Origin of the sequence: Streptomyces sp. AN091965, from assembly GCF_022698285.1 — a bacterium.
Classification (GTDB): domain Bacteria; phylum Actinomycetota; class Actinomycetes; order Streptomycetales; family Streptomycetaceae; genus Streptomyces.
In genome coordinates this window covers 1,830,441-1,888,111 of record NZ_JALDMY010000001.1, presented here as the reverse complement: position 1 = coordinate 1,888,111, position 57,671 = coordinate 1,830,441, and the positions used below count along the sequence as shown (strand labels likewise).

46 protein-coding genes and 1 pseudogene (2 of these 47 cut by a window edge) are annotated in these 57,671 nt (G+C 73.8%); 21 read left to right on the top strand and 26 right to left on the bottom strand.

The genetic code is table 11. The annotated features are described in order from the left end of the window. A protein-coding gene (locus MQV74_RS07430) for a non-ribosomal peptide synthetase (RefSeq protein ID WP_242715238.1) crosses the window boundary here: on the top strand, positions 1–2,900 show its 3' portion. Its footprint begins 37 nt before the window's first position; 2,900 of the gene's 2,937 nt are visible here — the last part of the coding sequence; its start codon lies off the left edge, out of view; the stop codon is at positions 2,898–2,900. 264 nt (positions 2,901–3,164) lie between these two features. Beyond that, positions 3,165–4,934 carry an AfsR/SARP family transcriptional regulator gene (locus MQV74_RS07425; RefSeq protein WP_242715237.1) on the top strand — a complete coding sequence of 590 codons (1,770 nt, stop codon included), beginning with the start codon at positions 3,165–3,167 and terminating at the stop codon, positions 4,932–4,934. A 361-nt stretch (positions 4,935–5,295) separates the two neighbouring features. Here the strand turns inward: MQV74_RS07425 and MQV74_RS07420 are convergent, their stop codons facing one another. After that, on the bottom strand, positions 5,296–8,544 hold the full coding sequence (locus MQV74_RS07420; protein WP_242715236.1) for an AfsR/SARP family transcriptional regulator: 3,249 nt from the start codon (positions 8,542–8,544) through the stop codon (positions 5,296–5,298). Positions 8,545–9,047: 503 nt separating this feature from the next. Between MQV74_RS07420 and MQV74_RS07415 the strand changes: the two genes are divergently transcribed. From MQV74_RS07415 to MQV74_RS07405, 3 genes are all read left to right on the top strand, one after another. Next, the gene (locus MQV74_RS07415; protein WP_242715235.1) at positions 9,048–9,674 is read left to right on the top strand and encodes a YigZ family protein; all 627 of its coding nucleotides are present in this window, start codon (positions 9,048–9,050) and stop codon (positions 9,672–9,674) included. A 200-nt stretch (positions 9,675–9,874) separates the two neighbouring features. After that, positions 9,875–11,041 (top strand): exonuclease SbcCD subunit D, encoded by a 1,167-nt coding sequence (locus tag MQV74_RS07410; RefSeq protein WP_242715234.1) that lies wholly within the window; start codon positions 9,875–9,877, stop codon positions 11,039–11,041. Further along, positions 11,038–14,076 carry an AAA family ATPase gene (locus tag MQV74_RS07405; protein WP_242715233.1) on the top strand — a complete coding sequence of 1,013 codons (3,039 nt, stop codon included), beginning with the start codon at positions 11,038–11,040 and terminating at the stop codon, positions 14,074–14,076. The genes MQV74_RS07410 and MQV74_RS07405 overlap by 4 nt, the downstream gene beginning before the upstream one ends. 36 nt (positions 14,077–14,112) lie before the next feature. On the opposite strand, the gene MQV74_RS07400 is transcribed toward MQV74_RS07405, so the two are convergent. Continuing rightward, positions 14,113–14,559: an Lrp/AsnC family transcriptional regulator gene (locus tag MQV74_RS07400; RefSeq protein WP_242715232.1), complete on the bottom strand. Its 447-nt coding sequence runs from the start codon at positions 14,557–14,559 to the stop codon at positions 14,113–14,115. A gap of 94 nt (positions 14,560–14,653) precedes the next feature. On the opposite strand from MQV74_RS07400, the gene MQV74_RS07395 reads away from it, so the two are divergent. Beyond that, positions 14,654–15,160 (top strand): rhodanese-like domain-containing protein, encoded by a 507-nt coding sequence (locus MQV74_RS07395; protein WP_242715231.1) that lies wholly within the window; start codon positions 14,654–14,656, stop codon positions 15,158–15,160. A 55-nt stretch (positions 15,161–15,215) separates the two neighbouring features. Here MQV74_RS07395 and MQV74_RS07390 read toward each other — a convergent pair whose 3' ends face one another. Beyond that, on the bottom strand, positions 15,216–16,928 hold the full coding sequence (locus MQV74_RS07390) for a DUF885 domain-containing protein (protein ID WP_242715230.1): 1,713 nt from the start codon (positions 16,926–16,928) through the stop codon (positions 15,216–15,218). A 155-nt stretch (positions 16,929–17,083) separates the two neighbouring features. Here MQV74_RS07390 and MQV74_RS07385 point away from each other — a divergent pair, with 155 nt between their 5' ends. Next, positions 17,084–17,668, top strand: a complete 585-nt coding sequence (locus tag MQV74_RS07385; protein ID WP_242715229.1) for a TetR/AcrR family transcriptional regulator — start codon at positions 17,084–17,086, stop codon at positions 17,666–17,668. A gap of 106 nt (positions 17,669–17,774) precedes the next feature. Further along, positions 17,775–18,674, top strand: a pseudogene (locus MQV74_RS07380) (NAD(P)-dependent oxidoreductase); the annotation flags it as partial. A 69-nt stretch (positions 18,675–18,743) separates the two neighbouring features. Here the strand turns inward: MQV74_RS07380 and MQV74_RS07375 are convergent. Together MQV74_RS07375 and MQV74_RS07370 are read right to left on the bottom strand one after the other, a co-directional pair. After that, complete coding sequence (locus MQV74_RS07375) at positions 18,744–20,129, bottom strand: GNAT family N-acetyltransferase (RefSeq protein WP_242715227.1); 1,386 nt, start codon at positions 20,127–20,129, stop codon at positions 18,744–18,746. A 396-nt stretch (positions 20,130–20,525) separates the two neighbouring features. Continuing rightward, positions 20,526–22,115, bottom strand: coding sequence for an alkaline phosphatase D family protein (locus MQV74_RS07370; RefSeq protein WP_242715226.1), 1,590 nt, complete (start codon positions 22,113–22,115; stop codon positions 20,526–20,528). Positions 22,116–22,411: 296 nt separating this feature from the next. On the opposite strand from MQV74_RS07370, the gene MQV74_RS07365 reads away from it, so the two are divergent. After that, the gene (locus MQV74_RS07365; protein WP_242715225.1) at positions 22,412–22,813 is read left to right on the top strand and encodes a VOC family protein; all 402 of its coding nucleotides are present in this window, start codon (positions 22,412–22,414) and stop codon (positions 22,811–22,813) included. 18 nt (positions 22,814–22,831) lie between these two features. Here MQV74_RS07365 and MQV74_RS07360 read toward each other — a convergent pair whose 3' ends face one another. Beyond that, complete coding sequence (locus MQV74_RS07360) at positions 22,832–23,671, bottom strand: alpha/beta fold hydrolase (protein ID WP_242715224.1); 840 nt, start codon at positions 23,669–23,671, stop codon at positions 22,832–22,834. 170 nt (positions 23,672–23,841) lie between these two features. Here MQV74_RS07360 and MQV74_RS07355 point away from each other — a divergent pair, with 170 nt between their 5' ends. After that, entirely contained in the window at positions 23,842–24,732 is an 891-nt protein-coding gene (locus tag MQV74_RS07355) for an RNA polymerase sigma-70 factor (protein ID WP_242715223.1), read from the top strand. Positions 24,733–25,021: 289 nt separating this feature from the next. Next, positions 25,022–25,783, top strand: a complete 762-nt coding sequence (locus MQV74_RS07350) for a GntR family transcriptional regulator (RefSeq protein ID WP_242728529.1) — start codon at positions 25,022–25,024, stop codon at positions 25,781–25,783. 86 nt (positions 25,784–25,869) lie between these two features. On the opposite strand, the gene MQV74_RS07345 is transcribed toward MQV74_RS07350, so the two are convergent. The 3 genes from MQV74_RS07345 to MQV74_RS07335 form a co-directional block, all read right to left on the bottom strand. After that, positions 25,870–27,027 carry an ROK family transcriptional regulator gene (locus tag MQV74_RS07345; protein WP_242728528.1) on the bottom strand — a complete coding sequence of 386 codons (1,158 nt, stop codon included), beginning with the start codon at positions 27,025–27,027 and terminating at the stop codon, positions 25,870–25,872. Positions 27,028–27,142: 115 nt separating this feature from the next. After that, a complete protein-coding gene (locus MQV74_RS07340; protein WP_242715222.1) occupies positions 27,143–27,805 on the bottom strand; it encodes a response regulator transcription factor in 663 nt (220 codons plus the stop codon). A 44-nt stretch (positions 27,806–27,849) separates the two neighbouring features. Beyond that, positions 27,850–29,079, bottom strand: coding sequence for a sensor histidine kinase (locus MQV74_RS07335; protein WP_242715221.1), 1,230 nt, complete (start codon positions 29,077–29,079; stop codon positions 27,850–27,852). Positions 29,080–29,188: 109 nt separating this feature from the next. Here MQV74_RS07335 and MQV74_RS07330 point away from each other — a divergent pair, with 109 nt between their 5' ends. From MQV74_RS07330 to MQV74_RS07320, 3 genes are all read left to right on the top strand, one after another. Next, complete coding sequence (locus MQV74_RS07330) at positions 29,189–30,136, top strand: ABC transporter ATP-binding protein (protein WP_242715220.1); 948 nt, start codon at positions 29,189–29,191, stop codon at positions 30,134–30,136. Between the two features lie 2 nt (positions 30,137–30,138). After that, positions 30,139–30,876, top strand: a complete 738-nt coding sequence (locus MQV74_RS07325; protein ID WP_242715219.1) for an ABC transporter permease — start codon at positions 30,139–30,141, stop codon at positions 30,874–30,876. Between the two features lie 82 nt (positions 30,877–30,958). Then, positions 30,959–31,399: a hypothetical protein gene (locus MQV74_RS07320; protein ID WP_242715218.1), complete on the top strand. Its 441-nt coding sequence runs from the start codon at positions 30,959–30,961 to the stop codon at positions 31,397–31,399. A gap of 39 nt (positions 31,400–31,438) precedes the next feature. Here the strand turns inward: MQV74_RS07320 and MQV74_RS07315 are convergent, their stop codons facing one another. From MQV74_RS07315 to MQV74_RS07290, 6 genes are all read right to left on the bottom strand, one after another. Then, positions 31,439–32,527, bottom strand: a complete 1,089-nt coding sequence (locus MQV74_RS07315; protein ID WP_242715217.1) for an enoyl-CoA hydratase/isomerase family protein — start codon at positions 32,525–32,527, stop codon at positions 31,439–31,441. Beyond that, positions 32,524–33,606 (bottom strand): methylmalonyl Co-A mutase-associated GTPase MeaB, encoded by a 1,083-nt coding sequence (gene meaB, locus MQV74_RS07310; RefSeq protein ID WP_242715216.1) that lies wholly within the window; start codon positions 33,604–33,606, stop codon positions 32,524–32,526. The genes MQV74_RS07315 and meaB overlap by 4 nt, the downstream gene beginning before the upstream one ends. 12 nt (positions 33,607–33,618) lie before the next feature. Beyond that, positions 33,619–35,874, bottom strand: a complete 2,256-nt coding sequence (scpA, locus tag MQV74_RS07305; protein ID WP_242715215.1) for a methylmalonyl-CoA mutase — start codon at positions 35,872–35,874, stop codon at positions 33,619–33,621. Beyond that, entirely contained in the window at positions 35,871–37,727 is a 1,857-nt protein-coding gene (locus MQV74_RS07300; RefSeq protein ID WP_242715214.1) for a methylmalonyl-CoA mutase family protein, read from the bottom strand. The genes scpA and MQV74_RS07300 overlap by 4 nt, the downstream gene beginning before the upstream one ends. A 106-nt stretch (positions 37,728–37,833) precedes the next feature. Then, positions 37,834–38,646, bottom strand: a complete 813-nt coding sequence (locus MQV74_RS07295; RefSeq protein WP_242715213.1) for a GNAT family N-acetyltransferase — start codon at positions 38,644–38,646, stop codon at positions 37,834–37,836. 151 nt (positions 38,647–38,797) lie between these two features. Then, positions 38,798–39,607 carry an SDR family NAD(P)-dependent oxidoreductase gene (locus MQV74_RS07290; RefSeq protein WP_242715212.1) on the bottom strand — a complete coding sequence of 270 codons (810 nt, stop codon included), beginning with the start codon at positions 39,605–39,607 and terminating at the stop codon, positions 38,798–38,800. A 985-nt stretch (positions 39,608–40,592) separates the two neighbouring features. Here MQV74_RS07290 and MQV74_RS07285 point away from each other — a divergent pair. From MQV74_RS07285 to lysA, 4 genes are all read left to right on the top strand, one after another. After that, the gene (locus tag MQV74_RS07285) at positions 40,593–40,988 is read left to right on the top strand and encodes a DUF2795 domain-containing protein (RefSeq protein ID WP_242715211.1); all 396 of its coding nucleotides are present in this window, start codon (positions 40,593–40,595) and stop codon (positions 40,986–40,988) included. Positions 40,989–41,170: 182 nt separating this feature from the next. After that, the gene (locus MQV74_RS07280) at positions 41,171–41,854 is read left to right on the top strand and encodes a response regulator (protein ID WP_242715210.1); all 684 of its coding nucleotides are present in this window, start codon (positions 41,171–41,173) and stop codon (positions 41,852–41,854) included. Between the two features lie 345 nt (positions 41,855–42,199). Next, positions 42,200–42,646, top strand: coding sequence for an SAV_915 family protein (locus MQV74_RS07275; RefSeq protein ID WP_242715209.1), 447 nt, complete (start codon positions 42,200–42,202; stop codon positions 42,644–42,646). Positions 42,647–42,693: 47 nt separating this feature from the next. Then, positions 42,694–44,073: a diaminopimelate decarboxylase gene (gene lysA, locus MQV74_RS07270; RefSeq protein ID WP_242715208.1), complete on the top strand. Its 1,380-nt coding sequence runs from the start codon at positions 42,694–42,696 to the stop codon at positions 44,071–44,073. A 159-nt stretch (positions 44,074–44,232) separates the two neighbouring features. Here the strand turns inward: lysA and MQV74_RS07265 are convergent, their stop codons facing one another. Continuing rightward, positions 44,233–44,904, bottom strand: a complete 672-nt coding sequence (locus MQV74_RS07265) for a response regulator transcription factor (RefSeq protein WP_242728527.1) — start codon at positions 44,902–44,904, stop codon at positions 44,233–44,235. Continuing rightward, complete coding sequence (locus tag MQV74_RS07260) at positions 44,796–45,656, bottom strand: sensor histidine kinase (RefSeq protein ID WP_242715207.1); 861 nt, start codon at positions 45,654–45,656, stop codon at positions 44,796–44,798. Before MQV74_RS07260 ends, MQV74_RS07265 begins: the two co-directional genes overlap by 109 nt. 264 nt (positions 45,657–45,920) lie before the next feature. On the opposite strand from MQV74_RS07260, the gene MQV74_RS07255 reads away from it, so the two are divergent. Beyond that, entirely contained in the window at positions 45,921–46,514 is a 594-nt protein-coding gene (locus MQV74_RS07255; protein ID WP_308402375.1) for a DedA family protein, read from the top strand. A gap of 68 nt (positions 46,515–46,582) precedes the next feature. Here MQV74_RS07255 and purB read toward each other — a convergent pair whose 3' ends face one another. The 4 genes from purB to MQV74_RS07235 all read right to left on the bottom strand — a co-directional run bounded on the left by purB (position 46,583) and on the right by MQV74_RS07235 (position 50,779). Continuing rightward, positions 46,583–48,025 (bottom strand): adenylosuccinate lyase, encoded by a 1,443-nt coding sequence (gene purB, locus MQV74_RS07250; RefSeq protein ID WP_242715205.1) that lies wholly within the window; start codon positions 48,023–48,025, stop codon positions 46,583–46,585. A gap of 120 nt (positions 48,026–48,145) precedes the next feature. Beyond that, positions 48,146–48,922: an SDR family oxidoreductase gene (locus MQV74_RS07245; RefSeq protein ID WP_242715204.1), complete on the bottom strand. Its 777-nt coding sequence runs from the start codon at positions 48,920–48,922 to the stop codon at positions 48,146–48,148. A gap of 214 nt (positions 48,923–49,136) precedes the next feature. Beyond that, entirely contained in the window at positions 49,137–49,982 is an 846-nt protein-coding gene (locus tag MQV74_RS07240; RefSeq protein WP_242715203.1) for an SGNH/GDSL hydrolase family protein, read from the bottom strand. A gap of 185 nt (positions 49,983–50,167) precedes the next feature. Beyond that, the gene (locus MQV74_RS07235) at positions 50,168–50,779 is read right to left on the bottom strand and encodes a maleylpyruvate isomerase family mycothiol-dependent enzyme (protein ID WP_374120770.1); all 612 of its coding nucleotides are present in this window, start codon (positions 50,777–50,779) and stop codon (positions 50,168–50,170) included. Between the two features lie 118 nt (positions 50,780–50,897). Between MQV74_RS07235 and MQV74_RS07230 the strand changes: the two genes are divergently transcribed. Together MQV74_RS07230 and MQV74_RS07225 are read left to right on the top strand one after the other, a co-directional pair. Next, the gene (locus tag MQV74_RS07230; protein WP_242715202.1) at positions 50,898–51,971 is read left to right on the top strand and encodes a LysR family transcriptional regulator; all 1,074 of its coding nucleotides are present in this window, start codon (positions 50,898–50,900) and stop codon (positions 51,969–51,971) included. 41 nt (positions 51,972–52,012) lie between these two features. Further along, complete coding sequence (locus tag MQV74_RS07225; protein ID WP_242715201.1) at positions 52,013–52,261, top strand: holin; 249 nt, start codon at positions 52,013–52,015, stop codon at positions 52,259–52,261. A 37-nt stretch (positions 52,262–52,298) separates the two neighbouring features. Here MQV74_RS07225 and MQV74_RS07220 read toward each other — a convergent pair whose 3' ends face one another. The 5 genes from MQV74_RS07220 to MQV74_RS07200 form a co-directional block, all read right to left on the bottom strand. Then, the gene (locus MQV74_RS07220) at positions 52,299–53,312 is read right to left on the bottom strand and encodes a hemolysin family protein (RefSeq protein WP_242715200.1); all 1,014 of its coding nucleotides are present in this window, start codon (positions 53,310–53,312) and stop codon (positions 52,299–52,301) included. Continuing rightward, on the bottom strand, positions 53,309–54,877 hold the full coding sequence (locus MQV74_RS07215; RefSeq protein ID WP_242715199.1) for a hemolysin family protein: 1,569 nt from the start codon (positions 54,875–54,877) through the stop codon (positions 53,309–53,311). Before MQV74_RS07215 ends, MQV74_RS07220 begins: the two co-directional genes overlap by 4 nt. A gap of 208 nt (positions 54,878–55,085) precedes the next feature. Continuing rightward, positions 55,086–55,511 (bottom strand): GNAT family N-acetyltransferase, encoded by a 426-nt coding sequence (locus MQV74_RS07210; RefSeq protein ID WP_242715198.1) that lies wholly within the window; start codon positions 55,509–55,511, stop codon positions 55,086–55,088. A 128-nt stretch (positions 55,512–55,639) separates the two neighbouring features. Then, positions 55,640–56,533 (bottom strand): LLM class F420-dependent oxidoreductase, encoded by an 894-nt coding sequence (locus MQV74_RS07205; RefSeq protein WP_242715197.1) that lies wholly within the window; start codon positions 56,531–56,533, stop codon positions 55,640–55,642. A gap of 327 nt (positions 56,534–56,860) precedes the next feature. After that, positions 56,861–57,671: the final stretch of an ABC transporter permease gene (locus MQV74_RS07200; RefSeq protein ID WP_242715196.1), read on the bottom strand. It continues 1,757 nt past the right edge of the window; only the last 811 of its 2,568 coding nucleotides appear in the window; its start codon lies beyond the right edge, outside the window; the stop codon is at positions 56,861–56,863.

Here is a 57,671-nt window from a genome sequence, read left to right as displayed (position 1 = left end):
CCGCGGCCTCCCCGGACGCGGTCGCCGTACGGGCGGGAACGACCGTCCTGACCTACCGTGAACTGGACACCCGCGCCAACCGCGTCGCGCACGAGCTGCGCGCCGCGGGCGTCGGCCCGGAGTCCGTGGTGGGCGTGCTCCTGGAGCGCGGCCCCTGGCTGCTCCCGGTGCTGCTCGGCATCTGGAAGGCGGGCGGCTCCCAGCTGGCCCTCGACGCCGCCCTGCCCACCGAGCGCCTGGCCTACATGCTGGACACGGCGGGCGCCCGGCTCGTCGTCACCCAGCGCACCCTGGCCGGGCTGCTCGGCGACGCGTACGACGGCGAACTCCTCGACCTGGACCGCGACCAGCGGCGGATCAGAGAGCGCCCCGGCACCGCGCCGGGCCCCGCCCCCGCCGCCCCGGCGGGCCCACCGCAGCCCGACGGCCTGGCCTACACGCTGTTCACCTCCGGCTCGACCGGGCGGCCCAAGGGTGTGCAGATCGCCCACGGCTCGCTGCTCAACCTGCTCTTCTCGATGCGGGCGCGGTTCGACGCGGCGCCGGAACACGTGTGGCTCGCGGCGACGTCGGTGTCCTTCGACATCTCGTACGCCGAGCTGTATCTGCCGCTGATCACCGGCGGCTCCGTGGTGCTCGTGGACGACAGCGGCCTGGGCGACGCGCTCGCCCAGCTCGACCTGATCGACACCCACGGCGTCACCCACATCCAGGCCACCCCCGCGGGCTGGAAACTGCTGCTCGCGGCCGGATTCGCGGACCGCCCCCTCACGGCGGTCACGACGGGCGAGGCGTGCCCGCCGTCCCTGGGCCGCGAACTGCGCGACCACGTGGAGCGCCTGGTCAACCTGTACGGGCCGACCGAGACGACCGTCTGGTCCACCGGCTGGGAAGTGCCCGCGGGCCCGCCGGACATGCCCGTCGGACGGCCGATCCACAACACCCGCGCGTACGTGCTCGACGCCGCGCTCCAGCCCGTGCCGGTCGGCGTCATCGGCGAGCTGTACCTGGCGGGCACGGGCGTGGCCCGCGGCTATGTGGGCCGCCCCGGTCTGACAGCGGGACGCTTCCTGCCGGAGGAGCTCGGCGGGCCGCCGGGATCGCGGATGTACCGCACCGGCGACTGGGTCCGCTTCCGCGCCGACGGCGAACTGGAGTACCTGGGCCGCGCCGACCACCAGGTGAAGATCCGCGGCTACCGCGTCGAACTCGGTGAGATCGAGGAGCAGCTGGTCACCCACCCCGGCGTCGGCTCGGCCGTCGTCGTGGCCCGCGAGGACGGCCAGGGCGAACCCTGGCTGGTCGCCTACGTCGTGCCGACCGGCGGCCGCGCCGAGCCCGGTGAGCCCGGCAAGCCCGAAGCCGCCGAGGCCGGGCAGGACGAGCTGCGCCGCCACCTCGCCGCGCGGCTTCCCGGGTACATGGTGCCCACGGGCTTCGTGCTGCTCGACCGGCTGCCCCTGAACGCCGCGGGCAAGGTCGACCGCGCCGCCCTGCCCGCGCCCCAGCGCACGGCGCTCGTCGCCGACCGCGCCTACCAGGCGCCCCGGACCGCGACGGAGCGGCTGCTCGCCGACGTGTGCGCCGAGGTGCTCGGCGTCCCCGGCGTCGGCGCGCACGACCGGCTCGCCGACCTCGGGGTCGACTCCATGCGCATCGTGCACGTCCTCGCCGCCGGGCGGCGCGCGGGCCTCACCGTGACCCTGCGGATGCTCCTGGACAGCGTGACCATCGCCGACCTGGGGGCCGCGATCGACGGAACCCCCGCTACCTACGGAGCACAAGACGATGACGGCCACCCTCAGGAAGCCCACGACGCCCACGCGGCGGGGGACGGCGAAGGGAACGCGGCGGACGACGGCACCGGCTGCCGGTCACGGGCCGGTGCGCCGGTGACCGGCGGCACGCCCGCGCCCGACGTGGAAGCCGTGATGGCGGCGCACGGCATCCCCGGCGCGGCCGTCGCCGTCCTGCGGGACGGCGAGGTCGCGGCCCTGCACGTGCACGGCGTACGGTCCATGGACAGCGGGGCGCCCGTCACGCTGCGCACCCGCTTCCAGGCCGGGTCGATCAGCAAGCACGTCATCGCGTTCGCCGCGCTGCGCCTCGTCGCCGACGGGCCGCTCGCCCTGGACGAACCGCTCGACGCGTATCTGACCGGGCGGACCGTGCCGCGGCTGCCCGGCGGCGGCCGGGTCACCCTGCGGCACTGCCTGTCGAACACCGCGGGCCTGTCCTCGGCCTCGGCCACGTGGTGGCACCCCGACGAGACCATGCCCACGCTGTCCGACGTCCTCGACGACGTCGGGGCGGAAGCCGAGCCGGGGTCGCTGTTCCGCAAGGCGGGCAGCCAATGGGCGTTTGTTGAGCAGGTGTTGACCGACGCGACGGGCCAGGAGCTCGGCAAGCTCGTCGACGACCTGGTGTTCCGGGAGCTCGGCATGCGGGACAGCGCCTTCGCCGCGGGCGGCGCCGCCGACCTCGCCGCGGGGCACGACCGGCACGGAGAGGCGCTGCACGGCGGCCACCGCTGCCGCCCCGCGCGGGCCGGCAGCGGACTGTGGAGCACGCCCGCCGACCTCGCCCAGTTCGCCGGCGCGCTGCGCAGGACCCGCAACGGCCTCGGTGACCTGCTGCCGGGACCGCTCGCCGACGCGATGCTCACGGAAGCCTTCCCGGGGAGCTTTTACGGCCTCGGTACGGTCATCGACGGCTCCCTGGGAGACGTGGAGTTCGGCCACGGCGGACAGACGCCCGGCTACCGCGCGCTCACCTCCCTGCGGCTGCGGTCCGGCACGGGATGCGTCGTGATGACAAACTCCGACCTGGGGAAAGAGGTGCACAAGGCCGTCGCGGCCGGCCTCGGCCGGGACATCACCGCGCGGCTCGCGGGCGACTGAACGGCCCCCCGAGGCACGGGAACAACAGAGTCCGACACGGCACCGCGTACGACTGAGGGCACGCATTCAGCCGTATGCGGTGCGTGAGGTTTAAAGGTTGTTGTCCGCCGAATAAGCCGTGGATAACGGCACTTCGTAGCGTCAGGCCCAGCAAGTGTTCGCCTGAAGACGGGGGGTGCCGAGATGGACTTTCGAGTCCTCGGCCCGGTGGAAGCAGTACGGGGCGCTGAGAGAATCGCTCTGACCGGATCCAAAGTACCTACGGTGCTCGCGGCGCTGTTGCTCGCGCGGGGGCGCGTGGTGTCCGACGCGCGCATGAGCACCCTGCTGTGGGGGTGGGAGCCGCCGGCCACGTCCGGCGCGCAGATCTACACGTACATGTCGCGGCTGCGGAAGCTGCTCGGCGACGAGGTCGCCATCGAGCGGCGCCCGCCGGGGTACGCGCTGCGCGCGCCCCGCAGCACGGTCGACCTCATCGACTTCGAGCGGCTCGCCGAGCGGGGCCGCGCCGAACTGGCCGCAGGCCGCAACCGCGAGGCGTCCGCCCTGCTCGGCCAGGCCCTCGGCCTCTGGCGCGGCACCGGCATCTCCGGCGTGACCGACCATCTCGCCGAAGCCGAGCTGCCGCGCCTGGAGGAAGCCAGGATGCACGTCCTGGAGCGGCGCATCGAGGCCGACCTTGCGCTCGGCAGGCACGAGCGGCTGACCGCCGAACTCACCGGCCTGGTCGCGGAGTACCCGCTGCGCGAGAAGCTGCGCGCCCAGCTGATGACCGCCCTCTACCGGTGCGGACGGCAGGCCGAGGCGCTGCGCAGCTACCACGAGGGCCGCGACGTCCTCGCCGACCAGCTGGGCATCGACCCGGGGGAGACGCTCGGCTCGACCTACCACGCGGTCCTCGTCGGCAAGCTCGGCCCCGGCGCCGGCAGCGGCGGACCGGGCGCGGACGCCTACGACGACGCGCCCCGGCCCTCGACGCTCCCCGCGGACGTCGAGGAACTCATCGGCAGGGAGGCCGAACTGGCTTCCATGCAGAAGCAGTTGACGCCGGTCCCGGACGGCGGCGGGCCGCGCGGCCTGCTCGTCACCGGTATGGCGGGCGTCGGCAAGACGGCGCTCGCGGTCCGGGCCGCGCACGCCGCCGCCCGGCACTACCCCGACGGCCAGCTCTTCGCCGAGCTCACCACGGCCGACGGCACGCCCCGCAGCGTGCGCGACGTCCTCACGATGCTGCTCCGGGCGCTCGGCGCGGTGCCGGAGCTCGCGGACACCAGCGGCGGCGTGGGCGGCACGGACGGCTCCTACGACGACCGCACCTGCCTCGACGAGCTGATCCGCCTCTACCGCATCCGCACCGCGGGCAAGCGGCTGCTCGTCGTCCTCGACGGCGCGGTCGACAGCGGCCAGCTGGAGCCCCTGGTGCCGGGCTCGCCCGAGGCGACCGTCCTCATCACCAGCCGGGCCCGACTGCCGCGCGTCACCCAGGCCCGCACCACGGTGCTCACCCCCCTGGAGGACGACGCCGCGCTCGACCTGCTCGTCAGCGTGGCGGGCCGCGCCCAGCTCCTCGCCGACCCGGCGGCGGCCCAGGCGCTGCTCGCCCGCTGCGGCGGCCTGCCGCTGGCGCTGCGCGTCGTCGGCAGCCGCCTCGCCGCCCGGCCCCGCTGGCCCGCCGCGTGGCTGGCGAACCGCCTCGCGGAGCCGTCGACGCGGCTGCGCGAACTGTCGTACGGCGGCTTGGACGTGCGCGGAGCGCTGCTCACCTCGCTGCGGCAGCTGCCCCGGCACACCGGCCGTACGCTGATGTGCCTGGCGGGCCTCGGGACGGAGCCGTTCCGGGCCGAGACCGCCGCCCGCTGCCTCGCCGAGCCGGAGTCGACGGCCGAGCGGCGCCTGGAGCGCCTGGTGGACGCCGCCCTCCTGGACATCTGCGGCGTGGACCGCCTCGGGCGGCCTCTGTACCGCTTCCACGAACTGGTGCTGCTGTTCAGCCGGTCACTCGGGAGCGCGAGAGCCGAGCCCGCGCGGACCTGATCGGTGCGGGACCGCGTGCCAGTCCTCGTCGTCGCCGGTCTCCTGGGGCCCGGCGACGACCCGGCCCTTGAGGGGGGCGGTATCGCCGCCCGGTGTGGTCCGCCTGCTGTGCATCGCATTCCTTCCACGAACGCCGAGAAGAACGAGAAGAACGAGAAGTAACGAGTACTGACGAGAACGATGCTTGTCGTGGCGCCTAGCGGGGCGCCACGGCCACGTACGGGGTGCCGTTGGGATCCACGGCGGTGCGGGGCCGCGTCGGTGAGGCGACCGGCCCCGCGCGGCCGACAGTAGGAGGCGGGGGCTTCGGTCCCCTATCGATCCGCCTTCCGTCGGGCCCGCGCCGCGATATCGCCGCAGCTCAGCCATCGCGGTGCTCGCGCGGCCCCTCGTGCGGGGGCCCGCCGCCGGGGCCGCCGGGGGCCAGGCCGAGGGCGGTGGCCTTGCCGAGTTCGCGGTCCGCGCCCTGCTGGTCGGGGCGGCCCCGGCGCGGAGCGCCGCGTTCGGGACCGGGTTCGGCGCCGTCCTCCTCGTGGTCGCCGTGCTCCGTGGGCGCGTGCCCGGCCCGGGCCCGCGCCGCCGTGGGGTTCCGGACGGCGCGCTCGGCGGCCGTGCGGTCCCAGGGCGCGCGGGCCCGGGGCACCGTCGGGCGCCGGGCGGCCTCGCCCCGGTGCGCCTGGCCCTCGGCGCGCCGCTGCGCCCCCGCCGTGCGCAGCGCGGCCAGTGCCTCGTCGGCGCGCTTGACCCAGTCGTCCACGCCCACGCGCAGGAAGCATTCGCGGGCCGCCCGCAGATGCTCCCGGGCGCGGTCGTCCTGACCGCCCATGCCGCAGGCCGCCCCGAGGGCCAGCTTGATCTTCCCCAGGACCAGCGGGCTGTGCACCGTGGCCACGATGTCGAGGGCGTGCAGGAGCGTGGCGCGGGCCTGCTCCCAGTCGCCGCGGCCGAGCCGGGCCTCGCCGAGGCCGAGGAGCCCATGGGCGAGACCGAGCAGGTCGGAGCTTGCCCGGGTGATGCGGATCATGCGCAGGAGAGCGCTCTCGGCCAGGTCGTAGCGGCCTTCCGCCAGATAGACGCGGGCCAGCCGGTGCGTGCCCTGCGCCGTGCTGCGGTCGCCTCCGGGGCTGATGCCCGACGAGATCCGCACCGACCGGAGGCTGAGCTCGCGCGCCTGGGCCAGGTGGCCGCGGTCGAGCTCGATCTGCGCCATGTTGTTGAGCACATGGGCCTGTGACGACAGGTCGCCCACCGCGCGGAACACCTCGAGGGCGGCCACGCTGCGGTCCATCGCGGAGTCCGTCGCGCCCCGCATCTGGTCGATCATCGCCATGCTGCGCAGGACCAGGGCGCGCCCGTGCTCCTCGCCCGCGAGCTCGTGCAGTGCGAGCGCCGCGGCGAAGCCCGCGTCGGCGCCCGCGAACCGGCGCAGGCGCATCTCCAGGGCGCCCAGGGCGTAGAGCATGGCGCCCTGGCCGCGGATGTTGCCCGCGTCGTGGGTGGCGGCCAGGGCCTGCTGGGCGCACTGGCGCCAGTCGTCGACGTAGTTGCGGGTCTCGAAGAGGACCACCGAGCACAGGGTGAGGTCCCAGGCCAGCTCGTCGAGGCCGGCCCCCGCGGCCTGCCCGACGAGACGTACCAGGGAAAGGCGCTCCGCCTCCAGCCACTCCAGCGGTCTCGCGAGCAGCTCGGCGGCCAGGGCGTCGGGCGGAGCGCAGCGATGCGCCGCGCTGTGGATGATGCTGAAGTCGCCGCCGTAGAGCCGCCGGTGAGCCTGCTCGGCCAGGCCGAGTGCCGCCTGGAGGACCCGGACGACGGCGGCGCGCCCCTGCTCCTCGGCGTCCTCCCCGTGGGCCCGCTCGCGCGCGAAGATGCGCAGCAGGCTGGGGGAGTGGTACCGGGGCTGCCCGGCCGCGTCCGGCCCCAGAGCGGTCAGGAACTGGGCGTCGACGAGCTGCTCGATGAGCCGCTCCGCGGTGAACTGGTCCGTGTCGAGCAGCGCCGCCGCCGCCCAGGGCGCGAAGTCGTGGACGTCGAGGAGGCCGAGGCCGCGGTAGAGCCGGGCGGCGTCGGCGGACAGACAGCGGTAGCTGATCCCGAAGCTCGCCCGGATGCGCGAGGTGCCCTGGCTCAGCTCGTCCAGGCGCCGCTCCTCGTCACTGAGCCGGGACACCAGGTGGGTCACGGTCCAGTGCGGCTTGGCGGCGAGCCGCGCGGCGGCGATCCGCAGCGCGAGCGGCAGCAGGTCGCACAGCTCCACGAGCCGGGCCACGGCGGCGGGCTCGGCGGCGACGCGCTGGGAGCCGACGACGCGGTCGACCAGCTCCACCGCCTCGGCCGGGGCCAGCCGGTCGAGGTGCACGCGCGCCCGCGGCGGCCACGCCACGAACTCGGCGAGCTGGTCGCGGCTGGTGACCAGGGCGCTGCAGCCCTCGCTGCTCGGCAGCAGCGGCTGGATCTGCGCGTACGTACGGGCATTGTCGAGGACCACGAGGACGCGCCGGTCGGCGAGCGCGCTGCGGTACATCGCCTCCCGCTCCTCGGGGGCCTGGGGGATCTGCACGCCCGCGAAGCCGAGGGAGCGCAGGAAGCCGCCGAGGACCCCGGCGGCGGCCGTCGGCTCGTGGCGCTCGTCGTAGCCGTGCAGATCGGCGAAGAGCACGCCGTCGGGGAACCGGTCGGCGACCCCGCGCGCCCACCGCACCGCGAGACAGGTCTTGCCCACGCCCGCGAGCCCGCTGATCAGCCCGACCGTCGGCCCGCGCACGTCGGCGCCGCGGTCGAGGAGCACGCCGAGCTGCTCCAGCTCGCGGGCGCGGCCGGTGAACCCGGGGGCGTCCGTGGGCAGCTCGAAGGGCGGATCGTGGGGGAGCGGCACGGTGGCGGGCGGGTCGGTGCCCGCGCCGTCCCGGGGGTCGGGCCCGCGCTCGCGGTCGTCCTGGAGGATGAAGCGGTGCAGCTCCTTGAGGGCGGGCCCCGGTTCGAGACCGAGCTCGTCGATGAAGCGCTTGCGCCCCTGCCGGTAGCTCTCCATGGCCTCGGCGCGGTGGCCCGAGCGGTACTGGGCGGTGATCAGCAGGTGCAGGGCGCGCTCGCGCAGCGGGTGGGCGCGGACGGTGGCGGCCAGCTCCGCAATGACCCGGTGGTGCTGGCCGAGGCGCAGCCGTACGTCGACGGCGTCCTCGAACACGCTGAGCTTCAGCTCGTCCAGACGCCGGGCCTCGTCCTCGACGGCACGGCCCGTCACACCCGTCAATGCAGGGCCTTCCCAAAGACCGAGTGCCCGGGTGTACGCATGGGCGGCGTCCGTTAATCGGTCAGTCCTGACGGCTTCCTCGGCCGCGGTCACGAGCTGCTGGAACTCGGTGGCGTCCACCTCGTGCTCGCCGATGCGCAACAAATACCCCGGGTGCGCCGTCACGATGACCTGGTCCGTGAATCCAGCAGCCTTGAACGCTTTGCGCAGCGCCGCGATGCAGATGGACACCTGCGTGCGTGCGGTGGCCGGTGGGCGGCCGTCCCACACCGTGTCGACGAGCGTGTCGACGGACACGATCCGGTCCGCGTTGAGCAGCAAGGACGCGAGGATGGTGCGGTGTCGGGGGCCTCCCACGTGCACCTGGCCGGAGCCGGACATGACGGAGAGCGGGCCGAGAATCTTGAATCTGAATCGGTGCCCCATATCTCCTCCGGAGCCCTGGTGTCCCTGACCGGAGCACTTGAGTGTTACACCTTACGCATCGGTGCGAAGGAATCATGCACCGGAACCATAAATGGAAGCTTCAACTCCGTACCGCTCAGCGATTTTTCACCGTGGCGTGATCCCCGTTGCGAATGCCCATCAATAGACGCGCCGGTAACTGTCGCGGTTCCTGTTGGTGGCGTTCCGGATTCCCGATGCTCGAATCCTGTAAATACTGCGCGGTAATGTCGTTGTGGTACTTGTGAGTAAGAACTGCGGTAACACCGACTACGGACACCGACTAATCGCGACAGTCGTGTGAACCGCCGCGAAAGTATCCAGGGCCGTCCGAGGGAGGCAAGCAGGCGCACCAGTCCGCCGCGTTGCCGTAGGCGCCCGACCGGGCCGCCCGACAGGGGGCATACGCTGGGCGGATGCCGGACGAGTACCGCACCGTGGCCCGTGAGGGCGTGCACGAGACCGAGATCAACCGCTCGCGCTTCCTGTGCGCGCTCGCGCCCGCCGCCACCGAGCGGGAGGCCCAGGACTTCGTCGCCCGCGTCCGCAAGGAACACCCCACCGCCACGCACAACTGCTTCGCGTACGTCATCGGAGCGGACGCCTCCGTACAGAAGGCGAGCGACGACGGCGAGCCGGGCGGCACGGCGGGCGTGCCCATGCTCCAGATGCTGCTGCGCCGCGACATGCGTTACGTGGTGGCCGTCGTCACCCGCTACTACGGCGGGGTCAAGCTCGGCGCGGGCGGGCTCATCAGGGCCTATGGCGGCGCCGTCGGCGAGGCCCTGGACGCGCTCGGCACCCGCACCCGGCGCCGCTTCCGCCTGGCCACCGTCACCGTCGACCACCAGCGTGCGGGCAAGCTGCAGAACGACCTGCGCGCGGCGGGCCGCGAGGTGCGCGACGTCGGCTACGGCGAAGCGGTGACCATCGAGATCGGCCTCCCGGAGGCCGACGTCGAGCAGTTCCGCGCCTGGCTGGCCGACGCGACGGCGGGCAGCGCCGGGTTCGAACTCGGGGGAGAGGCGTACGGGGACGCCTGACCGGCTGGGCTCCGCGGGGTTGCCCGTCGCCGTCCGCCGCCACGTCGTGGCTGGGCACGCGGTTCCGCCCCGTCGGGGCGCGGTCCGCTGCCGGGGCCCCGAAGGGGCGGGAAGACGTGCCCTGGGAGCTCGTGGTCTGTGGCCGGGGGGACCGCGGGGGATGCCCGTGATGTCAGACCCGGCCGTTAGTCTCGGGGGCCATGAGGCTCCTGCACACTTCCGACTGGCATCTCGGCCGGGCCCTGCACCGGGTGAGCATGCTCGACGCGCAGGCCGCGTTCGTCGGCCATCTCGTCGCCACCGTCCGCGAGCGCGCGGTGGACGCCGTCGTCGTGTCGGGAGACGTGTACGACCGGGCAGTGCCCCCGCTCGCCGCCGTCGAGCTGTTCGACGACGCCCTGCACCACCTCGCCGACCTCGGCGTGCCCACGGTCATGATCTCCGGGAACCACGACTCGGCGCGGCGCCTCGGCGTGGGCGCCGGACTCATCGACCGCGCGGGCATCCACCTGCGCACCGACCCGGCAGGCGTCGGCGAGCCCGTGGTGCTCGCCGACGCCCACGGGGACGTGGCCTTCTACGGCCTGCCGTATCTGGAGCCCGCCCTGGTGAAGGACGAGTTCGGCGTCGAGCGCGCCGGACACGAGGCGGTGCTCGGCGCCGCCATGGACCGGGTGCGGGCCGACCTGGCCGCCAGGCCCGACGGCACCCGCTCCGTCGTCCTCGCCCACGCCTTCGTGACCGGCGGCGAGATCAGCGACAGCGAGCGGGACATCACCGTCGGCGGCGTCGCCTCCGTGCCCTCCGCCGTCTTCGAAGGCGTCGACTATGTGGCCCTCGGCCATCTGCACGGCAGCCAGATCATCGACGAGCGCGTCCGCTACAGCGGCTCCCCCCTGGCGTACTCCTTCTCCGAGGCCGACCACCGCAAGAGCATGTGGCTCGTCGAGCTCGACGCGGCGGGCGGACTGACCGCCGCCGAGCGCGTCGACTGCCCGGTGCCCCGGCCCCTCGCCCGCGTCAGGGGCGACCTCCAGGACCTCCTCGCCGACCCGGCCCTCGCCCGGCACGAGGACGCCTGGATCGAGGCGACCCTCACCGACCCCGTGCGCCCGGACGAGCCGATGGCCCGGCTCTGCGAGCGCTTCCCGCACACCCTCAGCCTCGTCTTCGACCCGGCCCGCGCCCCCGAGGAGCCCGGTGTGTCGTACGCGCGGCGCCTCAAGGACCGCACCGACCAGCAGATCGCGGAGGACTTCGTGACCCATGTGCGCGGCGCGGGCCCCGACGACCGGGAGCGGGCGGTGCTGCGCGACGCGTTCGACGCCGTCCGCGCCGACGACGTGCTGCGCGAGGTGGCCGGATGAGACTGCACCGGCTGCGGATCACTGCCTTCGGCCCCTTCGGCACCCCCCAGGACATCGACTTCGACGAGCTGTCCGCCGCCGGGCTCTTCCTGCTGCACGGCCCGACGGGTGCCGGAAAGACCTCCGTCCTGGACGCCGTGTGCTACGCGCTGTACGGCTCGGTGCCGGGGCCCCGCCAGGGCAGCGGCCAGGGCGTCACGCTGCGCAGCGACCACGCCCGCCCGGACGCCCGCACGGAGGTGCGCCTCGAACTGACCGTGGCGGGACGCCGCCTGGAGATCACCCGGCAGCCCCCGTGGGAGCGTCCCAAGAAGCGGGGCACGGGCACCACGACGGACAAGGCGCAGAGCTGGCTGCGGGAGCACGTCCCCACCAAGGACGACCCGGCCGCGGGCACCGGGACCTGGAAGGACCTCAGCCGCTCCCACCAGGAGATCGGCGAGGAGATCACCCAGCTGCTCGGCATGAGCAAGGAGCAGTTCTGCCAGGTCGTGCTGTTGCCGCAGGGCGACTTCGCGCGCTTCCTGCGGGCGGACGCGGAGGCCCGCGGCAAGCTCCTCGGGCGGCTCTTCGACACCCGCAGGTTCGCCTCCGTCGAGCAGCGGCTCGCCGAGCGGCGCCGCGCCGCCGAGGCCCAGGTCCGCGAGGCCGACGCGGCCCTCCTCGCGGACGCCCACCGCATGCAGCAGGCGGCGGGAGCCGCGCCCGGCGACGCCGGTGCCGAGCTGCCCCTGCCGGACGTCGAGCCCGGCGCCCCCGGGCTCGCCGACGCCGTCCTCGCCTGGGCCGCCGTGGCCCGCTCCGGCGCCCGCGAGCGGCACACCGCCGCGCGCTGCGCCCTCGCCCAGGCCGAGTCCGCCCGCGCCGCCGCGGCCGCCGAGCTCGACGACGTACGCGAACGGGCGCGGCTGCAGAGGAGGTTCGCCGACGCCGAGGAGCGGGCGGCCCGCCTGGAGGAGCACGCGGGGGACCACCGTCGCGTGCTCGCCCGCATGGAGCAGGGCCGCAAGGCGGAAGCCGTCGCCCCCGCCCTCGCGCTGCGCGCCGACATCGACGCCGACCACCGGCGTGCCACCGCCGCCGAGGCACACGCGCGCGGACGCCTCCCCGCCCGGTACGCCGACGAGAGCGCGGCAGGCCTCGCGAGCGCCGCCCGCAAGGCCAGTGAGGAGCTCGGCGGCCTCGCCTCGGCCCGCCGCGCCGAGCACCGCCTGGGCGACCTGTCCGCGCAGCGCGCCGACCTCGACCGTCAGGAGAGGGCCGACGACGACCTCCTCCAGGAGGCCGAGGGCTGGCTCGCCGGCTGGGACGGCACCCGCACCCGCCTCCAGCAGGACATCGAAGCCGCCCAGGAGGCGGCCACCCGCACCGAGCACCTGGCCGGTCAACTGCAGCCCGCCCAGGAGCGGCTGGACGCCGCCCGGCGCCGCGACGAACTCACCGAGGCGGCCGCCACGGCCAGGGAGCGCGCCGTCACCGCCCGCGAGCACGCCGCCCGGGCCCACGAGCACGGGCTCACCCTCAAGGAGCGGCGGCTGGCGGGCATCGCCGCCGAGCTCGCCGCGCACCTCGCCGACGGGGCCCCGTGCGCGGTGTGCGGCGCCACCGAGCACCCCGCGCCCGCCCGCAGGGCCGAGGGACATGTGGACCGCGCCACGGAGGAGGCCGCGCTCGCCGCCCACCAGCGCGCCGAGGAGGCCGCTCAGCGGGCCGAGCGCGAGCACGCCGACGTCCGCGCCGAGCTCGCCGCGGCCACCGCCGCCGCCTCGGACACACCCGTGGCCGAACTGGCCGCGTCCGTGGCCCGGTTGCGCCAGGACCACGGGAGCGCCCGCGCCCGCGCGTCCGGCCTGCACGCCGCACGCGAGGCGCTCGCCCGGGCCGAGCGCGAGCACGACCGCAGGGTCACGGCCCAGCAGGAGGCCGCGCGCCGCGTCGACTCCCGCGCCGCGCTGCGCGACGCCCTGGAGCGGGAGCGGACCGCCCTGGCGGACGAGCTGGCCCACGCCCGCGGAGGCTGCGCGAGCGTCGCCGAGCGCGCCGCCCAACTGGAGCGCGCGGCCGCCCTCCTCACCGAGGCGGCCGACGCCGTGCGCACCGCCGACGACACCGCCCAGCGCCTGAAGGACGCCGACGCCCGCCTCGCCGACGCCGCCTTCCGCGCCGGGTTCGACACCCCGGCCGCCGCTGCCGCGGCGCTCCTGGACGACGCCCGGCACCGGGAGCTCCAGCACCGCGTCGACGCCTGGCAGCGGGAGGAGGCGGCGGTCCGCGCGCTGCTCGCCGAGCCGGACGCGGCCGCCGCGGCCCGGCTCCCGGCCGCGCCCCTGGCCGCCGCCGAAGCCGCTGCCGAGGCCGCGGAGCTGCGAGCGCGCGCCGCAGCGTCCGGCTGCGACGCCGCCGCCCGGCGCGGCGCCGACCTCGACCGGCTCTCCGCCCGCTCGGCCGCGGCGGCCCGCGGGATCGCGCCGCTGCGCGAGGAGTACGACCGCGTGACCCGCCTCGCCATGCTCGCCGCGGGCACCTCGGCGGACAACGAACGCAAGATGCGCCTGGAGGCGTACGTCCTCGCCGCCCGTCTCGAACAGGTCGCAGCGGCGGCCACCGCCCGGCTGCTCCGCATGTCCTCGCGGCGCTACACCCTGGTCCACTCCGCCGACCGCACCGGCCGCGGCCGCTCCGGCCTCGGCCTGCACGTCGTCGACGCCTGGACGGGCCGCGAGCGGGACACCTCGACGCTCTCCGGCGGCGAGACGTTCTTCGCGTCCCTCGCCCTCGCCCTCGGCCTCGCGGACGTCGTCACGGACGAGGCGGGCGGCGTCCGCCTGGACACCCTCTTCATCGACGAGGGCTTCGGCACCCTGGACGACCAGACCCTCGACGAGGTCCTCGACGTCCTTGACTCCCTGCGCGAGCGGGACCGCAGCGTGGGCATCGTCAGCCACGTCGCCGACCTGCGCCGCCGGGTGCACGCGCAGCTGGAGGTCGTCAAGGGGCGCGAGGGGTCGGTGGTGCGCCAGCGCGGCGCCGGATGAGGGCGGCGGTCGTGCGGGGCCGGCGGCCGTGCGGGGTCAGCGCCCCAGCGGGCGCCTCGGCAGGGGAGAGGAGTAGACGATGCTCGTCGTCACCGCGCCGAGCGCGCCTATCTTGCCGGAGACCTCCTCCAGGTGCCGCATCGAGCGCGCGGCGACCTTGATGACGAAGCAGTCGTCCCCGGTGACGTGGTGCGCCTCCAGGATCTCGGGCGTCGCGTCGACCAGGTCGTGGAACGGCTTGTAGTTGCCGTTCGGGTAGCGGAGCCGCACGAACGCGAGGATCGGCAGGCCGAGCCGCTCCGGGTCGACCACGGCCGCGTACCCCTGGATCACGCCCGCCTCCTCCAGGCGCCGCACCCGCTCGGTGACGGCGCTCGGGGACATCGAGACGGCCCGCGCGAGCTCCGCGAAGCTGGCGCGTCCTTCCCGCTGGAGGACGTCGAGGATGCGCCAGTCGGTGGCGTCCGTGGAATAACCGGTCATGCCCGAGAGGAAACAGGGAAATCCCCGGCCGATCAAGAGGTACGCCGGGAATCACGAGTTCAGCGCCGAGCGTACGGCCCGTAGATTTTTGGCCATGAACACGATCACCGCCGTGAGCGCCACCGCCCCGAACGCCACCGCCCCGAACGCCGTCCTCCGTGTGCCTCCGGCCGCTCCCGCCACGGCCGCCGCTTACTTCGGTGCCAGCCTCGCCTTCCACGCCGACGTCTCGGACGTCGCCGCCGCGCTCGCCGCCGACGGCGACCCCGGTTTCGTCGTCCTCGACTCCCGCTCCACCGAGTCCTGGGACCAGGGCCACGTCCCGGGCGCCGTCCACCTCCCCACCGCCCTCATCCCCGAGCAGGCGGAGGCCCTCCTCGACAAGTCGGTGCCCGTCGTCACCTACTGCTGGGGCCCCGGATGCAACGGCGCGACGCGCGCCGCCCTCGCCCTCGCCGAACTCGGCTTCCAGGTCAAGGAGATGCTCGGCGGCTTCGAGTACTGGGCCCGCGAGGGCTTCGCGTACGAGACGTGGGAGGGCCAGGACCGGCGCGAGCCGGACCCCCTGACGGCCCCCCTGGACGGCGACTGCGGCTGCTGAAGCCGCCGTCGCCGTCGCGAGGGGCGTACGGCGCCGGGGGTCCGTGAGCCGCCGGTCAGAGTGCCGACAGCTCGTCCACCAGGTCGTCGAGCCCCAGCGAGCCCTGGGACAGCGCCGCCATGTGCCAGGCCTTCGCGTCGAAGGCGTCCCCGTGGCGGCGCCGCGCGTTCTCCCTGCCGAGCAGCCAGGCGCGCTCGCCGAGCTTGTAGCCGATGGCCTGGCCCGGGATCGTCAGATAGCGGGTCATCTCGCTCTCCACGTAGTCCGACGGGCGGCTGGAGCGGGCGTCGTAGAACTCCTGCGCCAGGTCGGGGGTCCACCGCTCGCCCGGGTGGAAGTCGCAGTCCGCCGGGATCTCGAGCTCCAGGTGCATGCCGATGTCGACGATCACGCGCAGGGCGCGCATCATCTGCGCGTCCAGATAGCCGAGCCGCCGCTCCGGGTCGGTGAGGAAGCCCAGTTCGTCCATGAGGCGCTCCGCGTACAGCGCCCAGCCCTCGGCGTTGGCGCTGACGATGCCGACGGTCGCCTGGTAGCGGGACAGGTCGTCGGCGACGTGCACCCACTGCGCGAGCTGCAGATGGTGCCCCGGCACGCCCTCGTGGTACCAGGTCGACACCAGGTCGTACACCGGGAAGCGGGACAGGCCCATCGTCGGCAGCCAGGTCCGGCCGGGCCGGGAGAAGTCCTCCGACGGAGGCGTGTAGTACGGGGCCGCGGCACCGCCGGGCGGGGCGATGCGGGACTCCACCTTCCGTACCCGCTCGGCCAGTTCGAAGTGGGTGCCGTCCAGCGCCTCGATGGCCTCGTCCATCAGGCCCTGGAGCCACTCCTTGACCTCGTCCACGCCCTCGATGTGCGTGCCGTGCTCGTCCAGGTGCGCGAGCACCACCCACGGCGTGGCCGCGCCGGGCAGGATCTTCTCGGCCTCGGCCCGCATCTCGCCGAGCAGCCGGTGGTACTCCGCCCAGCCGTAGGCGTACGCCTCGTCCAGGTCCAGGTCCGTACCGTTGAAGAAGCGGGACAGGAGCGCGTAGCGCTCGCGGCCCACCGTGTCGGGTGCACCGGCGACGGCGGGCGCGTACACGTCCCGCATCCAGTCGCGCAGGGCCACGACCGCGCCCGTCGCCGCCTTCGCTGCCGCGTCGAGCTCGCCGCGCAGGGACGCGGGCCCGGCCGCCGCGAACTCCTCGAACCAGCCGCGCCCGTCCTGCGGCCCCACCCACTCCGTGAGCTGCTCGACGAACGTCGCCGTCGGCCGCGGCGCGCCCGGCAGACCCCGTTCGAGGCCGAGCGCGAGCGAAGCGCGGTAGCCCTCGTACGCGGCGGGCACGGCGCGCAGCCGCTCGGCGATCGCCGCCCAGTCCTCCTCGGTCTCGGCCGGCGTCACCGTGAAGATCTCCCGCACCTCGTGCGGCGGGGTGCCCAGGTTGCCGACGGCCCGCAGGGGCTCGTCGGCCTCGTGCACGGCGAGCTCCGCCGTCAGGCGCTCGCGCAGCAGCCGCCCGCAGCGCCGCTCGATCGCGGTGTCGGCCCCGGGGCGCGCCTCGGCCTCGTCGAGCCGCGCGAGGGTGGTGCGCAGGAGCGCCGCCCGGGCCGCGTGGCCCGCGGGGGAGAGGTCGGGCAGCTTGCTGTGGCTCTCCTTGACGCCGAGGTAGGTGCCGGTGACGGGGTCGAGGGCGACCAGGGCGTCGACGTAGGCGTCGGCGACCTCGCGGGGCAGCGGGCCCTGGTCGGTCGTGGTGCTTGCGATCTTCGTGTCTGACATGCGGACATCCTGATACGAGACCGGGGTGCGCGTCACGGGTGGGGGGTGCGGGCGAGGCGCGGGCAGGGGGTGCGGGAGGGGGCGTGCTCGCCAGGTGGGCGCCGCACCCCGCTTTTGTTTGACTGGTCGTTCCAGTTGCGGCTAGCTTCTGTGCCATGGCCAGAACCAAGGAATTCGACCCCGACGTGGCGCTCCGGTCGGCGCTCGACCTGTTCTGGAGCCGGGGGTACGAGGCGACGTCCATGGCGGACCTCGTCGCGCACCTCGGCATCGGCCGCGCCAGCATCTACGCGACCTTCGGCAACAAGCACGAGCTGTATCTGAAGGCCCTGGACCGGTACGTGGAGACGCGGGAGCCCGAGCTGCTCGACGAGCTGTCGCGACCCGGGCCCGCGCTGCCCGGCGTGCGGAGCCTCGTGCGCCGCTTCGCCGCCGAGGCCACGGCCGCCGACCGCCGCCGCACCGGCTGCTTCATCACCAACACGGCCGCGGAGCTGGCCCCGCACGACGAGGCGGCGGACCGCAGGGTCGAGCGGAACTGGGAGGGCCTGGAGACGCTGCTGCGCTCCGCGCTCATCCGCGCCCAGGCGCAGGGCGAACTCCCGGACGACCGCGATCCGCGCGCCCTCGCCCGCATGCTGCTCGTCCTGCTCCAGGGCATCCGCGTGGTCGGGAAGGTCTCCGGCGGGCAGGAGCGGGTGCGCGACGCGGCGGAGCAGGCGCTGGCGCTCCTGGACTGACGGGGCGGCCGGGCCGGGGCCTGCCGGAAAGGACGGGCTCGGCCGCGCGCGGCGAGCGCTCCCTAAGCCTTGGCGGCCTTTCGCATGCCCAAATAATGGAACGTTCAGTCAAGAAAAATCGCTCGAAAGGAACCTCATGTCACAGCAGAAGGTCGCCGTGCTCGGCACCGGCACCATCGGCGCCCCCGTGGCGCGCAACCTGCGCGGCGCGTTCGCCGTGAGCGTGTGGAACCGCACGCCCGCCAAGGCCGCCGAACTCGCCGCGCTCGACGGTGTGGAGGCACACGCCGACCCGGCCGCGGCCGTGGCGGGCGCCGACGTCGTGGTGACGGTGCTCAAGGACGGGCCCGCGGTGCGCGAGGTCATGGAGGCCGCGGCGCCGTGCCTCGCGCCGGGCACGGTCTGGACCCAGCTCAGCACCGTGGGCGTGGCCGCCGCCGACGACCTGGCGGGCTTCGCCGAGCACCACGGGCTCGTCCTGTACGACGCCCCGGTGCAGGGCACGAAGCAGCCCGCGGAGAACGGGCAGCTCGTCGTCCTGGCCTCCGGTCCGCAGGCCGGGCGGGAGCGGGCGGAGCCGGTCTTCGACGCCATCGGCAGCCGCACGGTGTGGGTCTCCGAGGAGCACGGCGCCGCGAGCCGCCTCAAACTGGCCCTGAACGGCTTCGTGTTCGCGCTCACCCATGGCGCGGCGGAGAGCCTGGCCCTGGCCGAGGGCCTGGGCGTCGATCCCGCGCTCGTCGTGGACGTGATCGCGGGCGGGCCCCTGGACAGTCCGTTCTTCCGGGCCAAGGCTGCCGCCATGCTCGCGGGCGACCACGCGCCCAGCTTCTCCGTGGTCAACGCGGCCAAGGATGCGCGCCTGGTGGTCGAGGCCGCGCGCTCCGCGGGCGTACCGGTGGACGTCACGGCGGCCGGGCTGCGGCGGTTCGAGCGGGCGGCCGAGGCCGGGCACGGCGACATGGACATGGCCGCCTCCCACCTCGCCCCGGACACCGCGGCCTGACCTCGCGCGGGCACCCCGCCGGGGCCCGGGATGCCCGGGCCCCGGCGGGGCCGCCGGTGTCGCGTGGGACTACTGGTGGCTGTCGTACGGAAGGTGCGAGCGCACCGGTGTCGCGTCCAGGCGGGCGGTGATGACAAGCGTGCCCTCCTCGATCTGGAAGTCGAGGGGCAGGGCGAGGCCGCGCATCGCCGCGACCATGCCGGTGTTGGACGACTGCGTCACCGCGTACACGTTGTCGCAGCCCGCCTCCACGGCCATCGCGACGAGACGGGCGAGCAGTTCACGGCCGATGCCGCGGCGCTGCCACGCGTCCTCGACGAGCAGGGCGATCTCCGTCTCGTCGCCGTCCCACAGCAGATGGCCGAGGCCGACGACGCGGCCGGAGGCCGTGCGCGCGGCCAGGGTGCGGCCGAAGCGCGGGCTCAACAGGTGGTTGAGATAGCGGTCGGCGTCCTCCACCGGGCCGTGGTAGCGCATGCCCAGGGTGCGCGGGGAGCAGCGCTCGTGCATGGCCTTCGCGGCGTCCAGGTCGGCGGTGTCGGCGCGGCTGACCGTGATGTCGTTGCCCTCGGCGAGGGTGAGGACGTCCTCGCCGCGCGGCACGCGGGGGCCGAGCCTGGCGTCCAGCTCCACCAGGGCCCGCGCGCGGGCGAACTCCGTGGGCGTGAACGGCAGATGTGGACGCTCGACCGTGATCACTCCGCCTTCGGGGGCCCGTAGGCGCAGGACCGTGCCGCCCCAGGCGCCCTCCACCGGCACCGCCTCGCCGTCCTGCCCGCGCCGGGCGGGCAGCAGACGGATCGTGCAGCGGCCCAGCAACTGGCGCAGCGCGAGCGGCAGTTCGGCGGCGTCCAGGGCCGTGCGCGTGGCGAGGCTCAGGATGCGCGTGGGCGCGTCCACCAGGTCGTGCGCGTCCGCCCGCTCGATCCAGGTGCTCGATCCGCCCGCCGCGGCGATCGCCCGCGTGAGGTCCGCCGCGGGGAGCGCCGCGGGTGCGCGCAGCAGGAACTCGTCGACCGTGCCGTCGGCCAGCGGGTGCGTCTGCAGGCTGAGGATGTCCACGCGCGCGTGCGCGAGCGCCGTGCACAGCGCGGCGAGCGAACCCGGCTCGTCGCGCACGGTCGTCCGCATGCGCCACAGCGTCGATCCGTCCGGGGACGGTGCCGGGCCGGTGGCCCGGTCCTCCACGGCGGAGGGCCGGGCGCCGGTATCGGGATCGCCCGTGCCGGGCGGTGCGTGGGTATGGCGCCGCGCCCACCAGGTGTGGAACCCGGCCGTGACGACCAGGACGACGGCCGAGACGAGCAGCAGCTCGGGCCCGTCCGGGCCGTGCCCCACGAGATTCGCCACGGCGTCCGCGACGGCCACGGCCGTGAACAGCGCGGCCAGTTCGACGACGTCCCGGCGCCAGTGGTGCACCGGTCGACCGTCCTTGCTCCGTGTCACCTCAGGCATGTCAGCAGTCATACGGCCACTGTGGCCCAAGGGTGTTGCGTGATCACGAACGTCTTGTGTCTGATGGGTTAAGTGCGGTTCTGTCGCTTTCATTCCTTTTAGTTCACCGTGATGGTCCATCGATCTCCCCCGTCGGCCGTCACCGGCCCATTGATCGTCACTGACCTCTCGGTCCGTCCGACCCGTGCGACCGTCCCGGGCCCCCGGGGCCCGCGACGGTTCCGCGGCCGCCGTCGGCCCGCGCGTCGTCACCGACCGCGGGCCGTCAGCGGCACCGCGTCCACCGTGGCGCACCGGTGGACGTGCCGTCCAGCACTTCACCGGCGGAAGCCCCCATCGGTACGCGCCAACGGAAGCACCCGCGAGCGCTCGCCGGCGGACGCGCCCGCCGGAGCCTCACTGGCCCACGCGCCCCGGCTGCAGCACCTTGGTGAAGAGCACGCCGCCGCCCTGCTGCCGCAGCCGCACCGTCAACTCGCCGCTGCCGCCGTCGATGTCCACCTCCCCGTAGTACGGAGGCGTCTCCGCCGGCGAGGTGTTGGGCCGGTCCGGTGCTTTGACAAACGTCTGGTCCGGGCCGAAGGTTCCGTCGAGCTTCACCGCGGGGAAGCCGCCCGCGGCCAGCGGACCCGACACGAACTCCCAGAACGGCGCGAAGTCCTTGAACGCCGCGCGCGACGGGTCGTAGTGCTGCGCCGAGGTGTAGTGCACGTCGGCCGTCAGCCACACCGTGCCGGTGATCCTGCGGTGCTTGATGTGCCGCAGCAGCTCGGCGATCTGCAGCTCACGGCCCAGTGGGGCGCCCGGGTCCCCCTGCGCGACGGCCTCGAAGTTCTTCGCGCCGTCCGCGACGACCAGGCCCAGCGGCATGTCGGAGGCGATCACCTTCCACACCGCGCGCGAGCGCGACAGCTCCCGCTTGAGCCAGGCGAGCTGCTCGGCGCCGAGGATGCCGGTGGCGTCGTCGGGCTGCCGGTTCGGCGAGTTCGCGTTGCGGTACGTGCGCATGTCGAGCACGAACACGTCCAGGAGCGGGCCGTGCCGCAGCACCCGGTACACCCGCCCGTCCTTGTCGCCGGGGCGCTGGGTCGAGATCGGGTAGTACTCGCTGAACGCCCGCAGCGAACGGCCCGCGAGGACGTCGACGTTCTTCTCCGTGTAGCGCGGGTCCTCCAGGATCTGCCCCGGGTACCAGTTGTTGCGCACCTCGTGGTCGTCCCACTGCACGATGGAGGGCACCTGGGCGTTGAAGCGGCGCACGTGCTCGTCGAGCAGGTTGTAGCGGAAGTTGCCGCGGAACTCCGCGAGGGTCTCGGCGACCTTCGACTTCTCTTCCGTGGTGACGTTCCGCCACACCCGCCCGTCGGGCAGCGTGACGCTCGCCTGGATGGGGCCGTCGGCGTAGATGTTGTCGCCGCTGCACAGGAAGAAGTCCGGGTTGCGCCGGCGCATCTCCTCGTACACGCGCCAGCCGCCGAGGTCGGGGTTGATGCCCCAGCCCTGGCCCGCGATGTCGCCCGACCACAGGAAGCGCACGTCGTCCTTGCGCGAGCGGGAGACCGTGCGGAACGTACCCGTGACCGGCTTGCTCGTGCGCCTGTAGTCGTCCGGATCGGCCAGGAGCACGCGGTAGTGGATCTGTTCGCCGGCGGGCAGCTCGCGCAGCCGCGTCGTTCCCGTGAAGTCGGTGCGGGGGCCGAGCAGCGGCCCGTACCAGCGCTTGGGTCTGCGGAACGACTCGGTGGCGGAGGTCTCCACGATCATGCGGGCCGGGCGGTCGGAGCGGACCCACACCAGACCCGAGTGCGCGCCCACGTCACCGGCCTGCGCGCCCCATCGGGCGCTGGGGCGCCCGGAGAGGGCGAAGGCCGGGGCGGCGCCGCCGAGCGCGGACACGGCGGGCACGGCCAGCGCCGCGGGCACGGCGAGCGAGCCGCGCAGCACGCTGCGGCGGCGCGGGGACGGGCTCGACGGACGGTGTGACATGAGGGCGCCTCCAAGGACGGCGGTCGTTCGGTGTGCGAAGTCACGTTTACTTTCGTGTCACGGCTCGCACGCGAACCCCAAGTGAACAACTGGCCATGGCTCCAGGGGAACCGCCGCGCGGGCACCTCCGCACCCGACGCCTGTCCGCCGGGAAGGACCTAGTCCCGAAGGCGTACGCCGCGCGCCCCGAGTACCGGGACCGGGGCCCGATGGTGACAAGATCCACTGTTTTCTACAGTGGCCCGGACGGCGCGCGACAGGGCGGGCCGCACCTCAGCAGGACGCAAGGAGTACCCGTGCCCGTCAACGGTTCGAGCCACATCCGCATCGCCCGCCCCTCCCGTGACCTCGCCGCGGCGGAGCGGTTCTGGGTCGAGGGGCTCGGCCTGAGCGTCGTCTACTGCAAGGACGAGGGCGGCCCCGGCGAGCACGCGCTGCTCATGGTCGGCTGGCCGGACGCCTCCTGGCACTTGGAGCTCGTGCACGGGGCGCCCGTGGACTCCCGGCCCACCGAGGAGGACCTCCTCGTCGTCTACGTGGACGGCGAGGTGCCGGACGACCTCGTCGCGCGCCTCGAAGCCCACGGCGGCAAGCGCGTCCTGTCGCCCAACCCGTACTGGAACGAGTGGGGCGTCACCGTCGAGGACCCCGACGGCTACCGCCTGGTGCTCTCCACGCGCGCGTGGTCCAACTCCTGACGCCCGCCCGCCCGCGCGTCAGCGGCTCGTGTCGAGGATGACGCGCGCCACGCGCGCGGGGTCGTCGTTCATCGGCACGTGCCCGCAGCCGGGCAGCCGGACGAGCCGGGCCCCGGGAATGGTCCGCTTGGCGCGCACGCCCTGGCGGCGCAGGAGCAGGCGGTCACGGGTGCCCCAGGCGATCGTCACCGGAAGGTCCGGCACGTCGTCCCGGAACACCACGTCGCGCCCCGCGGCCAGGGTCTGCTCGAACCCGGTCGCGTACCGCAGCGCCAGCGTCTCGGCGACGGCGGCCTCCGGAGTCCGGCGCGCGGGGCGGGCATAGATGGTGCTCGTCAGGGCCGTGCGGCCCGCGGCGCTGCGGGAGAGGCGTTCGATCGCGGGCACCGGCAGGGCGGACGCCGCGCGCCGCATCGCGAGCAGGGTCACGAACGCGTACCGCCGCTCGGCCCGGGTCCAGAACCCGGCGGGGGACAGCGCCGTGACGGACCGTACGAGCTTCTCGCGGCCGAGCTCCAGGGCGAGCAGGCCGCCCAGCGAGTTGCCCGCCACGTGCGGCCGCTCGACGTCCAGGGCCGCGCACAGCGCCGCGAGCGCGGGCACCACCGACGACAGGCCGTACGCGAGGCCGTCCGGGAGCGGCGGTGACACGCCGAAGCCCGGCAGGTCCACGGCGATCACGTCGCGCTCGGCCGCCAGGATGTCCACGACCGGGTCCCAGGCCTGGCGGTGGTGCCCGATGCCGTGCAGGAGCAGCAGGGGAGCGCCGTCACCCGTGCGCCGGTAGGAGACGGTCACCGTGCGCGACCCGCCGGGCGACTCGACGGCGAACGTGACATCTGCCACCTCTGCGGCCATGACCACTCCTGACTTAGACAGCTTGTCAGCAACAATTACCCTTCAGTAGCGTCGAGTTCAAGGGGCCGTCCCGCACCGGCCGGGAACGCCCGGCCGCCCCAGGCTGTGATCCTCGTCCGCCCGGACCGCCGCGGGTGGACAGCCAAGGGCCGGTGAGCTGGGATGGGAGCGTGGCTACCGACACCGCGACCGACGTCTTCGAAGAACACCGGCCCGTCCTCCTGGGCGTCGCCTACCGCATGCTCGGCCGCGTGGCCGACGCGGAGGACGTCGTCCAGGACGCCTGGCTGCGCTGGTCCCACGCCGACCAGGAGCAAGTGCGCGAACCGCGTGCCTACTTGGTGCGCGTCACCACCCGCCTGGCCATCGACCGGCTCCGGCACGTGCAGTCGCGCCGCGAGTCCTACGTGGGGCCCTGGCTGCCCGAGCCCTACGTCACCGACTTCGGGCCGACCGTCCCCGACACCGCCGAGCGGGCCGTGCTCGCCGACTCCGTGTCGCTCGCCGTCCTCGTCGTCCTGGAGTCCCTCTCACCCCTGGAGCGCGCGGTGTTCGTGCTCCGCGAGGCCTTCGGGTTCCCGTACGCCGAGATCGCCGTCACCCTCGACCGCACCGAGGCTGCCGTGCGCCAGCTCGCCGGGCGCGCCCGCAAGCACGTCGACGAGGGCAGGCCGCGCTACGAGGTCGACCCCGCCGAGCGGCGCGACCTGACCGAGCGGTTCCTCGCCGCGGCCCTGGAGGGCGACCTGGACGGGCTGATGTCGCTGCTCGCCCCGGACGTGCGCCTGGTCGGCGACAGCGGCGGCAAGGTCAGGGCGCCGCTGCGGACCCTGGAGTCGGCCGACAAGGTGGGCCGCTTCGTCCTGGGCGTGACGAAGAAGAGCGTCCCGGGCGCCGAGCGGGTCGAGTTCCGCTTCCTGGAGCTCAACGGCGCCGCCTCCGTCGCCTTCGTGGTGGACGGCAAGGTGGACAGCGTCTTCCAGCTGGATGTCGCCGACGGGCGCGTGCGGCACGTGTACATCGTACGGAATCCGGACAAGCTCGTGAGTCTCTCCGCCTAGGTTCCCGACGCCCCGGACCAAGCCCCCGCCCGTGCCACCGGCGGGGGCTTGCTGTTGCGCGCGGCCATGGGCGACGTATCGGTTTTCGTCACCCCAGGGCGTGAGGTGTCGACCCTGCGCGAACAGCGCGTGAATGCTCTGTGGCACCACTTCTGTGCGGGCAGTAACGGAAGCAGGATTGGTCTTGACCAAGGATGAGCGCGGCTCTATCGTCGCTGAGATAGTGCAGGAACCTTTAATAAACAAGGCGCTGAAAAGCCGCCTGCGCACGGCGATTGCGGAGGACAGGGTGGGGACCACGCAGCTGGAAACGGTGCCGGAGCCGAAGTACTGGCACCTCAAGACCGTGCTCAGCGAAGCACTCGACTCCGAGTTCGCCGTCGGCGAGATCCTTCCGAACGAGCGGGACCTCGCCGCCCGGTTCGGCGTCGCCCGCGCGACCCTGCGCCAGGCCCTGGAGCAGCTGGAGCTGGAAGGCAGGCTCCAGCGCCGCCGCGGGGTCGGCACGACCGTGGCGCCGCCGCGCATGGGCGTGGCCGTCGGCACCGACCGGGGCGGCTGGCCCGGCGCGCCCGGCGACGACTGGCAGCCCGCCGACAGCGAGGCCGCCGTCCCGCCCGCCGACGTCGCCCGCGCCCTGGGGACCGGCCCGGACGAGCCCGTCCACACGGTCCGCCGCACCCGCGTCTCCCATGGCCACCCCGTCGCCGCCGAGCTGCTGTACGTGCCGTCGGCGTCGGTGCCCGACCTCACCGCCATCGACGCCCCGGCAGGACCGGCACGCGCGCGTGCCGTGCTGCGGGAGCTCGCCCGGCTCGACATCGAGGGCCAGGACCGCGCCGTCGAGCTCGGCTCGGCCCGCGCGGACGACGCCAGGGCCCTGGACCGGCTGCCCGGCGCCCCGGTCCTCGTCGTCACCACCCGCTTCCTCGCGGGCGGCCGCACGGCGGCGCTCTCCGTGGCCACGTACCGGGCCGACACCTGCCGCCTCACGTTCGGCGACCAGGGCGCGGTGGAGATCCACCACGGCCCGGAGCGCCAGGCCTCCTGAGGCCTGCTGCACGGACGACCGCGCCGGCCGGGCATCGAGCCCGTCCGGCGTTCGCGGACGAGCGCGCGGCGCGGGGAGCCCGCACATCACCGCGAAGCGGACACCGTGCCCTCCACGGCGAACAACTCGTCCTCCACGTGGTCGAGCGCCAGACGCAGCGCACCCGTCGCGACGGCCGCCTCGCCCAGCATCGACAGGGCCACCCGGGGCGGCCTGAGGCAGTAGCGGGCCAGCTCGCGGCGGAGCGGGTCGAGGACACCGTCCAGGCCCGCCGCCCAGCCGCCCACCACGACCAGCTCCGGATCCAGCGCCAGGACCAGCGCCGCCACGTCGTGCACCAGCCTCCGGATGAAGCGGTCCACCGCCGCGAGGGCCCGCTCGTCGCCCTCCCGGGCGTGCGCGAACACCTCCGCCACGGCCTGCTCGTCCAGCGGGTGCAGCGGCTCGTCCGTGGTCGACAGCAGCGTCTCCGGCTTCACCTCACGACCCAGCAGGTGCAGCGCGCCGATCTCGCCCGCCGCGCCGCCGTAGCCGCGGTGCAGGCGCCCGCCGATCAGCGAACCCGCCCCCGGGCTCAGCCCGGCGAGGACGAACACCACGTCGTCCGACTTCGTCGCCGCGCCCTTCCAGTGCTCGGCCACGGCCGCCGCGTTCGCGTCGTTCTCGACCAGGACCGGGCACTTGAAGGAGCGGCGCAGCCGCTCGCCCAGCGGCAGCCCTGTCCAGCCGGGCAGCGCCGTGCTCAGCCGCACCGAGCCGTCCGCCTCCACGATGCCGGGGCTGCCCACGCCGACGGCGCGCAGCGAGCCACGGGCCACCCCGGCGCGGCGCAGCAGATCGGCGACCGCGCCGCGCAGCCGCTCCAGGCGCTCGTCCGCCGACGCCGTCTCCGAGACGTCCTTGGCCGCCGTGCCGAGGATCTTGCCGTGCAGGTCCGACAGGACGGCGGCCACCCGGTGCGGGCCGATCTCCAGACCGAGCAGATGCCCCGCCTCCGCACGGAAGCGGAACTTCCGTGCCGGTCGTCCCTGGCGCCGCGCGGCACCGTCGTCCACGTCCGTCTCCACCACGAGACCGGCCTCGATCAGCCCTTCGACCACGCCTTCGACGGTGGGCCGTGACAGGCCCGTCGCCCGGGTGATCTCCGTGAGTGTCGCGAAATCCGCGGCGCGCAGCGCGTGCAGCACCACCGAGGAGTTGATCCGCCGTAGCAGAGACGGATCTCCGCCGGTCAGCCGCCCCAACGTCCTACCTTCCATCCCATGCGCATGATGGGCGGATGGTACTCGGAAGCCGTCCACCAGTGCGAGTGCTGATCGCGCCGACCCCCTGAGAACCGGCCCTCTCTGGAGCCGCGCGTCACCCCGGAGCCACGAAACCGGACTCGTAGGCCACGATCACGGCCTGCGTCCGGTCCCGCGCGCCGAGCTTCGCGAGCACCGCGCTCACATGCGACTTCACCGTCTCGGTGCCGACCACGAGCCGCCCCGCGATCTCCGCGTTCGACAGGCCGCGCGCCATCAGGCGCAGCACCTCCTCCTCCCGCCCGGTGAGCCCCGCCCGCGCGAACGCGGCCCGGGCGCCCTCCTCGCCCCGCTCCTCGCCGTGGCTGGCCGCCAGGCGGCGCACCGCGGCCGGGAACAGCAGTGACTCGCCCTCGGCCACCAGACGCACCGCGTGCACGATCTCCGCGGGCCGTGCGCGCTTGAGGAGGAAGCCGTCGGCACCCGCGCGCAGCGCCTCGTACACGTACTCGTCGTTCTCGAAGGTCGTGATGACGACGATCTTGGGCGGGTCCTGCACCGTGCGCAGCACCGCGCGCGTGGCCTCGATGCCGTCCAGGAGGGGCATGCGCACGTCCATCGCGACGACGTCCGGGCGCAGCTGCCGCACCAGGGGGATCACGGCGGCGCCGTCGGCCGCCTCCCCGACGACCTCGATGTCGGGCTGCGCCTCCAGGACGGCGCGCAGCCCCGCACGGACGAGGGGCTCGTCGTCGACGAGGAGCACGGTCACGGGCATCCGGCCAGCCTAGATCACCGGGCCCGGCAGGGGCTCAGGGGCCCTCAGCGCAGCGGCAGTTCGGCGTGCACCCGCCACTCGCCGTCCTCGGGCCCCGTGCTCGCCCGGCCACCGAGCAGCACGGCGCGCTCGCGGATGCCGCGCAGACCGCTGCCGCCCCGGCCGGCCGGGGCCGCCTGCCGCGGCAGGGCGTTGCGCACGTCGAGGGTCAGCGCGCCGCCGGACACCGTGACGCGCACCCGGACCGGAACCGGGCCCGCGTGCCGCAGGACGTTCGTCAGGGCCTCCTGGAGCATGCGGTAGCCCTCCCGCGACACCGGACCCGGCAGCTCGTCCACCGGGCCCGACACCTCGGCGTCGACCTCGGCGCCCACCGTGCGCGCGGACTCCAGGAGCCGGTCCGCGGCGGCCAGGGTCGGCCGCCGGTGGGCGGGCTCGGCGTCCTCCCGCAGCACGCGCAGGACCCGCTCCAGGTCCTCCAGGGCGTCGCGGCCCGTCTCCTCGATCGCCTCCAGGGCGCGATCGGTGAAGTCCGCGTCGGCGGCGGCCCGCGCGGCACCCGCCTGCACCACGGCGACGGTCAGGGCGTGCCCGATGGAGTCGTGCAGCTCGCGGGCGATGCGATTGCGCTCCAGAAGCTGCTCGGTGCGCTCCTCCAGGGCCGCGAGACGCTCGGTCGGCGACGGGCCCAGGAGGCTGCGCGCGGCGGCCGCGGCGAGGCCGCCCGCCGCGACCACCAGGACGCTCAGGACGAGCAGGGGCAGCGGCAGGAGCAGCGCGTTCCAGGCCGCCGAGGTGGGCCGGGGCAGGAACAGGCCGTCGTCGTCGGGGGCCTCGGACGTCGTGCCGAGCAGTGCCAGCGCGTACCCGATGAGCTGCACCGAGGCGACGCCGAGCCCCCACCCCAGCTCCAGACGCACCACGAGCCACACAGCGGTCCGACCGCGGTCGCGCCACGACGCCGAGGGAGCCACAGAGATGCCGGGGCCCTCCCCGTCGGCCCCCTCGTCCCCGGACCGGGCCTCCCGCGCGTGCGCCCCCGGGAACAGCATCAGGCGCGCCTGGAGCCCCTCCGCCCGGCGCATCGCGGGCACCAGGGCGACCGCCGCCATCAACGGCACGGGCAGCAGCGTGATGACCACCCAGTCCCGGGCCGTGGCGTCCTCGACCCCGTGGACCGTGGCCACGGCGAGCACCACGAGACCGCCGACGAGCAGATGCAGCCAACGGGTGTACGTGACCGCGCGGGTCAGCGGTCGCAACAGGCGGATCATGCAGGTCATCGTGCCAGGACGCGCGCGTGGCCCGGCTCCCCCGCACGGGGGAGACGATCTCCTCGGCCGGGGGAGGCCCCGCCCCGGCGCGGGACGCGAGGGTTGCCCCATGACCAGCATCGACGTCCACCAGCTGACCAAGGAGTACGGCACCAGGCGCGCGGTCGACGACCTGACCTTCAGCGTCCGGCCCGGCCGCGTCACCGGCTTCCTCGGCCCCAACGGCGCCGGAAAGTCCACCACGATGCGCCTCGTGCTCGGCCTCGACCGGCCCACGTCGGGCACCGCCACCGTCGGCGGCCGCCCCTTCGCGACGTACGACGAGCCGCTGCGCCAGGTCGGCGCCCTGCTCGACGCGCAGGCCGCCCACGGATCGCGCACCGCCCGCGACCACCTGCGCGCACTCGCCGTCAGCAACCGCATCGCCGCCCCGCGCGTGGGCGAGGTCCTCGAAGAGACCGGCCTCGCCGCCGTCGCGCACCAGCGGATCAAGACGTTCTCGCTGGGCATGCGGCAGCGCCTCGGCATCGCGGCCGCCCTGCTCGGCGACCCCGCCGTGGTCCTCCTGGACGAGCCGTCCAACGGCCTCGACCCCGAGGGGATCATCTGGATCCGCGAGCTCGTGCGCCGCCTCGCCCGAGAGGGCCGCACGGTGCTCGTGTCGAGCCACCTGATGAACGAGACCGCCACGTTCGCCGACCACCTCGTCGTCCTCGGCAAGGGCCGACTCCTGACGGACACGCCGATGCGGGAGTTCATCACCGCGCACAGCAGCCCCCGCGTGCGCGCCCGCACCAGCGACCCGGCACGGCTGCGGGCCGCCCTGGCCCGCGCGGGACACGAGCTGACCGAGGCCGAGGACGGCGCCTGGACGGTGGACGGCGTCCGCGCCGCCGAGGTCGGCGCCCTCGCCGCCCGCGAGGGCGTGCCGATCCTCGGACTCGCCGACGAGGAGGCCTCCTTGGAGCAGGCCTACCTGGCCCTCACCGCCGAGGAGACCGAATTCTCCGCGGGCCCCACCGGCTCCGCGACCACCACGACCCGCCAGGAGGCCTGACCATGTCGACCGCCGCCGTGCTCCACTCCGAGTGGATCAAGATCAAGTCGCTGCGGGCGACGCTCCTCTCCCTCCTCGCGGTGTTCGCGGCGACCCTCGCGATCACCGTCCTCGCGTTCGCCACCGTCGGCAAGGCGGAGGCCGACAACCTCGACGCCGAACCCGTCTTCGACGCCTTCTACGCCCTCAACTTCGGCCAGATCGCGGCCATCAGCTTCGGCACGGCCGCCGTCGGCTCCGAGTACGTGACGGGGGCGCTGCGCGTCTCGCTCGCGGCCGTCCCGCGCCGCGGCCTGTTCTACGCCGCGAAGACCGCCGTCATCGGCGCGGCCGCCCTGCTCGTCGGCCTCGTCACCTGCTTCGGCGCGTTCCTCGCGGGCCAGGCCTTCCTGGGGGAGTACGCCATCGGGCTCGGCCACCCCGGAGCGCTGCGCGCCTGCCTGGGCGGCGGGGTCTACCTGGCCCTGATGGCGCTGTTCGCGGCGGGCCTCACCACCCTGCTGCGCAGCGGAACCGCCGTGCTCAGTCTGCTGATCCCGTTCCTCCTCATCGTGTCCTTCGTGGTCGGCGACGTCGCGGGCGGCGCCGCCCAGTTCCTGCCCGACAAGGCCGGACAGCAGGTCCTGCACACGGACCCCACGGGCACCCTCGGCGCGTGGACGGGGCTCGCCGTGACGGCGGCCTGGGCGGGCGCCGCGCTGCTCGCGGGCTGGTGGGCGGTGCGCCGCAGGGACGCCTGAGCTGCCCCGCACGGCCCCGGCAGCCCGCTGCCGGCCCGGCGTTGATGACTGATTGTCAGTGGCGGCCGCTTTACTGGATCGCATGAGCAGCGCAGAGCACCTCGCGACGATCGACCTGCTGCGCGCCCGGGACTTCCCCGAGGCGCCCGGCAGGTCCACGGCCGTCCGTGCCGGACCCGGCTTCCACATCGCGGAGTTACGCACGTACGAGACGGCGGAGGACGACGACGGCACGGCCCGCGACGCCATGGAGGAGCAGTACGAGGCGGAGCGCGACGCCCTCGCCGTGCTCCTGACCGCGCGCTGGGGCGAGCCCCACATCATCAGCCTCGCCAGTGCCTTCGCCCGCGTCGTGGCCGGTTCGGGTGACGTGCCGGAGCCCTGGGCGTCCCTCAGCGAGACCGTGCCCGACGTGCACCTGTGGCAGGTCGAAGGCCACTGGCTGGCCCTGGGGGTGGCCCGCTGGGGCGGCTGGGACGTGCTGCAACTCCTCGCGGTGATCACGAAGGTCGACCCGCCGTGACGACGGCGCCGCCTCCTCCCCCCCCGGGGACCCCGTACGTCAGCCTCGGCCGCCCCCACGGACAGGCCCGTCGGCCACCGGGGCGAACTTCAACTCCCCGTACGGGGACGGCAGGAAGAAGCGGGCCACCTCCGCGTCCCGCACCTCCGCGAGGTGCGCGGGCGACCAGCGGGGCCTGCGGTCCTTGTCCACGACCTGGGCGCGCACGCCCTCCGGGAAGTCCGCCGACGTCAGACACGCGCACGACGTGCGGTACTCCTGCCGCAGCACGTCCTCCAAGGAACCCAGCGCGCGGGCCCGGCGCACGGCGGCGAGCGTCACCTTCAGGGACGTGGGCGAGCGCGAGAGGAGCGTCTCCGCGGCCTCCTTCGCCGCGGGATCGCCCCGGCCCAGCAGCCGGTCGACGATCTCCTCCACGGACCCGGCGGCGTAGCAGGAGTCGATCCACTCCCGGTGCGCGGCCAGTTCGCCTTCGGGCGCGGTCTCGGCGAAGGCGGCCACCACGTCCGCCGCCTCGCCGTCCGCGAGCGCCGCGGTGAGCTCCGCGAGCCGCCCGGAGGGCACGTAGTGGTCGGCGAGCCCGCACAGCAGCGCGTCGGCAGCGCCCACCGCCGTGCCGGTCAGGGCCAGATGCGTGCCCAGCTCATCCGGCGCCCGCGACAGGAGGTACGTCCCGCCGACGTCCGGCACGAAACCGATGATCGTCTCGGGCATGGCGACCCGCGAGCGCTCCGTGACGACCCGCACGCCGCCATGGGCCGAGACCCCGACGCCACCACCCATGACATAGCCGTCCATGAGGGCGACATAGGGCTTCGGGTAGTGCGCGATGCGGGAGTTGAGCACGTACTCGTCGTGCCAGAACGCCGCCGACGCGGCGCCGCCGCCCGCCAGGACGTCCGCGCGCACGGCCCGGATGTCACCGCCCGCGCACAGGCCCCGCTCCCCGGCGCCGGACACCACGACGGTGGCCACCGACTCGTCCCGCTCCCACGCGGTGAGCGCCTCGTCGATCAGACGGACCATGGTGTGGTCCAGGGCGTTCAGCGCGCGGGGCCGGTTCAGGACGACGTGGGCCGCGCGGCCCTCGGTGTGCAGGAGGACCGGGGGCGGTGCGTCATGGCTCACGGGGTGGTTCCGTCCTTCGGTAGTACGTCGTGAGGGGGCGCGTCCCCGGAGGTCCGGCGCGGTCCGGCGCTCACCGGCGCTGCGCCGCCCGCCCCGGTGTCCTGGAACGCCGCCAGGATCCGCTCCGCGGCCGTCGTCGCGGTCACCGTCCCCTCGCGCACACCCCGCTCCAGTTCCGGCGCGAGGCGCCGCACGTCCGGGTCGGCGTACAGACGTCCGAGGAGCTCCTCGCGCACCATCGTCCACGTCCAGTCGACCTGCTGGTCGCGGCGCTTGGCGGCGAGACGGCCCGTGGAGTCCAGGAGCGCGCGGTGCTGCTCCAGGCGCTCCCACAGCGTGTCGAGCCCGCTGCCCTCGCGGGCGCTGCAGCTGAGCACCGGCGGCGTCCACACCGCGTCCTTGCCGTGCATGAGGCGCAGCGCGCCCGCCAGTTCACGGGCCGCCGAGCGCGCGTCCCGCTCGTGCGGGCCGTCGGCCTTGTTGACGGCGATGACGTCCGCGAGCTCCAGGACGCCCTTCTTGATGCCCTGGAGCTGGTCGCCGGTCCGGGCGAGCGTGAGCAGCAGGAACGAGTCGACCATGTTGGCCACGGCCGTCTCCGACTGGCCCACGCCGACGGTCTCCACGAGCACCACGTCGTAGCCCGCGGCCTCCATCACCACGATGGACTCACGGGTCGCCTTCGCCACACCGCCGAGCGTCCCCGCCGTGGGCGAGGGGCGTACGAACGCCATCGGGTCCACCGACAGGCGCTCCATGCGCGTCTTGTCACCCAGGATGGAGCCGCCCGTGCGCGTCGACGACGGGTCCACGGCGAGCACCGCGACCCGGTGCCCGAGGGAGGTGAGCATCGTGCCGAGCGCGTCGATGAACGTCGACTTGCCCACCCCCGGCACACCGCTGATGCCCACGCGCCGCGCCCGCCCCGCGTGCGGAAGCAGCTGCGTCAGCAACCGCTGAGCGAGGACGCGGTGTTCGGGCTTGGTGGACTCCACGAGCGTGATGGCCCGCGCGATGTGCGCGCGCTTGCCGTCGAGGACGCCCTTCACATAACTGTCGAGATCGATCGTCGGTGCCATGGGGTCAGCGGCTCACAGCCCGTTCCCGGGACCGTCGGTGGCCTGTTCGTCCTCAGGACCGTCCGCGGGCAGCTCGTGGCCGAGGCTCACGGCGAGCCGCCGCACCAGGTCGTACGCCGCGTCCGGGATCACCGTGCCGGGCGGGAACACGGCCGCCGCCCCCATCTCCAGGAGCGTCGGCACGTCCTGCGGAGGAATGACACCACCCACGACGATCATGATGTCCTCGCGGCCCTCGGCGGCGAGCTCCTCGCGCAGCGCGGGCACCAGCGTCAGATGCCCGGCCGCCAGCGAGGACACGCCCACGATGTGCACGTCCGCCTCGACGGCCTGCCGTGCCACCTCCCCGGGCGTCTGGAACAGCGGGCCGACGTCGACGTCGAAGCCCAGGTCGGCGAAGGCCGTGGCGATGACTTTCTGGCCGCGGTCATGGCCGTCCTGGCCCATCTTGGCGACCAGGATGCGCGGACGGCGCCCCTCGGCCTCCTCGAAGGACTTCACCAGCGCGCGGGTGCGCGCCACGGACGGCGACGGGCCTGCTTCGGTGCGGTACACACCGGAGATCGTACGGATCTGGCCCGCGTGCCGCCCGTACGCCTTCTCCAGGGCGTCCGAGATCTCACCGACCGTGGCCTTCGCGCGGGCCGCGTCCACGGCGAGCGCCAGGAGGTTCCCCTCAAGACCGGTGCCGGAGCCGCGCTCGGCCGCCGCCGTCAGCTTGGCCAGCGCGTCCTGGCAGACCGCGTCGTCGCGCTCGGCGCGCAGCCGCCGCAGCTTCTCGATCTGCTGCGCGCGCACCGAGGAGTTGTCGACCTTCAGGACCTCGATCTGCTCGTCGCTGTCCACGCGGTACTTGTTCACGCCGATCACCGGCTGGCGGCCCGAGTCGATCCGCGCCTGCGTCCGCGCCGCGGCCTCCTCGACGCGCAGCTTCGGGATGCCCGCGTCGATGGCCTGCGCCATGCCGCCCGCGGCCTCGACCTCCTGGATGTGCTGCCAGGTGCGGCGGGCCAGGTCGTAGGTCAGCCGCTCCACATAGGCGCTGCCGCCCCACGGGTCGATGACCCGGCAGGTCCCGGACTCCTGCTGGATGAGCAGCTGCGTGTTGCGCGCGATGCGGGCCGAGAAGTCCGTGGGCAGCGCCAGCGCCTCGTCCAGGGCGTTGGTGTGCAGCGACTGGGTATGGCCCTGCGTGGCCGCCATGGCCTCCACACACGTACGCGTCACGTTGTTGAACACGTCCTGCGCGGTCAGCGACCAGCCCGAGGTCTGCGAATGCGTGCGCAGCGACAGCGACTTGGGGTTCTGCGGATCGAACTGCTTGACCAGCTTGGCCCACAGCAGGCGCGCCGCCCGCAACTTGGCGACCTCCATGAAGAAGTTCATGCCGATCGCCCAGAAGAACGAGAGCCGCGGCGCGAACGCGTCCACGTCAAGGCCCGCCTCCCGGCCCGCCCGCAGGTACTCCACGCCGTCCGCGAGCGTGTACGCCAGCTCCAGATCGGCCGTCGCCCCGGCCTCCTGGATGTGATAGCCGGAGATCGAGATGGAGTTGTAGCGCGGCATCTTCTGCGAGGTGTACGCGAAGATGTCGGAGATGATCCGCATGGAGGGCTTGGGCGGATAGATGTAGGTGTTGCGGACCATGAACTCCTTGAGGATGTCGTTCTGAATGGTCCCCGCCAGCTTCTCCGGCGGCACGCCCTGCTCCTCGGCGGCGACGATGTACAGCGCGAGCACCGGGAGCACCGCGCCGTTCATCGTCATCGACACCGTCATCCGGTCCAGCGGAATGCCGTCGAACAGCTGACGCATGTCGTAGATCGAGTCGATGGCCACACCCGCCATGCCGACGTCGCCGGTCACCCGCGGGTGATCGCTGTCGTAGCCGCGGTGCGTGGGCAGGTCGAAGGCCACCGAGAGGCCCTTCTGCCCGGCGGCCAGATTGCGGCGGTAGAAGGCGTTGGACTCCTCCGCGGTGGAGAAGCCCGCGTACTGGCGGATCGTCCACGGCTGGTTCACGTACATCGTCGGATACGGCCCGCGCAGATACGGCGCCACACCCGGATACGTGCCCAGGAAGTCCAGGCCCTCCACGTCCGCGCCGGTGTACAGCGGCTTGACCGCGATGCCCTCGGGCGTCTCCCAGAGCAGGTCGTCCGCGTCCTTGCCGGTGACCGCCTCGACGGCGGCGCGCCACTGCCCGGTGGAGCCCTGCGGCGGTGCGCCCGCCCCCAGGCCGATGCCGGAGAAGTCGGGGATCGTCATGGCGCCACTCCCATGAGGTCGAGGGTGGAGGACAGCACGGCCACGGCGTCACAGCCGGCGAAGACGTACGCGTCGACATCGTCGCCGTACTCGCCGGGCCGCCCCGCGAGGAACACGTGCCGGGCGCCCGCCGCCTTCAGCGCGGCGGCGACGGCCGCCGCCTCCTCGGCGTACAGTGCGTCGCTGGAGCACAGGCAGGCGACCGTCGCCCCGCTGGCCCGGAAGGCGTCGGCGGCGGAGTCGGCGGTCACCGACACCGGGTCGTGGACCGGCTCGACACCGCCCGCCTGGAACAGGTTCGCGGCGAACGAGGCCCGCGCCGTGTGCGCGGCCGCCGGGCCGAGCGCGGCCAGGAACACCTTCGGCCGGGCGCCGGTCGCCGCCAGATGGGCGTCCGAGCGGGACCGCAGCGCCTCGTACGCCTCGTCGCGGCGCACCCGCGGCAGACCGCCCGTCGGCCCCACGGGCGCGGGCTCGCGCTCGACCGGCTTCTCGCCGAGGTGCGGGAACTCGCTGACGCCGGTGATCGGCTCGCGCCGCTTGGCGAGCTTGCGGCTGCGCTCGGCCCAGGTCGCCGCGAGGCGCTCGCCGAGCAGGCCCGAGCGCAGGGCCGCCGCCTGGCCGCCCGCCCGCTCGATCTCCTGGAAGAACGCCCAGGCCGCGTCGGCCAGTTCGGCGGTCAGCCGCTCCACGTACCAGGAGCCGCCCGCCGGGTCGATGACCCGGGACAGATGCGACTCCTCAAGGAGGATCGTCGAGGTGTTGCGGGCGATCCGGCGCGCGAACGCGTCCGGCCGGCCCAGGGCGTGGTCGAAGGGCAGGACCGTGACCGCGTCGGCGCCGCCCACTCCGGCGGCCAGGCTGGCCACGGTCGTCCGCAGCATGTTCACCCACGGGTCGCGGCGGGCCATCATCACCGGGGACGTGACCGCGTGCTGCCGCTGGGCGCCCGCGCCCGCGTCGCCGCACGCCTCGGCCACCCGGGCCCACAGCTGCCGCGCCGCCCGCAGCTTGGCGATCGTCAGGAACTGGTCGGCGGTGGCCGCGTAGCGGAACTCCAGCTGTGCGCACGCCTCTTGGAGCGACAGGCCCGCGTCCGTCAGGAGCCGCAGATACGCGACGCCCGTCGCGAGCGAGGCGCCGAGCTCCTGCGCGGCCGAGCCGCCCGCCTCGTGGTACGGCAGCGCGTCCACGACCAGGGTCCGCAGACCGCCGTACTCACGGCCGAGGAGCCGCGCGAGCTCCACGGCGGCGTCCGCGCCCAACTCCTCGCCCGTACGCGCCTCGTACCCGAGCGGGTCGGCGCCGAGCGTGCCGCGCGCCGCGCTCTTGGCGACGCCCGCCGCGTCCACGAGCCCGAGGAAGGCCCGCGCCGCCGGCTCGTACGCCGCACCGGCGTCCAGGGCGACCGGGGCCAGGTCCAGGTACACGCCGTCGAGCGCCCGCTCCAGGCCGGACACGGGCAGCGCGTCCGGGCCGAGGGCCAGCCACAACGAGGTGACGCCGTTTTCCAGGTCGGCGAGGACCGCTTCGTTCGTGCTCCTGGGATCGCTCGTCGCGTGCCGCTGGCGCACGTCCCAGCCGGTGGCGGCGGCGCCCGCGGCGGAGCCGCCCCGCACGAAGGGGGCGAAGCCGGGGTGGCCCACGTCGGCCACGGCGTCACGGGCGGTGTACAGCGGGCGGGTGCTGAGCCCGTCCTCTAGTGCGGTGGACAGCGCTTCCTCAGCCGCCGCCCCCGATACGTCCTTGCCCGACTTGCGCAGTACGCCTTCCACCAGGCGCTGCCACTGCTCATGGGTCGCATCAGGGAAATCGGCGGCCAGCGAAAGCCCGTCGTCAGGCAGGACCGTCATGCGTCGATGCTAGGGCGGAAACGGCACCTGATGCCGAGGCTCGGCTGTGACCTTGGACTCTTCGGATGCTCTTGAACTCGGGCGGCGTGAACGATATTGCTGCACGTCACAGAAGGGGCATCAGGGGTGATGTGGGGTTCGGGAGGGGCTTGCCCAATGCCGCCGATTGAGGTAGCGGGGTGTCGGAGGTTTGAGGCAGAGGGGCGCCGGTGGCGAACCGCGTGTGCTCGCTCGCGAGCCGGAAGCCCGTCGTCCAGGCGAGGAGGCGGCTCGGGCGGTTCTCGCGAGCGCAGGACCAGCTCGCGGTGCGGCCGCGCGCCGCGATGTCCGCCGTGAGCGCGGTCACGCAGGCGTGCGCGAGCCCCCTGCGGCGGTGCTCGGGCGCGGTGGCGACGGCCACGTCCTCGTACGCCGCGCCCGCGAAGTAGGCGCAGGCCACGGAGAGGACCCGGCCGCCGCGGTCGAAGGCGGCGACCGCGCGCCCCGAGGCGGCGAGTCCCTCGGCGCCGCCCCAACTGCCGTGGATCCAGTCGGAGCCGGGCCACCCCACGGCCAGCGCCGCCGCGTCGTCCGCCGTCACCGGGCGGACCCGCACCCCGCGCGGCGGACGCGTCGCGGCGACCGGCTCCCGGTGGACGTACACCATCCGTTCGACGGGCACCAGGCGTTCGAACGCGGCACCGAGCACGGGCAGGAAGCGCAGCGGGGCATCGACGTGCCCGGACGCGAACGGCGCGAGCCCCGCGGCCGTCACCGCGCGCGGGTCGCCGCGCAGCACGACGTGCCCGGCACAGGTCACCGCGAGCGCGCGCGGCGCGTCGGCACGGTCCGCCCACCACTGCCCGGCGCCGTGCGCCAGGACGTGTTCGGGCAGGGCGGCGGTCCCGGGCGCCCCGGCGGCGAACCAACGAAAGGGCACGGGAAGTTGACGCGGCTCGAGCGGGATCACGGAAGCCGACCTCCAGAAATGGCCACGAGCGATCGAGAGGATAGAGGGCACACGGGCCGGGACGCGCCCGGCCGGGCCGCACGGACAGCGGCCGGGCCGGGCCCGGGAACCGGAAGCTCCGTCAGGAGGCGTGGCCGACCAGCACGTCGGCCAGCTTGGTGAGGCGCTTGACCGTGCGGTCCTCCCGGGCGGCCGCGGCCGGTTCCACCCGCTCGGCACGGTCGTAGTACGCGCCGTTGACGATCTCGACAGCCGGATCGCACAGGCGCACCACGTGGGCGGCGCCCTCGGCGGCGGCCGCGCCCTCGTGCGCGTACAGCGCCAGCAGCGCCGTGTCGCACACGCCCGGGTGGATGGACACCGCGGTCACGCGCGGATCGGCGGCGAAGACGGTGAGCGCGAGCTGCGACTGGGCGTAGGCGGCCAGGCGCGAGTAGCGGCGGACGCGGTTCGGGTCGCTCCACTGGATCGACGCCGTGCGGTGCAGCGACGAGGAGACGTTGACGACGCGGCCGCCCGGATCGCTGGTCAGCGCGGGTTCCAGGAGGCTGGTCAGGAGGTAGTGCGCGAGGAAGTTCACCTGGAAGGCGATCTCGTTGCCGTCGGCGGTGACCGTGTGCCGCTCGGGGGCCGCGATGCCCGCGTTGTTCACCAGGACGTCCAGGTGCGGGTGCTCGGCCACGACGTGCCGCGCCAGGTCTTCGACCTCCTCCAGGCGCGTGAAGTCGGCGGCGACGGCGTACGGGCGTGCCGCGTCGGGGCGGGCCGAGGCGCCGAGCGCGTCGACGGCGGCCCGCGCCTCGGCGGCGGTGCGGCCGTGCACCAGCACGGTGACGCCGCGCTCGGCCAGGAGGCGGGCGGTCTCGAACCCGATGCCGGAGGTGGCTCCGGTCACGAGCGCGGTGCGGCCGGACAGTGAGGCAGAAGACATGGCTGTGTTCCTGTGTCGGGGCATGCCGGGGCGGCCCCCCGGCGGGGGCGGGCATGCGGGTGGAGAGCTGTGCGTCCGGGAAAGGGCCGGGCGCGCTCGTCAGGAGCGCCGGGGCCCAGCTGGGCCGGGGCACGGCTGGAAGGCGCCGACGGGTGTCGGCGAGGGTGGTGAGTGTGGCGGGTGTGGCGGGTGCGGTGCGGGTTGAGCGCCCCGTCAGGAGAACGGGCGCGCGACCGGCACCGCCGTATGAGGCGGCCGGTCGTCATGGCGCGCGAAGCTGTTCACGAGCCTCATCCAACCGGCCCCTGAGCTGGCCTTCAAGCCGCCCGTACGGTCCTTGACGGGGCCCTGATACGCGCCGCGCCACCCCTGGGCACGGCCTGCCCCGCAGACGTCAAGACCACGTCAAGAGGCTCTGACGACGCATCAGGAGAGCGTCAACAAGAACAGGAACCTCCGGAACCGGCCCAAGACTGATCACTGCGGGGGGACGGACGAACGGACCCCGGTGCGGGCTCGGAGGCCGTGTGACGACGACCATCGCCGACAGCGCACCCCTCCGGATACGGGGGTAACGGGGGTCGGGGCGGGTGTGCCCCGCACCGGGCATCCCTCGTCCGTCCAAGCGGACGTCCCGGGTCACGGCCACGAGGGGGCCGGGGCCCGGGACGTTTTCGTGTGCCTCTTCTCTCCCGGCCTCCGTGGGCCGCTCGCCTCTCGCCGCTCGCGGTCGCTGCTCGTTGCGGCCGCTCAGTGCGGCTGCGCGCTGTGGCTTCTGAAGCTGTGACTTCTCGCTGTGGCCTGTCGCTGTGGCTTCTGAAAACGGATGGGGCGCATCGGTTTGACGAGGCGCCGCGCGGATACGCGACCCGCCAGATCGGCCACCGACCCGATGCGCGGCGAAGCGAACCACGACGCGTACCGAAGCGCATCAACACGAGCCGATGCGACGCATGACGAGCCGACCGTCGACAGGGGAGCGAGGATGAGCGACCGAGGCCAGAACAAGACGGGCCCCTTGCGGGACGACGAGCTGAAGAGGGAACTGCGCGGACAACTCCTGAGCGGCCACGAAACCCGAGCGCGCGAGGAGCGGGCCCTGGAGCCCTCAGGCGAGGACCAGCCCGCCGTCGACCCGATGCCCGTACCGCCACGGCCGGGCTCGACACCACCCGGAGTGACCCCGCGGGAAGTGGAACTGCGCGGCGAACTGGCCCGCCACCTCAGCCGCCGCGCCTACCCCCTCCACCGCGACGAACTGGTACGGACCCTGCGCGACCACCACGCGCCGGACCGCCTCGTCGACCTCGCGGCACGACTCCCCGGCGACCGGCCCTATGCCAGCGCCCAGGACATCGCCCGAGGGCTCGCCGACGGCTGAGGGCATGTAAGAGACGCGTCAACGCCGTGGGGCCCACCGTATGAGAGACATCAAGAGCCACGGCGAACGCGCTGGTGGGCGCTTTCCTGAACGGGACCGCACTAATTCCTGCGGGCCCGTTCCGCTGCGGCCGCGTACGGTCGCGGGCAGGGTCCGCCCGCACTGTCAGGAGGCGGCACACGATGACCCGGGTGCTGGTGGTCGAGGACGACCCACAGCTCGTACGGGCTCTGGAGATCAACCTCAAGGCGCGTACGTACGAGGTGGACGCGGCGGTCGACGGGGGCATGGCCCAGCGTCTGGCGTCGGCGCGGCCTCCGGACGTGGTCCTCCTTGATCTCGGACTGCCCGACATGGACGGCATCGATCTGATCGGCTGGCTGCGCGGATTCAGCCGCGCCCCGATCCTCGTCGTATCCGCCCGCCAGGCCTCCGACGAGAAGGTCGCGGCGCTCGACGCGGGCGCCGACGACTACATACCCAAACCGTTCAGCATGGACGAACTCCTCGCCCGGCTGCGGGCCGCGGCCCGCAGGGCCCGGCCCCCCGACCACGAACAGACCCCGGCCCTCGTCGAAACGCCGGGCTTCACCCTCGACCTGCTGGCCAAGAAGGCCTTACGCGACGGCCGCGCCGTGCGCCTCACCCCGACCGAATGGCACTTCCTCGAAGTCCTGATCCGCCACCGCGGCCGCCTCGTCAGCCAACAGCAACTGCTCGGCGAAGTATGGGGACCCTCGCACAGCACACGCACCAACTACCTGCGCGTGTACATGGCCCAACTACGCCGCAAACTGGAACCGGACCCGGCCCACCCACGGCATCTGATCACCGCGCCGGGGATGGGCTACCGGTTCGAAGAATGACAGCTTCGAGGAACGACGGCGCGGGACGGGGCCGGGACCGGGGCGGGGGCCGGGACCGGGGCCGGGGCAGGGCAGGGCTGGGATGGGCTGGGCTGGGCGTCACGCACGCCCGCACCCATTCACCCGTTCCGGGCCCGCCGATCGGGGGGCGCGTCAGCAGAGTGTCAGCGTGCACCCCTTTACCGTCAACGGGACGTCATGGACAGTCGGTTGACACCCCGTGCCGGGCATAACGTCACCATGTGCCCGCTGCCCGGCACCGGGCCCCCAGCGCCCGCCCCGACCGAGGCCGCGGCGCCCGACCGACCCACGAGAGCCTCACCCGAGGCTGCTCAAGGAGGAACCATGACCCAGCCACTGGTGTGCGGCGAAGACCCCGAGCCTGCCGAACGGGGCCCGGCCGGACCCCTATTCGTCCCCGTCCGGCCGGGACCCGCGGGCTGTATCGCCCGCCTGTTCCGCACACCCGTCGGCGGCCGCACCGCCGTCGCCTTCACCTCCGAGCAGCGGCTGGCCGCCACCCTCGGCGCCCGCCAGCCCTGGATCCGCCTCTCCGAACCCGCGCTGCGCGCCCTTGCCGAACCCCTGGGCGTCACCGGCGTCACCGTCGACCCGCGGCTCACCTCCGACACACCGGTCACCCCCGTGCCGCCGGTCACCGTGCCCTCCGTCGCCGCCTCTTCGGCCCACCGCCCCGCACGCCGACGCGAGTGGGACCCGCAGGCCGCGGGCGCGCTGCGCGTCACCGGGGCCGCCGCCCTGGTCGGCGCGCTGACCGCCTGGATCGGCTGAGACGGCCCGGTGACGATGTGAAGACGAGGCGAAACGAGGACCCCGCCATGACCCTTGCCGACCTGCCCGCGGCCCGCGACCACGCCGCGCTCCCCACTCCCGCCGCGCCCCCCGCGCCCCTGGACACCGACGACGACCTGACGGTCTGGCCGCACTCCACGACCCGCCTCCCGCACGGCGACCTGTCCGTCGGCGGCGTGGCACTCACCGACATAGCCGACCGCTTCGGCACCCCCGCCTACCTCCTGGACGAAGCCGACGTACGCGACCGCTGCCGCACCTATCTGCACGCCTTCCCTCACGCCGACGTCCTGTACGCGGCCAAGGCCTTCCTGTGCCGCGCCATGGCGCACTGGGTGGCGGAGGAGGGGCTCGGCCTCGACGTGTGCTCCGCCGGCGAACTCGAACTCGCCGTCACCACCGGCTTCCCCGCCCACCGCATCGTCCTGCACGGCAACGCCAAGAGCCCGCAGGACCTGCACGCCGCCCTGCGGCTCGGCGTCGGCCGCATCGTCATCGACAGCGCCTCGGAGATCGCCCGACTCGCCTCGGCCGTACCCCACGGCAGCCGCCAGAAAGTCCTCGTCCGCGTCGTACCGGGCATCGCCGCAGGCGGCCACAGCAAGATCCGCACCGGCACCGAGGACCAGAAGTTCGGCCTGTCCATCACCGACGGCTCCGCCCAGCACGCCATCGCCCGCATCCTCGACCAGCCCGGACTCGAACTCGTCGGCCTGCACTGCCACTTGGGCTCCCAGATCACCACGGACAAGCCCTACCTGTGCGCCGTGCGCCGCCTCGTCGGCCTGATGGCCCGCATCAAGGACCACCACGGCATCACCCTGCCCGAACTCGACCTCGGCGGCGGCCACGGCATCGCCTACCGCCCCGGCGAGGACGCACTCGACATCACCACACTGGCCCGCAAGGTACGCACCGAACTCACCGAGAGCTGCGCGGCGGCCGGCCTCCCCGTGCCCCGCCTGATCGTCGAACCCGGCCGCGCCATCGCAGGACCCGCAGGCGTCGCCCTCTACCGCGTCCTGTCCGTGAAGCGCACCAGCGAACGCACCTTCGTCGCCGTCGACGGCGGCATGAGCGACAACCCGCGCCCCGCCCTGTACGGAGTGCGCTACCTGCCCCGCCTCATCGGACGCCGCTCCACCGCCGCACCCGCCACCGTCACCGTCGTCGGCCGGCACTGCGAAGCCGGGGACGTCCTCGCCACCGACATCCAACTGCCCGGCGACACCCACCCCGGCGACCTGCTCGCCGTACCCGTCGCCGGCGCCTACCACCTCTCCATGGCCTCCGGCTACAACCTCGTCGGCCGCCCCCCGGTCGTCGCCGTCGCAGACGGCCACGCCCGCCTCCTCGTACGCCGCGAGTCCCTGGAGGACATCCGCAGCCGAGACGTCGGCCTCTAGCCGCACCGAAGGCGGGCCGCCCCCTCCTCACGCCCCCTCAGGGGCGGCCCGCCAGCGGGGTCTCCAACTCCGGCCCCGGACAACTCCCGCACCCGCCGTGCCCACCGCACCCGGGCCCCGCCTCCCGGACGGCCCCTCCACGAGCCCGACGGCCTCACCTCACGACCCCACGAAGCGCAGCACCGCCAACACCCGGCGGCTGTACCCGCTCGCCGAAGGCAACTCCAACTTGTCGAAGATCGCGTTCACATACTTCTCCACCGCACTCTGCGACACGTGCAACTGCTCCGCGATCGCCGCATTCGTATGCCCCTGCGCCATCTTGCCCAGCACCTCGCGCTCCCGGTCCGTCAACCGCGACAGCGGATCCACCTGACTGCTGAACGTCAGCAACTGACGCACGACCTCCGGGTCGAAAGCCGTCCGCCCTGCACCCACCCGGTCCAAGGCGTCCAAGAACTCGTCGACCTGCACCACCCGGTCCTTCAGGAGATAGCCCACGCCCTCCGTCGCGGTGGTCAACAAGTCCGTGGCATACCGCCGCTCCACATACTGGGACAGCACCAGAACCCCCGTACCCGGCCAGGAACGGCGGATCTCCAGCGCCGCGCGCAGCCCCTCGTCCGTATGCGTCGGAGGCATCCGCACATCCACGACCGCCGCGTCCGGCGGATCGGCCGCGATCGCATCCAACAGCGCCTGCGCGTCCCCCACGGACGCCGTCACCTCATGCCCCTCGTCCGCCAACAGCCGGGCCAGACCCTCGCGCAGCAGCGTCGAAGAGCCGCCGCAAGGCCGCCCTCGTCCAACGCCGCCGGATACACCCGCCAGGCCACCTCCCGCAGCTCCACCAGCGCCTGCTGACTCTCCTCATGCGCTTGGCGCAACAGCGCCGCCGACTTCTCCGCATCAGGCGTACGACGGGCCCGGCCGAGCAGCATGCCCAGCGCCACCAGACGCTGCTGCACGCCGTCGTGCAGATCACGCTCGATACGGCGCCGCTCGTCGTGGACCGCCTCCACGACACCCGCGCGGCTCTCCGCCAGCTCCCCGATCCGGCGCTGCATGCGCTGACGGGCACTCGGACCCAGGAAGTGCCGCGCGAGGCGCTCGTCCATCAGCGCCACCGCCCGCACCCCCTGAGCCGCCAGGAACAGCAGGAACATCCCGCCGAAGCCCGAGACACCCATGGTCATCGGCCATCTGCTCAGATCGACCGCGGCCCAGCCCCACAGCAGCAACGAGGCATAACCCCCACCTATCAAGGCGCACACCAGGACCATGCCGCCGAGCAGTCCCACCGGCCAGCGCGTGGCGACGAAAGCAAGCGCGGGCGCACCGCTCGTCGGCGGCGCTATCTCCGAGCCGTACCACCTCGCCATCCGACACCGCTGCCCGTCGGCCCACCGGCGAGCGACCCGAGCGACCACGCCCGACTCGCCCCGACCCGCGCCCGACCGCCCGAGCGTGAGCAGCAGCCAGAGGCCCGACGCCAAGGTGAGGACCAGCTCGACGACCGCGCTGAGGAATCCGAGCAACACGCCCACGGCGACGCGCAGTCGGCGAATGAGATAGCTCCGCATGATCAATCACGCTAGTCGAGCGCCGCGCTCCGCGGACTGCGGAAAACCGCAAACCTCACTGAGGCACCCCACAGCTCCGCCCTACGGAGCCCCACAACAAATCTCTGCGGCGGCCCCCATACCGCCCTGGCCTGCACATTCCGTAGCGTCGACGACATGATCCTCACAGCCGAGCACGCACTCGACGCACCCCTCCTGACCGCCCACGCGTCCACATCACCGGACGCCCCCGCGGGCGGCATAGCGGGCTGGGCCGCCGACCTCATGGACTCCCTCGGCGCCGTAGGCGCGGGCGCCGCCATCGCGCTGGAGAACCTCTTCCCGCCCCTGCCCAGCGAAGTCATCCTGCCCCTCGCCGGATTCGCCGCGAGCCAGGGCAAGTTCAGCCTCCTCGCCGCACTCGTGTGGACCACCGCCGGATCAGTGGCGGGCGCCATCGCCCTCTACGCCATCGGCGCACTGCTCGGCCGCGACCGCACCGTCGCGATCGCCGCCCGCCTGCCGCTGGTCAAGACGTCCGACATAGAGAAGACGGAAGCGTGGTTCGCCCGGCACGGCACCAAAGCCGTGTTCTTCGGCCGCATGGTGCCCATCTTCCGCAGCATGATCTCGATACCGGCGGGCATCGAGCGGATGCCCCTGCCCGTCTTCCTCGGCCTCACCACCGCGGGCAGCCTCATCTGGAACAGCGTCTTCGTACTCGTCGGCCACGCCCTCGGCACCCGCTGGCACGAAGTCACCGACGTCGTCGGCCTCTACTCGAAGGCCGTCCTCGGCATCGTCGCCCTCGCCGCCCTGACCTTCGTGGCGGCCCGCATACGCAAAGCGGGCCGCGGCGCGCACCGGGCACGGAGCTGACCGTGCCAGGCACGCGGACCACGGCCCGCCCGACGAGTGAGGCCTCCCGATGCGCGGGAGACCGCGCCTCAGAGAATCGCGCCCGGCGCGTACGCCGCAGCCGCGGGGTGCTCCTTGAGCACGGCCTCGATCTGCGCGACGACCGCGGCGACCTGGGCGCCGGCGGCACCGGTGAACGACAGCTTGTCGGCCATCAGCTCGTCCAGCTGCGCGCGGTCCAGCGGAATGCGGGAGTCGGCGGCCAGCTTGTCGAGGAGCTCGTTGCGCTCGACACCCTGCTCTCGCATGGCGAGCGCGGAAGCCACCGCGTTCTCCTTGATCGCCTCGTGAGCCTCCTCACGGCCCACACCCGCGCGCACCGACGCCATGAGGACCTTGGTGGTGGCGAGGAACGGCAGATAGCGGTCCAGCTCCCGGGCGACGACGGCGGGGAACGCACCGAACTCGTCGAGCACCGTCAGGAACGTCTCCAAGAGCCCGTCCAGCGCGAAGAACGCGTCGGGCAGGGCCACGCGGCGGACCACGGAGCACGACACGTCGCCCTCGTTCCACTGGTCGCCGGCCAGCTCGGCGGTCATGGAGGCATAGCCGCGCAGGATGACGGTCAGACCGTTGACACGCTCGCAGGAGCGGGTGTTCATCTTGTGCGGCATGGCGGACGAGCCGACCTGGCCCGGCTTGAAGCCCTCGGTGACCAGCTCGTGCCCGGCCATCAGCCGGACCGTCTTCGCCAGGGACGACGGCGCGGCGGCCAGCTGCACGAGCGCCGTGACGACCTCGTAGTCGAGGGAGCGCGGGTAGACCTGACCGACGGAGGTGAAAGCGCTGTCGAAGCCCAGATGCGTCGCGATGCGGCGCTCCAGGTCGGCGAGCTTGTCCGCGTCGCCGCCGAGGAGGTCCAGCATGTCCTGGGCGGTGCCGACGGGGCCCTTGATGCCACGCAGCGGATAGCGGCCGAGGAGGTCCTCAACACGGCGATGGGCGACGAGCAGCTCGTCGGCGGCGGTCGCGAAGCGCTTGCCGAGGGTCGTCGCCTGGGCGGCCACGTTGTGCGAGCGGCCCGCCATGACCAGCTCCGCGTACTCGCCGGAGAGTCGGCCGAGCCGTGCGAGCACCGCCACCGTGCGGTCCCGCACCAGCTCCAGGGAGAGCCGGATCTGCAGCTGCTCCACGTTCTCCGTCAGATCGCGGGAGGTCATGCCCTTGTGGACGTGCTCGTGTCCGGCGAGGGCGTTGAACTCCTCGATGCGGGCCTTCACGTCGTGGCGCGTGACCTTCTCGCGCTCGGCGATGGAGGCCAGGTCGACCTGGTCGAGGACCCGCTCGTAGTCGGCGAGCGCCGCGTCCGGCACCTCGATGCCGAGGTCCTTCTGCGCGCGCAGCACGGCGAGCCAGAGCTGACGCTCGAGCTTGACCTTCTGCTCGGGCGACCAGAGCGTGGCGAGCTCGGCGGAGGCGTAACGCCCGGCGAGGACGTTCGGGATACGGGGCTTAGCAGGCGCAGCAGTCACAGTCGGCCATTCTACTGGCGGTTTCTGCAGGCCAGCGCCATGGCTGGGTTCGTCTGAATCTACGAGGGGAGGGGGCGGGGTGGGGAGGGGGAGGGGGCCCCGCCCTCCCCGTTATGACGGTCACCTCAGCGTGTAGCCCCCGTCCGGATACAACGTAGACCCCGTCGTATACCCGTTCCCCAACAGATAGAGCACCGCGTGGGCGATCTCGTCCTCGCTGCCGAGGCGGTGCAGGAGGGTGTCCCTGCGGTACTGGGCGAAGGCCTGCTCGCGGGCTTCGGCGGGGCGGCCCTGCCACAGGTTGCCGTCGATGGTGCCGGGGGAGACGACGTTGACGCGGATAGGGGCGAGCTCGACGGCGAGGCCGCGGGCGAGGCCTTCGAGGGCGGCGTTGCAGGCGGCGTAGGCGGGCGCGGGGCCCGGTGGGCGGGCGCCCGCGGCGCCGGACATCAGGACCACGGACCCATCGGCTGTGAGCTTGGGCGCGGCGAGCCGCACCGCGTGGTACTGGCCCCAGAACTTGGTGACGAAGGGGCTCTCGGCGTCCTCGTCGCTCAGTTCCAGCATGGGGCCGACCCGGTAGGTGCCCGCGGTGGTGAGGAGGTGGTCGACGCGTTCCACGGGGGCGAAGAACGCGGCGAGGGAGGCGCGGTCGGTGACGTCCACCGTGCGCCAGGTCGCGGCGTCCCCCAGGTCCTGGGCCGCGGCGGCGAGCCGGTCCGCGGACCGGCCGCCGAGCACCACCCGGGCACCGGCCGCGACCGCCTGGTGGGCGACGCGCAGCCCGATGCCGGAGCCGCCGCCGATGAGGACGACGGTACGGCCGTGCAGGGTCCCCGGGCCGGGCACGGCAGCGGCGGGGGCCGTGGGGCGAGGGTCGGGAGGCGGGGTGGTCATGGCGCGATCCTTGTCGGGGTGGGGAGCAGGAGTGATCGACTTCTGCTCCGGCCAACTCCCGGGTTCGCGGCGACATTCCGGGCAAGGGGGTACCGCTTGTACCCGGCTACGGGCTACCCGGCTGTGCCGGGCACGAGCGGGCTGTGCCGGGCACGAGCGGGCTGTGCCGGGCACGAGCGGGCTGTGCCGGGCACGAGCGGGCTGTGCCGCGGGCTCAGGAAGGGCCCGCCTCCACGCGGTGCCAGCCCTGGACCGGGCCGGGCGTCGCGGTGTCGGTCGGCGTGACCCAGAAGGCGCGGCCCGTCGCGGGGTCCACGTGGGCGCCCGTCCGGCCGTCGCCGGAGGAGCGGCCCGTCAGCCGACGGCCGATCCACGGGGCCAGATGCTGCCGGGCGAAGCGGGCGTCGGCGACGCGCCGCGCGGACCAGGACGGGGGCACGGCGACGGGCAGCGGTGCCTGCCAGTCCTCCTGCGGCGCGTACCCGAGCGTCTGCCAGACCGCCTCGGCGACCCTGCGGTGCCCCTCCGCGGTCAGATGCAGCCGGTCCACGTCCCACATGCGCTGGTCGCCGAGCGCCGCCGACCCGTAGAGGTCGACGACGACGGCGCCGTGGCGGGCCGCGAGGTCGTCGACGTGGGAGAAGAGCTCCTCCATGCGGGGCCGGAACCGTTCGAGCACCGGGCCGTTGCGGCCCGGGCTGCGCATCAGGACGAGCTGCTTGCAGGACGGGGCGAGGGTCTCCACGGCCTGTTCGAGCAGACCTCGTACGCGTCCCATGTCGCACTTGGGGCGCAGGGTGTCGTTGAGGCCGCCCACGAGCGTGATCACATCGGCGCCGAGCGCGGCGGCGACGCCGACCTGCTCGTCGACGATCTGCCCGATGAGCTTGCCCCGCACGGCGAGGTTGGCGTACCGGAATCCGGGGGTGCGGGCGGCGACGCGCTCGGCCAGGACGTCCGCCCAGCCGCGGTAGCCGCCGTCGGGCAGCAGGTCGGACATGCCCTCGGTGAAGGAGTCGCCGACCGCGACGAGGCTGGAGTAGGTGGCGTTGATCTGCATGGCGGAGTCGATGGTATCCCGCGGGTGCGGGCCGGGCCCGAGCCGCCGACGGCACCCGGGCCCGCGCACCGGGCTCCGCGAAGCACCCGCTCAGGCTGCCGGAAGCCCGGCCCCGCCGGAAGCCCGGCCCTGCAGGAAGCCCGGCCCCGCCGGGGCCCGGCCCTGCCTGGCGCCCAGCCCCGCGCTCAGGCCGCCGTGAAGCGCCCGCTCGGCTCCCCGTGCAGCCGCCCCCGCGGCACCGCGCGGCCGAACGCGGCGAGCAGCAGGTCCTGGCCCGCTCCCCGCAGCGGCGCCCCGGAGCCGTACGTCCGGTCGAGGTCGTCGGCGCACAGCTGGACCCCGGCGAGGTCGGCGCCGAAGAACTTGGCGCCCTTCACGGTGACGTGGTCCAGAAGGATCCGCACCCGGTCCTCCGGTACGCGCCGGTCCAGGCGGAGGGCCACCGTGATGTCCATGCCGTGCACGACGTCGTGGCCGAGCGCCCCGGCGAAGCCGCCCACCGGCGGGGTCCACGGGTGGTGCGCGTGCGCGCGCAGGAAACCGGCGAGCTCGTCCGTCCCGTACGCCGCCGCGTCCGCGCGGGCGCACCGGTCCGTCATGCGGTGCAGACTGCCGCCCGCCCTGACGAGCTGCCCCAGGACGCGGGGGAGCGGGTAGCGGAAGCCGAGCGACATGTGCGCCGCGACCTCCCGCACCCGCCAGCCCGCGCACAGCGACGGCGCGTCCCACTGCTCGGGCGTCAGGCTCTCCAGGAGGTCGGCCAGCTCGTGGCGCTCGGCCGCGATGGCGGCCCGTATGCGCTGTTCCGACGTGGTTTCGGGACCCGTGCTCCGTGTGTTCCCTATGGTTCCAAGATCTAAGGGGCGGTACGACAAGTCCAAGAGTCAGTACGTCTCGTGACTAGCATTCCTGGTTATGGAACTTCGCCAGCTGCGGTACTTCCTGACCGTCGTGGAAGAGGCCAACTTCACCCGCGCCGCCGCCCGGTTGCACGTGGCGCAGCCCGGGGTGAGTGCCCAGGTGCGCCAGCTGGAGCGGGAGTTGGGGCAGCGGCTCCTGGACCGTTCGGGCCGTACGGTCACGGTGACGGAGGCGGGCGCGGCGGTACTGCCGTACGCCCGTGCCGCGCTGGCCGCCGTGGAGGGGATGCGGCAGACGGCCGACGAGTTCACCGGGCTGCTGCGCGGCCGCGTCACGATCGGGGTGGTCTCGGGCTCCGCGACCGGCGTGTTCGGCGTGGCGGAGCTGCTCGCCGACTTCCACGACGACCATCCGCACGTGGAGATAGCCCTGACGGAGGACACGTCGGAGCGCATGCTGGCCGCGCTCCGGGCGGGCGAGCTCGACATCGCCCTGGTCGGCCCGACGGCCGACACCCCGCCGCAGGGCATCCTCTGGGACATCGTGGTGGACGAGCCACTGGCGGCCGTCGTGGCCGAGGGCGACCCACTGATCGCGTACGCGGAGAAACACACGGGCCACGCTGACGACGACACCGACACCGACACCGACACCGCGCCGAGCGACGCCCCCACGTGCAGCCCCTCCCTTCCCCCGGTCGCGGTCGGCGCGACCCGCCCCACCATCCCCGGCCTCCCCCTGACCGCGCTCGCCGAGCGGCCCCTCATCAGCCTGCCGCGTGGCACCGGGCTGCGGGCGGCCCTGGAACGGGCCTGTGCGCGGGCCGGGTTCGCCCCGCGGGTCGCCTTCGAGGCGGCCGCGCCCGACCTGGTCGCCCAGCTGGCGGCGCGCGGCCTGGGCGTGGCGGTCTTCCCCGCGTCGGAGGCGGAGGTCGCGGAGCTCGGCCTGCGGGCGCTGCCGTTCGCCGAGCCGGTGCCGCGCGGCCGGATCGCGCTCGCCCGCCGCGCCGACGGTCCGCAGGGGCCCGCCGCCCACGCCTTCCTCACCCGGCTCCAGGAGGCCCTCATGCCCGGGGCGGCCGACGCGTCGACAAGCGGTGCCAAGGGGCGCGACGATAAGGGCAGTTGAGGGCTCAACCGTGAGGCCTCGCTCCTGGAGAGGGGGCCGCCATGTGGAGCGCTGCCTTCTGGAAAGCCACCGCGGAGCGTGCCGTCCGCACCTTCGCGCAGGCACTCGCCGCGATCCTCGTCGCCGGGGCGACGAACCTCCTGGACGTGGCCTGGGCGGCGGCCCTCGGCACCGCGGGCATGGCCGCGCTGCTCGCCGTCCTCACCGCGCTCGGCTCGGCGAAGGTCGGCCCGCCCGGACCCGGTTTCACGGAGACCCCGGACGGCGGAGGGCGCGCCCCCGTCGTCTGACGGAAGCGCGCCCTCCGCGGAGCTCGCGCAGGCGGAGCTAGACGGGCTGCCCGAACAGCTCCCGCAGCACGTCCTCCATCGTGACCATGCCCGCCAGGCGGCCGTCCGCGCCGAGCACGGCGGCCACGTGCGTACGGCTGCCCCGCATGGCCGTGAGCACGTCGTCCAGCGGCGTGGTCTCGCGGACGCGCGCGATCGGCCGCATGTCCGCCACCCGGAAGGGCAGGTCGCGTGGGCCGACCTCCAGCGCGTCCTTGACGTGCAGATAGCCGACGATCCGCCGCCCCTCGTCGACGACGGGGAAGCGCGAGAAGCCGCTGTCCGCCGACAGACGCTCCAGCTTCTCCGGGGTGACGCCCACGCGCGCGTAGACCACGCGTTCCAGGGGGAGCACCACGTCGCGGACCGGGCGGCGGCCGAGCTCGAGCGCGTCGTGCAGCCGTTCCTGGGCGCGGTCGTCGATCAGTCCGGCGTCGCTGGAGTCCTGCACCATGCGGGCCAGTTCGGCGTCCGAGAAGGTCGCCGCGACCTCGTCCTTGGTCTCGACCCGCAGCAGCTTCAGGATCCCGTTGGCGAACGCGTTGACGGTGAAGACCACCGGGCGCAGCGCGCGGGCCAGCGCCACCAGCGGCGGCCCGAGCAGCAGCGCGCTGCGTACCGGCTCGGCCAGGGCGACGTTCTTGGGGATCATCTCGCCGAGCAGCATGTGCAGATACGTCGCCACGGCGAGCGCGATGACGAACGAGATGGGGTGGACCAGGCCGTGCGGCACGCCCACCGCGTCGAACAGCGGCTCCAGCAGGTGCGCGATCGCCGGTTCGGCGACCACGCCGAGCACCAGCGTGCACAGCGTGATGCCGAGCTGGGCCGCGGCCATCAGCACGGACACGTGCTGGAGCCCCCACAGCACGCTCTTGGCGCGCCGGTCGCCGTCCTCGGCGTGCGGTTCGATCTGGCTGCGGCGCACCGAGATCAGCGCGAACTCGGCACCCACGAAGAAGGCGTTGACGACGAGCGTCGCCAGGCCGATCAGCAACTGGATGACGGTCATCGCTCGCCCTTCCCCTTCTCGTCCCGCCCACGGGAGTCTCCGCCTCGCTCGCGGGAGTCTTCGTGCCGCCCACGGGACTCACCGCCTCGCCCACGGGAGTCTCCGCCTCGCTCGCGTGAGCCTTCGTGCCGCTCGCGGGAGTCCCCGCGTGCCTTGTCGTGGTGCGCACGGGTCCGGGCCCCGCGCAGCCCGCCGCCCCCGTGGCGGCCCTCGCGGCCGTATCCGTCGCCCTCGCCGTCCCCTGCGTCCGCGTCGTCGCCCGGCGCCGGGGCGTGCAGCAGGACGCGCGCGGCGCGCCGGCCGCCCGCGTCCACGACCTCCAGGTGCCAGCCGCCGACGTCGACGCGGTCGCCGACCGCGGGGATGCGGCCGAGCTCGGTCGCGACGACTCCGGCGAGCGTCTCGTAGGGTCCTTCCGGTACGCGCAGGCCCACGCGGGCCAGCTCGTCGGTGCGGGCCGCGCCGTCCGCCGAGTACAGCTCGCGGCCGTCCTCGTCGGTGCCGACGGCGGCCAGGTCGGGCGTCTCGTGCGGGTCGTGCTCGTCGTGTACCTCTCCGACGACTTCCTCGACGATGTCCTCGAGCGTGGCGACGCCCGCGGTGCCGCCGTACTCGTCGATGACGACGGCCATGGTGCGCTTGCCCGACAGCCGGTCGAGCAGCCGGTCGACGGTCAGGGACTCCGGTACGAGCAGCGGCTCGCGCATGAGCTCGCGGACGGGCAGCCGCGGCCTGCGCTCGGCGGGCAGCGCGATGACGTCCTTGATGTGGACGACGCCGACGACCGTGTCGAGGGAGCCCTGGTAGACGGGGAAGCGCGACAGGCCGGTCCCGCGGGTCGCGTTGGCGACGTCCTGGCAGGTGGCCTGGGCCTCCAGGGCCACGACCTGGACCCGCGGGGTCATCACGTTCTCGGCGGTCAGGTCGGCGAGGTTCAGCGTGCGCATGAACCGCTCGGCGGCCTCCGGCTCCAGGGCGCCTTCCTTCGCGGAGTGCCGGGCCAGGGCCGCGAGCTCCTTGGGGCCGCGCGCGGAGGCGAGCTCCTCGGCGGGCTCCATGCCCATGCGGCGCACGGCGTGGTTCGCGGTGTTGTTCAGATGCGTGATGAAGGGCCGGAAGGCCGCGCTGAAGATCCGCTGCGGGGTCGCGACGCGCTTGGCGATGGGCAGCGGCGAGGAGATCGCCCAGTTCTTGGGCACCAGCTCGCCGACGACCATCAGGAAGACCGTGGACAGCGCCGTGCCCAGCAGCAGGGCGACGGTCGACGCGGCTCCTTCGGGCACGCCGACGGAGCCGAGCGGGCCCTCGATCAGATCGCCGATCGCGGGCTTGGCCAGCATGCCGACGACGAGGCCGGTCACGGTGATGCCGAGCTGTGCGCCGGAGAGCTGGAACGTGAGGTTCTTGACCGCCTTGAGGGCGCTCTCGGCGCCGCGTTCGCCGCGCTCCGCCGCGCTCTCCAGTTCGCTGCGCTCGACGGTCGTGAGCGAGAACTCCGCCGCGACGAAGACGCCGCACGCGAGCGAGAGCAGTACCGCCACGAGGAGCAGGAGCACTTCGGTCATCGGGTCACCTCCGTCCCATGATCGGCCAGGGGCGTGGTGAATGCGCGATGTCGGGTACTAGGAGGCTCGCCCATGGGCGGACGCTCACACCTTTCGTCGGGGTTACAGGGGTCCATCCATGTTAAAGGATCAGCAAAGCACCACTAGGAGCATTACGCTCCGTAGTGAGCGACCATGAAGAGTACGCGGAAAGTGACGAAGCCGGACGTCACCCGTCGAGGGGCTTCACCCAGCGGCTCCACTGCGGCTCCGGCGTGTACCCGGCCGCGTGCCAGGCGTGGTGGGCCCGCTCGTTGCGGTTGAGCACCATGGCGTCCGCGCGGCGCCCGCCGAGCGCCGCGAACCGCTGCTCCGCCGCCGCGAGCAGCGCCGAGCCGATCCCGCGCCGCCGCTGGTCGGGGTGTACGGCGAGCCGGTACAGATGGCACCGCCAGCCGTCGAAGCCCGCGATCGCCGTGCCCACCAGCTCGCCGCCGCGCTCGGCCAGGAGCAGTGCGTCGGGGTCGCGGGCCACGAGGCGCTCCACGCCCGCGCGGTCGTCGCTGATGCTCGTGCCCTCCGCGGCCGCCTTCCAGAAGGCGAGGACCGCGTCCAGGTCGCCGGGCAGAGCGGGCCGAATCCGTAGATCATCCATGGCCGCATCCCATCACCGGCCGTGGCTCCGCCGCCCGGAATTTCAGAATCCGGACAGCGGACCGGCGCGCCGCACGCACAGCTGCGTCACGTCGGCCGCGCGCTGCGGCATGCCGCACGCGCGGTACGTCACTCGCCGCGCAGCTCCTCGATCACGGGGCCGAACGCCTCGTAGTACGCCTCCAGGACCGAGATGTAGGAGAAGCCGTAGCGCTCGCGCTGGGCGCGCAGTTGGTCGGCGATCTGGCGGACGGTGCCGATGAGCACGATCGGCAGGTCGAGGGCGCTGTCGGTCGTCAGGTGCGGGATGCGGTCGACGAACTCCTGTACGGCCGCGCGCCGGTCGTCGGTGATGAGGATCGTCTGGACGATCAGGTTCAGCTCGGCGCGCTCGGCCCGTCCGGCCGCGAACCGCCGGTAGGCGGCGACCCTTTCGTCCAGTTCCTCGGGCGAGAGGGGGACCAGCTTGCCGCCCCTGTCTCCCGGTACCGCACGGGCGCCGGTGAAAGCGGCGATGTCGGCGTGCTCGGCGGTGAGCCGCATCATGCGGTCGCCGCTGCCGCCGATGAGCAGCGGCGGGCGCGGGCGCTGGAGGGGCCGAGGCTGGAACTCCTCGTCGGCGAAGGCCCGGTCCAGCTCCTCCACGGTGCGCCGCAGATGCGTCACGCGCTCGCCCGGCGAGCCGAACGGCAGGCCCGCGGCGTCGTGCTCGGCCTGCACGTACCCGGTGCCGAGGCCGAGTTCGAGCCTGCCGTCGGTGAGCAGGTCGGTGGTGGCCACGTCGCGTGCGAGCAGCGTCGGGTTGAAGAAGCCCGTGTTCAGGACGAACGTACCGACGCGGGCCTGCTCGGTGGCCTCCGCCGTGGCCACGACCGCGGGGAACGGCGCGGGCATGCCCAAATGGTCCGCGACCAGGATGACGTCGTAGCCGAGGCGCTCCGCCGTACGGCACTTCTCGCGCCACTCGGCGCGCGGGGCGGGCGTGAGCATGGTGACGCCGAAACGGAAGGGGCGCACGGGCATCAACTCTCCAGTGGTGCACGGGGATCGGCACGGGTACGCCCGAGTCCATCATCCGGCCCCGGGGCGCCGCCAGAACGCTTCGTGGCGGCGCCGGGCGCCGGGCCCGTGACGGCCGTGCCCGGACGCGCGGCGGCCGGGCGCCACAGGCCCGCGGCCTCCCGGCACCCGAGGCGGCGCTCCGACCTCCCGGCACCCGAGGCGGCGCTCCGGCCTCCCGGCACCCGAGGCGGCGCTCCGGCCTCCCGGCAGCCGAGACGGCACCCGAGGCGGCGCCCGAAGCAGCACCCTGGTCTCCCGCCGCCCCGGGCCTCCCGGTCTCCCGCCCTCTCACTCGTGCGCGATCGCCTCCAGCACGTTCATGCGCGACGCCCGCAGCGCCGGGAGCAGGGCCGCCACGATCCCCACGACCACCGAACCGACCACCACGGCGACGATCGTCGACCACGGCACCGCGAACGCCTTCAGCCCTTGCAGCGCCAGGACCTGCTGCATCGACACGCCCCACACCAGGCCGAGTGCGAGCCCGAGCACCGCGCCGAACACCGCGATCACCACCGACTCCAGGCGGATCATGCGCCGCAGCTGCCGCCGCGCGAGGCCGATCGCACGCAGCAGCCCGATCTCCCGGGTGCGCTCCACGACCGACAGGGCGAGGGTGTTGACCACGCCGAGCACGGCGATGACGATCGCGAGGCCGAGCAGCGCGTACACCAGGTAGAGCAGCACGGCGATCTGCTCGCGGATCAGCTTCTTGTAGTCGGCCTGGTCGAGCACCTTCAGCTGCGGGTACGGGTCGAGCACGGACTCGAGCCGGTCCCGCAGCGTGCCGGCGTCCGTGCCCTCGGCGGCGTTGACGTAGAGCGTGGCGTCCTGTCCGTCGGGGACGTACTTCTCCAGCGTGCCGAGCCCCATGAAGATCCCGCCCTCCAGGCCGGGCCCTTCCGCGAGGTCCATGTCGGTGAGCGCGCCGACCGTGAGGTCGGCCGCGCGCCGGTCCGCGATCTCCACGGGCAGCACCGAACCGACGCGTACGCCGTGGTCCTCGGCGAAGTCCTTGTCCATCGCGACGTGTCCGGGGGCCAGCGCCCGGGCCGTACTGCCGCGCGCGTACGAGAGGTTGAGGACCTCGTCGACCCGG

Bases quoted from the DNA above. Each gene is read 5' to 3' on its own strand.
- MQV74_RS07415 (WP_242715235.1), top strand. From the start codon at position 9,048: ATGCCGGACGAGTACCGCACCGTGGCCCGTGAGGGCGTGCACGAGACC.
- MQV74_RS07410 (WP_242715234.1), top strand. From the start codon at position 9,875: ATGAGGCTCCTGCACACTTCCGACTGGCATCTCGGCCGGGCCCTGCAC.
- MQV74_RS07405 (WP_242715233.1), top strand. From the start codon at position 11,038: ATGAGACTGCACCGGCTGCGGATCACTGCCTTCGGCCCCTTCGGCACC.
- MQV74_RS07400 (WP_242715232.1), bottom strand. From the start codon at position 14,559: ATGACCGGTTATTCCACGGACGCCACCGACTGGCGCATCCTCGACGTC.
- MQV74_RS07395 (WP_242715231.1), top strand. From the start codon at position 14,654: ATGAACACGATCACCGCCGTGAGCGCCACCGCCCCGAACGCCACCGCC.
- MQV74_RS07390 (WP_242715230.1), bottom strand. From the start codon at position 16,928: ATGTCAGACACGAAGATCGCAAGCACCACGACCGACCAGGGCCCGCTG.
- MQV74_RS07385 (WP_242715229.1), top strand. From the start codon at position 17,084: ATGGCCAGAACCAAGGAATTCGACCCCGACGTGGCGCTCCGGTCGGCG.
- MQV74_RS07375 (WP_242715227.1), bottom strand. From the start codon at position 20,129: ATGCCTGAGGTGACACGGAGCAAGGACGGTCGACCGGTGCACCACTGG.
- MQV74_RS07370 (WP_242715226.1), bottom strand. From the start codon at position 22,115: ATGTCACACCGTCCGTCGAGCCCGTCCCCGCGCCGCCGCAGCGTGCTG.
- MQV74_RS07360 (WP_242715224.1), bottom strand. From the start codon at position 23,671: ATGGCCGCAGAGGTGGCAGATGTCACGTTCGCCGTCGAGTCGCCCGGC.
- MQV74_RS07340 (WP_242715222.1), bottom strand. From the start codon at position 27,805: ATGCCCGTGACCGTGCTCCTCGTCGACGACGAGCCCCTCGTCCGTGCG.
- MQV74_RS07335 (WP_242715221.1), bottom strand. From the start codon at position 29,079: ATGATCCGCCTGTTGCGACCGCTGACCCGCGCGGTCACGTACACCCGT.
- MQV74_RS07330 (WP_242715220.1), top strand. From the start codon at position 29,189: ATGACCAGCATCGACGTCCACCAGCTGACCAAGGAGTACGGCACCAGG.
- MQV74_RS07325 (WP_242715219.1), top strand. From the start codon at position 30,139: ATGTCGACCGCCGCCGTGCTCCACTCCGAGTGGATCAAGATCAAGTCG.
- MQV74_RS07320 (WP_242715218.1), top strand. From the start codon at position 30,959: ATGAGCAGCGCAGAGCACCTCGCGACGATCGACCTGCTGCGCGCCCGG.
- meaB (WP_242715216.1), bottom strand. From the start codon at position 33,606: ATGGCACCGACGATCGATCTCGACAGTTATGTGAAGGGCGTCCTCGAC.
- scpA (WP_242715215.1), bottom strand. From the start codon at position 35,874: ATGACGATCCCCGACTTCTCCGGCATCGGCCTGGGGGCGGGCGCACCG.
- MQV74_RS07300 (WP_242715214.1), bottom strand. From the start codon at position 37,727: ATGACGGTCCTGCCTGACGACGGGCTTTCGCTGGCCGCCGATTTCCCT.
- MQV74_RS07290 (WP_242715212.1), bottom strand. From the start codon at position 39,607: ATGTCTTCTGCCTCACTGTCCGGCCGCACCGCGCTCGTGACCGGAGCC.
- MQV74_RS07285 (WP_242715211.1), top strand. From the start codon at position 40,593: ATGAGCGACCGAGGCCAGAACAAGACGGGCCCCTTGCGGGACGACGAG.
- MQV74_RS07280 (WP_242715210.1), top strand. From the start codon at position 41,171: ATGACCCGGGTGCTGGTGGTCGAGGACGACCCACAGCTCGTACGGGCT.
- MQV74_RS07275 (WP_242715209.1), top strand. From the start codon at position 42,200: ATGACCCAGCCACTGGTGTGCGGCGAAGACCCCGAGCCTGCCGAACGG.
- lysA (WP_242715208.1), top strand. From the start codon at position 42,694: ATGACCCTTGCCGACCTGCCCGCGGCCCGCGACCACGCCGCGCTCCCC.
- MQV74_RS07260 (WP_242715207.1), bottom strand. From the start codon at position 45,656: ATGCGGAGCTATCTCATTCGCCGACTGCGCGTCGCCGTGGGCGTGTTG.
- MQV74_RS07255 (WP_308402375.1), top strand. From the start codon at position 45,921: ATGGACTCCCTCGGCGCCGTAGGCGCGGGCGCCGCCATCGCGCTGGAG.
- MQV74_RS07245 (WP_242715204.1), bottom strand. From the start codon at position 48,922: ATGACCACCCCGCCTCCCGACCCTCGCCCCACGGCCCCCGCCGCTGCC.
- MQV74_RS07240 (WP_242715203.1), bottom strand. From the start codon at position 49,982: ATGCAGATCAACGCCACCTACTCCAGCCTCGTCGCGGTCGGCGACTCC.
- MQV74_RS07230 (WP_242715202.1), top strand. From the start codon at position 50,898: ATGGAACTTCGCCAGCTGCGGTACTTCCTGACCGTCGTGGAAGAGGCC.
- MQV74_RS07225 (WP_242715201.1), top strand. From the start codon at position 52,013: ATGTGGAGCGCTGCCTTCTGGAAAGCCACCGCGGAGCGTGCCGTCCGC.
- MQV74_RS07220 (WP_242715200.1), bottom strand. From the start codon at position 53,312: ATGACCGTCATCCAGTTGCTGATCGGCCTGGCGACGCTCGTCGTCAAC.
- MQV74_RS07215 (WP_242715199.1), bottom strand. From the start codon at position 54,877: ATGACCGAAGTGCTCCTGCTCCTCGTGGCGGTACTGCTCTCGCTCGCG.
- MQV74_RS07210 (WP_242715198.1), bottom strand. From the start codon at position 55,511: ATGGATGATCTACGGATTCGGCCCGCTCTGCCCGGCGACCTGGACGCG.
- MQV74_RS07205 (WP_242715197.1), bottom strand. From the start codon at position 56,533: ATGCCCGTGCGCCCCTTCCGTTTCGGCGTCACCATGCTCACGCCCGCC.